Annotated in this window: 59 protein-coding genes and 2 tRNA genes; 23 read left to right on the forward strand and 38 right to left on the reverse strand. The window is 51.4% G+C overall.

Features of this window, described 5'->3' with window-relative positions:
* Positions 1 to 114: 114 nt before the first annotated feature.
* The 5 genes from GO013_RS14235 to GO013_RS14255 all read left to right on the forward strand — a co-directional run bounded on the left by GO013_RS14235 (position 115) and on the right by GO013_RS14255 (position 3,282).
* On the forward strand, positions 115 to 930 hold the full coding sequence (locus GO013_RS14235) for a DNA adenine methylase (RefSeq protein ID WP_163812248.1): 816 nt from the start codon (positions 115 to 117) through the stop codon (positions 928 to 930).
* 22 nt (positions 931 to 952) lie between these two features.
* Positions 953 to 1,180, forward strand: coding sequence for a hypothetical protein (locus tag GO013_RS14240; RefSeq protein ID WP_163812250.1), 228 nt, complete (start codon positions 953 to 955; stop codon positions 1,178 to 1,180).
* Positions 1,181 to 1,200: 20 nt separating this feature from the next.
* Complete coding sequence (locus GO013_RS14245; RefSeq protein ID WP_163812252.1) at positions 1,201 to 1,581, forward strand: hypothetical protein; 381 nt, start codon at positions 1,201 to 1,203, stop codon at positions 1,579 to 1,581.
* 15 nt (positions 1,582 to 1,596) lie between these two features.
* Positions 1,597 to 1,884 carry a hypothetical protein gene (locus GO013_RS14250; RefSeq protein WP_163812254.1) on the forward strand — a complete coding sequence of 96 codons (288 nt, stop codon included), beginning with the start codon at positions 1,597 to 1,599 and terminating at the stop codon, positions 1,882 to 1,884.
* Positions 1,885 to 2,346: 462 nt separating this feature from the next.
* Positions 2,347 to 3,282, forward strand: coding sequence for a site-specific integrase (locus tag GO013_RS14255; RefSeq protein ID WP_163812256.1), 936 nt, complete (start codon positions 2,347 to 2,349; stop codon positions 3,280 to 3,282).
* An 83-nt stretch (positions 3,283 to 3,365) separates the two neighbouring features.
* Here the strand turns inward: GO013_RS14255 and GO013_RS14260 are convergent.
* The 8 genes from GO013_RS14260 to GO013_RS14295 all read right to left on the reverse strand — a co-directional run bounded on the left by GO013_RS14260 (position 3,366) and on the right by GO013_RS14295 (position 10,418).
* Positions 3,366 to 3,442, reverse strand: a tRNA-Val gene (locus tag GO013_RS14260).
* Between the two features lie 76 nt (positions 3,443 to 3,518).
* A complete protein-coding gene (locus GO013_RS14265; protein ID WP_163812258.1) occupies positions 3,519 to 5,621 on the reverse strand; it encodes an FAD-dependent oxidoreductase in 2,103 nt (700 codons plus the stop codon).
* 12 nt (positions 5,622 to 5,633) lie between these two features.
* The gene (locus GO013_RS14270) at positions 5,634 to 6,209 is read right to left on the reverse strand and encodes an RnfABCDGE type electron transport complex subunit A (RefSeq protein ID WP_163812260.1); all 576 of its coding nucleotides are present in this window, start codon (positions 6,207 to 6,209) and stop codon (positions 5,634 to 5,636) included.
* A 9-nt stretch (positions 6,210 to 6,218) separates the two neighbouring features.
* Positions 6,219 to 6,896, reverse strand: a complete 678-nt coding sequence (locus GO013_RS14275) for an electron transport complex subunit E (RefSeq protein WP_163812357.1) — start codon at positions 6,894 to 6,896, stop codon at positions 6,219 to 6,221.
* A gap of 7 nt (positions 6,897 to 6,903) precedes the next feature.
* On the reverse strand, positions 6,904 to 7,482 hold the full coding sequence (gene rnfG, locus GO013_RS14280) for an RnfABCDGE type electron transport complex subunit G (protein WP_163812262.1): 579 nt from the start codon (positions 7,480 to 7,482) through the stop codon (positions 6,904 to 6,906).
* A complete protein-coding gene (locus tag GO013_RS14285) occupies positions 7,479 to 8,459 on the reverse strand; it encodes an RnfABCDGE type electron transport complex subunit D (RefSeq protein WP_163812264.1) in 981 nt (326 codons plus the stop codon). Before GO013_RS14285 ends, rnfG begins: the two co-directional genes overlap by 4 nt.
* The gene (locus tag GO013_RS14290) at positions 8,453 to 9,661 is read right to left on the reverse strand and encodes an electron transporter RnfC (protein WP_163812266.1); all 1,209 of its coding nucleotides are present in this window, start codon (positions 9,659 to 9,661) and stop codon (positions 8,453 to 8,455) included. Before GO013_RS14290 ends, GO013_RS14285 begins: the two co-directional genes overlap by 7 nt.
* A gap of 13 nt (positions 9,662 to 9,674) precedes the next feature.
* Positions 9,675 to 10,418 (reverse strand): cytochrome c3 family protein, encoded by a 744-nt coding sequence (locus GO013_RS14295; RefSeq protein ID WP_163812267.1) that lies wholly within the window; start codon positions 10,416 to 10,418, stop codon positions 9,675 to 9,677.
* Between the two features lie 63 nt (positions 10,419 to 10,481).
* On the opposite strand from GO013_RS14295, the gene GO013_RS14300 reads away from it, so the two are divergent.
* Together GO013_RS14300 and GO013_RS14305 are read left to right on the forward strand one after the other, a co-directional pair.
* Positions 10,482 to 10,742, forward strand: a complete 261-nt coding sequence (locus tag GO013_RS14300; protein ID WP_163812269.1) for a hypothetical protein — start codon at positions 10,482 to 10,484, stop codon at positions 10,740 to 10,742.
* Positions 10,743 to 10,905: 163 nt separating this feature from the next.
* Complete coding sequence (locus GO013_RS14305; RefSeq protein ID WP_163812271.1) at positions 10,906 to 11,193, forward strand: hypothetical protein; 288 nt, start codon at positions 10,906 to 10,908, stop codon at positions 11,191 to 11,193.
* 58 nt (positions 11,194 to 11,251) lie between these two features.
* On the opposite strand, the gene GO013_RS14310 is transcribed toward GO013_RS14305, so the two are convergent.
* The 3 genes from GO013_RS14310 to GO013_RS14320 all read right to left on the reverse strand — a co-directional run bounded on the left by GO013_RS14310 (position 11,252) and on the right by GO013_RS14320 (position 13,426).
* On the reverse strand, positions 11,252 to 12,160 hold the full coding sequence (locus GO013_RS14310) for an FAD-dependent oxidoreductase (protein ID WP_163812273.1): 909 nt from the start codon (positions 12,158 to 12,160) through the stop codon (positions 11,252 to 11,254).
* A gap of 151 nt (positions 12,161 to 12,311) precedes the next feature.
* Positions 12,312 to 13,094: an HD domain-containing protein gene (locus tag GO013_RS14315; protein ID WP_163812275.1), complete on the reverse strand. Its 783-nt coding sequence runs from the start codon at positions 13,092 to 13,094 to the stop codon at positions 12,312 to 12,314.
* Positions 13,095 to 13,096: 2 nt separating this feature from the next.
* Positions 13,097 to 13,426, reverse strand: coding sequence for an SHOCT domain-containing protein (locus tag GO013_RS14320; protein ID WP_163812276.1), 330 nt, complete (start codon positions 13,424 to 13,426; stop codon positions 13,097 to 13,099).
* Positions 13,427 to 13,622: 196 nt separating this feature from the next.
* Between GO013_RS14320 and GO013_RS14325 the strand changes: the two genes are divergently transcribed.
* The 10 genes from GO013_RS14325 (at position 13,623) to lpxC (ending at position 22,449) form a co-directional block, all read left to right on the forward strand.
* Positions 13,623 to 14,021, forward strand: coding sequence for a response regulator (locus GO013_RS14325; protein ID WP_163812278.1), 399 nt, complete (start codon positions 13,623 to 13,625; stop codon positions 14,019 to 14,021).
* Positions 14,018 to 14,815 (forward strand): Tim44-like domain-containing protein, encoded by a 798-nt coding sequence (locus GO013_RS14330; protein ID WP_163812280.1) that lies wholly within the window; start codon positions 14,018 to 14,020, stop codon positions 14,813 to 14,815. The genes GO013_RS14325 and GO013_RS14330 overlap by 4 nt, the downstream gene beginning before the upstream one ends.
* A 37-nt stretch (positions 14,816 to 14,852) precedes the next feature.
* Entirely contained in the window at positions 14,853 to 15,578 is a 726-nt protein-coding gene (locus GO013_RS14335) for a methyltransferase (RefSeq protein ID WP_163812282.1), read from the forward strand.
* Positions 15,575 to 17,302: a YcaO-like family protein gene (locus GO013_RS14340; protein ID WP_163812284.1), complete on the forward strand. Its 1,728-nt coding sequence runs from the start codon at positions 15,575 to 15,577 to the stop codon at positions 17,300 to 17,302. Before GO013_RS14335 ends, GO013_RS14340 begins: the two co-directional genes overlap by 4 nt.
* A 208-nt stretch (positions 17,303 to 17,510) precedes the next feature.
* Positions 17,511 to 17,828, forward strand: a complete 318-nt coding sequence (locus GO013_RS14345; RefSeq protein ID WP_163812286.1) for a TusE/DsrC/DsvC family sulfur relay protein — start codon at positions 17,511 to 17,513, stop codon at positions 17,826 to 17,828.
* Between the two features lie 225 nt (positions 17,829 to 18,053).
* A complete protein-coding gene (rpmE, locus tag GO013_RS14350) occupies positions 18,054 to 18,278 on the forward strand; it encodes a 50S ribosomal protein L31 (RefSeq protein WP_163812288.1) in 225 nt (74 codons plus the stop codon).
* A 203-nt stretch (positions 18,279 to 18,481) separates the two neighbouring features.
* Positions 18,482 to 19,402 (forward strand): DUF1385 domain-containing protein, encoded by a 921-nt coding sequence (locus tag GO013_RS14355; RefSeq protein ID WP_163812358.1) that lies wholly within the window; start codon positions 18,482 to 18,484, stop codon positions 19,400 to 19,402.
* Between the two features lies 1 nt (position 19,403).
* The gene (gene prfA / locus GO013_RS14360; RefSeq protein ID WP_163812290.1) at positions 19,404 to 20,471 is read left to right on the forward strand and encodes a peptide chain release factor 1; all 1,068 of its coding nucleotides are present in this window, start codon (positions 19,404 to 19,406) and stop codon (positions 20,469 to 20,471) included.
* Positions 20,472 to 20,492: 21 nt separating this feature from the next.
* On the forward strand, positions 20,493 to 21,347 hold the full coding sequence (gene prmC, locus GO013_RS14365) for a peptide chain release factor N(5)-glutamine methyltransferase (RefSeq protein ID WP_163812292.1): 855 nt from the start codon (positions 20,493 to 20,495) through the stop codon (positions 21,345 to 21,347).
* Between the two features lie 181 nt (positions 21,348 to 21,528).
* The gene (lpxC, locus tag GO013_RS14370) at positions 21,529 to 22,449 is read left to right on the forward strand and encodes a UDP-3-O-acyl-N-acetylglucosamine deacetylase (protein WP_163812294.1); all 921 of its coding nucleotides are present in this window, start codon (positions 21,529 to 21,531) and stop codon (positions 22,447 to 22,449) included.
* 97 nt (positions 22,450 to 22,546) lie between these two features.
* Here the strand turns inward: lpxC and GO013_RS14375 are convergent, their stop codons facing one another.
* From GO013_RS14375 to GO013_RS14435, 13 genes are all read right to left on the reverse strand, one after another.
* Entirely contained in the window at positions 22,547 to 23,371 is an 825-nt protein-coding gene (locus GO013_RS14375) for a hypothetical protein (protein WP_163812296.1), read from the reverse strand.
* A gap of 16 nt (positions 23,372 to 23,387) precedes the next feature.
* Positions 23,388 to 23,795 carry a hypothetical protein gene (locus GO013_RS14380; protein ID WP_163812298.1) on the reverse strand — a complete coding sequence of 136 codons (408 nt, stop codon included), beginning with the start codon at positions 23,793 to 23,795 and terminating at the stop codon, positions 23,388 to 23,390.
* Positions 23,796 to 23,842: 47 nt separating this feature from the next.
* On the reverse strand, positions 23,843 to 24,169 hold the full coding sequence (locus tag GO013_RS14385; protein WP_163812300.1) for a hypothetical protein: 327 nt from the start codon (positions 24,167 to 24,169) through the stop codon (positions 23,843 to 23,845).
* Positions 24,170 to 24,172: 3 nt separating this feature from the next.
* Complete coding sequence (locus GO013_RS14390; protein WP_239057889.1) at positions 24,173 to 24,856, reverse strand: flagellar basal body-associated FliL family protein; 684 nt, start codon at positions 24,854 to 24,856, stop codon at positions 24,173 to 24,175.
* A gap of 74 nt (positions 24,857 to 24,930) precedes the next feature.
* Entirely contained in the window at positions 24,931 to 25,311 is a 381-nt protein-coding gene (locus GO013_RS14395) for a chemotaxis response regulator CheY (RefSeq protein ID WP_163812304.1), read from the reverse strand.
* Positions 25,312 to 25,333: 22 nt separating this feature from the next.
* Positions 25,334 to 26,119: a FliA/WhiG family RNA polymerase sigma factor gene (locus tag GO013_RS14400; protein ID WP_163812306.1), complete on the reverse strand. Its 786-nt coding sequence runs from the start codon at positions 26,117 to 26,119 to the stop codon at positions 25,334 to 25,336.
* The gene (locus GO013_RS14405; RefSeq protein WP_163812308.1) at positions 26,061 to 26,888 is read right to left on the reverse strand and encodes a MinD/ParA family protein; all 828 of its coding nucleotides are present in this window, start codon (positions 26,886 to 26,888) and stop codon (positions 26,061 to 26,063) included. The genes GO013_RS14400 and GO013_RS14405 overlap by 59 nt, the downstream gene beginning before the upstream one ends.
* A gap of 18 nt (positions 26,889 to 26,906) precedes the next feature.
* Entirely contained in the window at positions 26,907 to 27,980 is a 1,074-nt protein-coding gene (locus GO013_RS14410; RefSeq protein ID WP_163812310.1) for a flagellar biosynthesis protein FlhF, read from the reverse strand.
* Positions 27,981 to 27,989: 9 nt separating this feature from the next.
* A complete protein-coding gene (gene flhA, locus GO013_RS14415; RefSeq protein ID WP_163812312.1) occupies positions 27,990 to 30,089 on the reverse strand; it encodes a flagellar biosynthesis protein FlhA in 2,100 nt (699 codons plus the stop codon).
* A 66-nt stretch (positions 30,090 to 30,155) separates the two neighbouring features.
* Positions 30,156 to 31,223 (reverse strand): flagellar biosynthesis protein FlhB, encoded by a 1,068-nt coding sequence (gene flhB / locus GO013_RS14420; protein WP_163812314.1) that lies wholly within the window; start codon positions 31,221 to 31,223, stop codon positions 30,156 to 30,158.
* A 12-nt stretch (positions 31,224 to 31,235) separates the two neighbouring features.
* The gene (gene fliR / locus GO013_RS14425) at positions 31,236 to 32,021 is read right to left on the reverse strand and encodes a flagellar biosynthetic protein FliR (protein ID WP_163812316.1); all 786 of its coding nucleotides are present in this window, start codon (positions 32,019 to 32,021) and stop codon (positions 31,236 to 31,238) included.
* 122 nt (positions 32,022 to 32,143) lie between these two features.
* Entirely contained in the window at positions 32,144 to 33,049 is a 906-nt protein-coding gene (locus tag GO013_RS14430; RefSeq protein WP_163812318.1) for a M23 family metallopeptidase, read from the reverse strand.
* Positions 33,050 to 33,112: 63 nt separating this feature from the next.
* A complete protein-coding gene (locus tag GO013_RS14435; protein ID WP_163812320.1) occupies positions 33,113 to 33,862 on the reverse strand; it encodes a tRNA 2-thiocytidine biosynthesis TtcA family protein in 750 nt (249 codons plus the stop codon).
* Between the two features lie 166 nt (positions 33,863 to 34,028).
* Here GO013_RS14435 and GO013_RS14440 point away from each other — a divergent pair, with 166 nt between their 5' ends.
* From GO013_RS14440 to moaC, 4 genes are read left to right on the forward strand one after another with little or no spacing between them, the layout of a single operon-like run.
* Positions 34,029 to 35,366, forward strand: a complete 1,338-nt coding sequence (locus tag GO013_RS14440; protein WP_163812321.1) for a DUF4340 domain-containing protein — start codon at positions 34,029 to 34,031, stop codon at positions 35,364 to 35,366.
* A 39-nt stretch (positions 35,367 to 35,405) separates the two neighbouring features.
* The gene (gene rpoZ / locus GO013_RS14445) at positions 35,406 to 35,633 is read left to right on the forward strand and encodes a DNA-directed RNA polymerase subunit omega (protein WP_163812323.1); all 228 of its coding nucleotides are present in this window, start codon (positions 35,406 to 35,408) and stop codon (positions 35,631 to 35,633) included.
* 10 nt (positions 35,634 to 35,643) lie between these two features.
* Entirely contained in the window at positions 35,644 to 36,762 is a 1,119-nt protein-coding gene (dnaJ, locus tag GO013_RS14450) for a molecular chaperone DnaJ (protein ID WP_163812325.1), read from the forward strand.
* Positions 36,763 to 36,766: 4 nt separating this feature from the next.
* Positions 36,767 to 37,246 (forward strand): cyclic pyranopterin monophosphate synthase MoaC, encoded by a 480-nt coding sequence (gene moaC / locus GO013_RS14455; protein ID WP_163812327.1) that lies wholly within the window; start codon positions 36,767 to 36,769, stop codon positions 37,244 to 37,246.
* Between the two features lie 75 nt (positions 37,247 to 37,321).
* Here moaC and hisF read toward each other — a convergent pair whose 3' ends face one another.
* From hisF to GO013_RS14480, 5 genes are all read right to left on the reverse strand, one after another.
* Complete coding sequence (gene hisF, locus GO013_RS14460) at positions 37,322 to 38,101, reverse strand: imidazole glycerol phosphate synthase subunit HisF (protein ID WP_163812328.1); 780 nt, start codon at positions 38,099 to 38,101, stop codon at positions 37,322 to 37,324.
* The gene (gene hisH, locus GO013_RS14465; protein ID WP_163812330.1) at positions 38,091 to 38,732 is read right to left on the reverse strand and encodes an imidazole glycerol phosphate synthase subunit HisH; all 642 of its coding nucleotides are present in this window, start codon (positions 38,730 to 38,732) and stop codon (positions 38,091 to 38,093) included. The genes hisF and hisH overlap by 11 nt, the downstream gene beginning before the upstream one ends.
* 170 nt (positions 38,733 to 38,902) lie before the next feature.
* On the reverse strand, positions 38,903 to 39,703 hold the full coding sequence (locus GO013_RS14470; RefSeq protein WP_163812332.1) for a J domain-containing protein: 801 nt from the start codon (positions 39,701 to 39,703) through the stop codon (positions 38,903 to 38,905).
* Between the two features lie 13 nt (positions 39,704 to 39,716).
* Entirely contained in the window at positions 39,717 to 40,154 is a 438-nt protein-coding gene (locus GO013_RS14475; protein ID WP_163812334.1) for a YkgJ family cysteine cluster protein, read from the reverse strand.
* Positions 40,151 to 40,570, reverse strand: coding sequence for a CoA-binding protein (locus tag GO013_RS14480; RefSeq protein WP_163812336.1), 420 nt, complete (start codon positions 40,568 to 40,570; stop codon positions 40,151 to 40,153). Before GO013_RS14480 ends, GO013_RS14475 begins: the two co-directional genes overlap by 4 nt.
* 80 nt (positions 40,571 to 40,650) lie before the next feature.
* On the opposite strand from GO013_RS14480, the gene GO013_RS14485 reads away from it, so the two are divergent.
* Positions 40,651 to 41,874: a Xaa-Pro peptidase family protein gene (locus tag GO013_RS14485; protein WP_163812338.1), complete on the forward strand. Its 1,224-nt coding sequence runs from the start codon at positions 40,651 to 40,653 to the stop codon at positions 41,872 to 41,874.
* A gap of 55 nt (positions 41,875 to 41,929) precedes the next feature.
* Here the strand turns inward: GO013_RS14485 and GO013_RS14490 are convergent, their stop codons facing one another.
* The 3 genes from GO013_RS14490 to GO013_RS14500 are packed head-to-tail and all read right to left on the reverse strand — an operon-like array spanning position 41,930 to position 45,525.
* Positions 41,930 to 42,424, reverse strand: a complete 495-nt coding sequence (locus GO013_RS14490) for a DUF2867 domain-containing protein (RefSeq protein ID WP_163812340.1) — start codon at positions 42,422 to 42,424, stop codon at positions 41,930 to 41,932.
* 51 nt (positions 42,425 to 42,475) lie between these two features.
* Positions 42,476 to 43,666 (reverse strand): iron-containing alcohol dehydrogenase, encoded by a 1,191-nt coding sequence (locus GO013_RS14495; RefSeq protein WP_163812342.1) that lies wholly within the window; start codon positions 43,664 to 43,666, stop codon positions 42,476 to 42,478.
* Positions 43,667 to 43,692: 26 nt separating this feature from the next.
* The gene (locus GO013_RS14500; RefSeq protein WP_163812344.1) at positions 43,693 to 45,525 is read right to left on the reverse strand and encodes a cytochrome c biogenesis protein CcdA; all 1,833 of its coding nucleotides are present in this window, start codon (positions 45,523 to 45,525) and stop codon (positions 43,693 to 43,695) included.
* A gap of 107 nt (positions 45,526 to 45,632) precedes the next feature.
* Between GO013_RS14500 and GO013_RS14505 the strand changes: the two genes are divergently transcribed.
* Positions 45,633 to 45,708 (forward strand) — tRNA-Lys (locus tag GO013_RS14505).
* A gap of 188 nt (positions 45,709 to 45,896) precedes the next feature.
* Here the strand turns inward: GO013_RS14505 and GO013_RS14510 are convergent.
* The 6 genes from GO013_RS14510 to GO013_RS14535 form a co-directional block, all read right to left on the reverse strand.
* Positions 45,897 to 46,259: a hypothetical protein gene (locus tag GO013_RS14510; RefSeq protein ID WP_163812346.1), complete on the reverse strand. Its 363-nt coding sequence runs from the start codon at positions 46,257 to 46,259 to the stop codon at positions 45,897 to 45,899.
* 185 nt (positions 46,260 to 46,444) lie between these two features.
* On the reverse strand, positions 46,445 to 49,951 hold the full coding sequence (gene nifJ / locus GO013_RS14515) for a pyruvate:ferredoxin (flavodoxin) oxidoreductase (RefSeq protein WP_163812347.1): 3,507 nt from the start codon (positions 49,949 to 49,951) through the stop codon (positions 46,445 to 46,447).
* Positions 49,952 to 50,323: 372 nt separating this feature from the next.
* Entirely contained in the window at positions 50,324 to 50,686 is a 363-nt protein-coding gene (locus tag GO013_RS14520; RefSeq protein WP_163812349.1) for an STAS/SEC14 domain-containing protein, read from the reverse strand.
* Positions 50,687 to 50,961: 275 nt separating this feature from the next.
* Positions 50,962 to 52,344, reverse strand: a complete 1,383-nt coding sequence (locus tag GO013_RS14525) for an MBL fold metallo-hydrolase (protein WP_163812351.1) — start codon at positions 52,342 to 52,344, stop codon at positions 50,962 to 50,964.
* Between the two features lie 78 nt (positions 52,345 to 52,422).
* Positions 52,423 to 53,478 (reverse strand): hypothetical protein, encoded by a 1,056-nt coding sequence (locus tag GO013_RS14530; RefSeq protein WP_163812353.1) that lies wholly within the window; start codon positions 53,476 to 53,478, stop codon positions 52,423 to 52,425.
* Positions 53,479 to 53,508: 30 nt separating this feature from the next.
* Positions 53,509 to 55,167 carry a Na/Pi symporter gene (locus GO013_RS14535; RefSeq protein ID WP_163812355.1) on the reverse strand — a complete coding sequence of 553 codons (1,659 nt, stop codon included), beginning with the start codon at positions 55,165 to 55,167 and terminating at the stop codon, positions 53,509 to 53,511.
* Between the last annotated feature and the right edge of the window lie 271 nt (positions 55,168 to 55,438).

The raw sequence follows: 55,438 nt of genomic DNA on the forward strand, positions 1-55,438 counted from the left end.
GACCATATGGGACGACTGCGCGGCTATGGCAATGCAATCGTTGCCGCCCAAGCGCAAGCGTTCATCGAAAGTTACATCGAAGAAATCCGATGATTCAAAATCAGTGGGCAAAAAATGAAAAGACCAATAATGCGATACCACGGCGGCAAGTTCCGCAACGCTGTAAAAATCATGCGCTATTTCCCGAAGCATAAAGCGTATGTCGAGCCTTTCGGCGGAGCGGCATCTATCCTCATGCAAAAGGCGCGTGTGCCCTTAGAAGTTTACAACGACCTTGACGACGAGATCGTGAACGTCTTCAAAGTTCTGCGTTCCCCGGTAGCGTCCATGCGGTTGCAAGAGGCTTTGATTCTGACGCCGTTCTCGTTCACGGAATACCTCAACACCTATTCACCTTGCACTGACCCTGTAGAGCGCGCCAGACGGACGCTCACACGGGCAGCAATGGGCGTAGGCAGCAACGCTGCAACACGCAAGGCCGTGAATGGATTCAGGAGCAAACGAGCTGCTTGCTCCTCCCCGGCGCGAGACTTTGCCAATTACCCGCCCCATATCGAGGCGTTTTGTGCGCGGTTGCAGGGCGTGACCATCGAATGTCGTCCAGCTCTCGACATCATCCAACGATACGACAGCCCCAATACTCTTTTCTATGTTGACCCGCCCTATGTGGTCAGCACTCGCACACTCAGTCACCAATCCTATCGGCATGAGATGACAGACGAGCAACACGAAGCACTGGCCACAACCCTGCACGAAGTCAAAGGCAAGGTCATTTTGTCCGGTTACGACTGCGATTTGTACCAGCGTCTTTATGTCGGATGGAAGTCGGTCAGCTTCAAGGCACTTGCAGACAAGGCTCAGGAGCGCACCGAAACACTCTGGATCTCGAATAATGCAATTACGCAAGCCCCGCTTTTGGCGGCGATGTAAACCTATCAGCAGAACCAAGACCATGAACGAACAAGCAGTAATCGAAGAAATACGGAAGACGTATTCCGAGACATACGCCAACGCCATCTTCACTATGACCAACAAAATGATGCTGATGGAAAAAGAAATTGAAATCCTCCGGGACGGGCTTGGTGAGGTTGCCGACCGCATCACCCCGAAGGGCGAAGACAAACTTGAATGGGCCATCAAGACCGCACTGGACACCCTTGAAGCGGCAAATGGCTACTGATCCGCAAATCAAAGACGACCATGAACAAAGACACACTTGCCAAGGCCTGCATTGAGGCTCTGTCGAACTCCAGCCTGCCGCCCAAGACCCTTATCACATCGAATCCCCGACGCGTGGTGGATGAAGATGTAGAGATAGCTTGGGACAGGTGCGCCCCCGGCCAGGAGGGAGGGCGAACCACAATAGCAGTGGTCCCGATCAGCACCGAAACATTGTGGCGTGAGCCTGTCGAAGTCATGGGCTTTGGCAATCTGGATACCTGCTACGGCAAGCAGAATGTTAGACTGAACCATTTTCTGTTTCAGCGTCGCATGGAACGCGAATATTTTAAACCCATGCGCGAGATGCAGCAACGCATCATAGAGGCGTACATGTTCGGTAAAAAAACCACGTATCTGTAATTTGGAGATAACACCATGGGAAAAAAGAAAATCACCATTGACATGACGCCAACATGGGAATTCTCATTAAAAATTTTGATTATGTCAGTCACCGGCGAACTCAATGACGACGGCAAAACTAGGGAGTCCTCGATTGACGAGATCGTCCGCGCAGGGAAGCTGCTCGACATACTCATTGGACAGCGCAAGGAGTTAGTCAAAGCCCTGAAACATGCTGTAGCGAAAATACCCGCTGGCGTGGATGCTGATTTGGAAGACTTGAGAGCGTATCTCGAACAGGTTTTAGAAGCGGTCAATGGCTGAGAACTCAGCATACTGCGAGGTAAATATGGGAATGTTTACGGAAACCTTGAAACGGTGTGTCAAAGTGATTGTCCACGACGTGCCTGTGTGCGGGGAGGAATAGATTCATGGGGCTGCAGCGTGTTCTTGAAGAGAAAATCGGGAAATCCTATCCGGCCAGTGAGCTTGCCGCTTGGTTGCGGAAGTCATCGGGTTGGGTTTACAAACATGCAGCCGACCTCGGCGGAGTCAAGATCGGGGGGCGGTGGCAGTTCTTTGAAAAAAACATAGTGGAAGCTTTAAGACCCACCAGTATGGGAGGTTCGAGTGCCGATAAAACGGAAGAACCGAAAGACGGGAAGAATAGAATGGTACGGGCGAATCATGCTCCCAGACGGCAAGAGGAAGGAGCGGTTGTGCCTTTCGAAGAAAAAGGCCGTGGAGTGGGAAGTTTTGATCAAGCAGAAGTTGAAAGAGTGCTCATTGACGAAGATCCGTGTGGTCTCCTTGCACACCCTCATGACAAAACATCTGTTCGCGCTCAAGGCAAAAGGCGTTGCCCAAGGAACGTATGATGACAAGACTCTTGTGTTTAAAGAGTTGCTTGATTGGCCTGGTGTTTCGGCTGCGATGGAAGTCAATATGTTGCAGCACGATGTCATGCGTCAGTTCCTGGACCACATTGCCGAAACTCGGAGTGGACGTCGAGCCAACACGTTTCGGAAGCATATTATGCGGCTGTGGAACTGGGGTAAGCGTTCACGGATTATTCAGGGCGAGTGTCCGTGGGATGTCGAGCCGTACAAGTGTGACCGGTCTGAGAAGTATGTGCCGCCGGAAGAGGACTTCTGGGCCGTATATGAGGTTGCTGATGTCATGCCGACGGCCTATGGCAAGAGCGTCACGCAGGCGCATAGGAAACGTATGATGCTTGCGTATCTGCATACAGCTGCAAGGCGAAGCGAGATATTCAACCTCAAGTGGGAGGATGTGGATTTCAAGAATGAGCGTATACGCCTGTTCACGAAGAAGCGGACTTCTGGTCGAGAGGGGAATTGGATACCGTTGACCGAGCAGCTTGCGGCAGTGCTCAAGGAGCAGCGGCTAGAGACCGGGTTTCGTGAACATGTGTTCATCAACCCGAGGACGGATAAACCCTATGCCTATGGCAACAACATGGTGCGCAAGATGTGTGAGATGGCGATGGTGAAGCCGTTCGGCTTTCATTCCATCCGACATCTGTCGGCGTCGATCCTGGCAAAGGCAGGGGTAGATCTGCCGACGATCCAGCTTATCTTGCGGCATACGTCAGTGACGACGACTGCACGATATGTTCACAGCCTCATCGATGCGACAGAGGCGATGAATGGAGCACTCGGCGGAAAGGTATTGGATATGAAAAAAGCCTCCAGCGAATAACTGGAGACTTGAAAAAGGTGAGTCATAAGGTGAGTAGGCTTGGTGGCTAGTTCTCCACATGACTCGTAACACTTTGAAATAGCTGGTGGGCGATACGGGATTTGAACCTGTGACTTCCACCGTGTGAAGGTGGCACTCTGACCAGCTGAGTTAATCGCCCATTTTTTTTGCCTTGAGCTATTTCGCCTCAAGGGAGAGAAGATATATCCGTATCAATTTTGGTTTGCAACTGTTTTTTATAATTTTTTCTCAATTGTCATAATTTCGGTCGTCTGATTCTCCGGCTGATCCCGATTGTAACAGGTCAGACCACAGCGTAAACAGCGACAGGCTTCGTATTGGACATCTGTTTCGCTGAGAGTGCCTTCGATTTCCTTGAACGTGCCGCTTCGTTCATCGCATTCAATGAGATGGGGCATTGGGATGCGGTCTCGGAGCCCGACATCGGGGACGTTCGTGAACATGGTGTAGTCGATCAGTTCGCGTTGGATGGTGGACGTGATATGCGGTGCGTCTTCGGTGAGGTATTGGTGAATGGACCGGGCGGCCTTTCTGCCTTCACCAAGCGCCGTGATGACCAGTGCCGGGCCGGTGTGCATGTCTCCGCCGGTAAAGACGTGTGGAAGTGCGGTCTGGAGCGTGTCGGGATCTGCTCCAAGTGTGCGCCACTGTGTTTCCTCAAGTGCGCAGTGACCATCTTCGTAGAGGCAGGACAATTCCGGTTTTTGACCAATGGCCGTATACACGGTGTCCGCTTCGATTTTGGCTTCCGTGCCTGGAATCGGTTCAGGGCGACGTCTGCCAGACGCATCCGGGTCGCCAAGTTGCATGGTGATGTATTCCACATGAGTGACATGTCCTGATTCGTTGGTGAGGATGCGTGTGGGGGCGGCCAGGAACAGGTATGTGACGCCCTCTTCTTCGGCTCCGATAATCTCTTCGATATTCGCGGGCATTTCATCTTTTGTCCGGCGGTACATGAGCGTGACATCCGCACCGAGGCGGACGCTGGTCCTTGCGGTATCGATAGCCGTGTTACCGCCTCCGATTACGACCACTTTCTTGCCAATGTGCGTTTCAAGACCGAGTCCGACTTTGGTCAGAAATTCCGTGCCAGTTTCAACGCCATCCGCTGCTTCATTTTCGATTTGTAAATTCATGTTCATCCAGGCACCGATACCGAGAAAGACCGCTTCATATCCGTCGTCACTCAAGGTGCTGAGGGAGAAGTCCGTGCCAAAGAAGGTGTTGTATTTGACGTCGATTCCCAGATCGAGGATGCCTTGAATTTCCCAGTCGAGGATGTCTTTTGGCAGTCGGTATTCCGGAATGCCGTATCGAAGTTGGCCCCCCAGAGCGGGCATGGATTCAAAAATGGTGGGACTGTGGCCGAGACGGCGGAGAAAATAGGCGCAGGAAATTCCGGCGGGACCGCCGCCGACAACCGCTATTTTCCGGCCGGTATCCGGTGCGCAGGCAATGGGAAGCCGTTGGCCTGAGTGCATTTCCCAGTCCGCGGCAAAGCGTTTTATCATATTGATACCAATAGGTTCTTCCACATGTCCTCGACGGCAGACCTCTTCGCACGGATGCGGACAGACCCGACCTATGGACAGTGGCATCGGAATGCGTTCGCGGATGGTTTCGAGCGCTCCGGCGTAGTCGCCCCGTGAGACCTGTTCAATGTAGCGGGGAATGTTGATCTGGCCGGGGCACCGTTGACGACAGGGGGCCAGGCAATCGGTTATCTCGTTGAGATGGGTAATGCGGGCGGTCATGCCCCAGATGGTGATAACCCCGCGAGGGCAGACCTGTTCGCAGCCGCCGCAGGCTGTACACAGGTTGGGATCGACCACTGGATACCCGTTGGGGCCCATTTCAATGGCACCGAATTGACAGGCCGTAACGCAGGTTCCATAGCCGAGGCATCCTTCAGGGCACATCTTCGAGCCACTGTAGAGCAGATGTTGGGCGCGGCAATCCTTGATGCCTTCGTACACATAGACATCCTCGGCCCGGGTGCCGCCAGTGCAGTCCACAAAAGCGATTTGTTTTTCCATGGAAGAAAATTCCAGCCCCATGATGGCCGCGACATTGGCCGCAACCGTATCTCCGCCGATGACACAGACCGTGGCACCGGCCTTGCCTTCCACCACCCCTTGTGCAGCACCGGCACATCCTGGGTAACCGCATCCGCCGCAATTGGCCCCGGCAAGCACGGCTTCGACTTGGGCGATACGCGGGTCTTCGTAGACATAGAGGAGCTTGGACGCCACCGCCAGAATGATTGCGGCTGTCAGTCCGATACCGAACAGAACGAGGACAGAGGAAAGTATCATGGTTTACAACTCCTATGAGGCCATGCCCTTGAAGGCGAAAAAGGCCAGTGACATCAGTCCGGCTACAATCAGTCCCAATGGGGTGCCCTTCAACGAGACCGGGACCGGGGAGAGGTCCAGCCGTTCGCGAATACCGGCCATGAGGACGAGTGCCAACATGAAGCCCAGGCCGGACGCGACCGAAAAAATGAGTGTTTCAATGAAGGTGTATTCTTCTCGTTGACAGATGATGGCGATGCCGAGAACCGCGCAATTGGTCGTGATAAGTGGGAGGAAGATACCGAGCGATTTGTACAGGGGAGGGATGGCCTTTTTCAGGAACATTTCCACAAATTGGACCAATGCTGCAATAACGAGGATGAAGGTGATGGTCTGGAGGTAGCCCAAATCATTGGGTGTGAGCATGAATTTTTGAACACACCAGGTGATGCAGGCGGCCATGGCGGCCACGAAGACCACGGCCAACCCCATGCCCACGGCCACGCTGGTTTCCTTGGAGGTGCCGATAAACGGGCAGTTGCCGAGATATTGCGCCAGCACGATGTTGTTGACGAAAATGGCGGCGATGACGAGAACGAAATAATCCATGATGAATTCCTAGGCTCCGGGTTTGGTGGCGCACATGCCGCAGGTCTTGCAATCGTGGATCGGGCCTTCAATGGCATCCAGCCCTCGGGTTTTTCGTTGCCAGTTGGTGAGTGCATTCATGCCAGCCAGCACCAGACCGAGACAGACGAATGCGCCGGGGGCTTCGACCATGAACGTAAAGGGTTCATACCATGCCCCCATGATGTCCATGCCGAACCATGAGCCATATCCGAAGAGTTCGCGGATGGAGCCGAGAAATGTCAGGGAAAGAGTGAAGCCGATACCCATGCCAAGGCCATCAGCCATGGACAGGAGCACGGTATTTTTGGATGCAAAGGCTTCGGCCCGCCCCAGAATGATGCAATTGACCACGATGAGCGGCACAAAGATGCCGAGCTGTTGATACAGGGGATAGGCATAGGCTTGCATGAGAAGTTCTACACAGACCACAAGGGATGCGGCGACCACGATGAAACAGGCGATGCGCACCTTGGCCGGAATCAGGGTGCGCAGCAGGGAAACCAGCATGTTGGACAGGGTCAGGACAAAGATGACCGCCAGTCCCATGCCCAGCCCGTTATACGCGGTTTTGGTGACAGCCAGAACCGGACAGAGTCCAAGGACCAGTTTGAAGGGCGGCAAGTCCTGCCATAATCCTTTGGAGAATTCTTTCCATAAGCTCATGATGTGGCTCCTATGAACCCCATGCCGAGGGGAGTTCGTCCTTGATCGTGTTGAATATTTGAATCGCGTCGTTGATAGCGGCAACAGTGCCGGTGGACGAGATGGTGGCTCCAGAAATGGCCGCTATATCTCCGCCGTCCTTTTTCAGGGCAATGGAGGCGGTGGAGTGTCCCTTGAATTGATCCCGATAGTCGGGTTCAACCACTCGTGCGCCGAGACCGGGCGTTTCCTTGAGGGTCGTGATGCCAATCCCCTTGAGTTGGGTGCCATCAAGATCGAATCCGACCATGACTCCGATGGCCCCGCCATAGCCTTTGCCGAATGATTCCAGAGCTACCCCGGTCAGGACGCCGTTGTGCATGGCCGGAAAGATGGTGATCGGACCGTCCGGCAGGTCGAAGACCTTGCGGTCCTTGACTGGATTGTTGTCATTGCCCGTGAATATTTGGTTTAGAGCCGGGCCTTGGACGTATGTCATGACCTGTTCCTCGATGCGTTGACGAGTCGCCTGTCGGACTGAGGCCAGCGTCAGCCCAGACAGACCGCAGATGAGTGACAGGACAAGGACCATCTTGAGCATTTCCTTCATGCCGAATCCTCCGTTGTTTCAAAGGAGTACGGTCCACCAAAAGGTTTGGGACGTATGCGGTCCAGCAGTGGGGTGAAGAGGTTGGCGAGCAAGATGGCAAAAGGCACGCCGTCCGGGTAGATGCCATAGACGCGGATAATGATGACCATGGCCCCGGCCATGAATCCGAAAAGCAGCGAGGGAATGGTCCCAATGGGTGAAGATGCCGGATCGGTTGCCAGAAAGAATGCGCCGAAGAGCGCGCCGCCTGCCATGAGATGGAAAAAGGGGGGCGCATAGGTCGTCGGATCAATGAGAAAGTATATCCATGCTGTCAGCAGTAGCCCGAGTATGAAGCCCGTCGGGATAGACCAGCGGATGTGACGACGAAAGAGCAGGAAAAGACCGCCGAGGACCATGACCAAGATATGAACCTCTCCGAGACCGCCCAGCTGTTTGCCCAGTGCCAACGAGCTGTATTCAATTGACCGGATGGATTCCAGGCCAAAGAATTTGAGCTGCTGGAGGGGGGCCGGAAGTTGCGAGTGGAGCATAGTTGCGTTGGTGTCCATGATGTCTCCCCACGAAATGCGGCAGAGTGTCCATCCGACAAGTGGTGCGCATAATGGGGTGCTGCCCAGCCCCCCAAAGATCATTTTCCCGAGAAAGATGCTGGCGGACGAACCGATCAGCACCAGCCACCATGGAGTGGATGCCGGGAGCAGGAATGCGAAAAGCAGGCCCGTAAGCAGACTGCTCCAATCATTGACGGCCTGTTCCCGTTTCATGAGATGGGAACAGAGGACATCGGTCACGACCGCCACGGCGCATGAGAGGGCCATGACCCTGAGGGCGTTCATGCCGAATATGACGACAGCCATAATGACCGCTGGACAGAGTGCCAGCAGGGTGTCCAGCATATATCGATGTATCGTTCGGCCACAGTGAATATGGGGCGGTGAAGCAACGGTCAGGATTGGTGCGAGGGGTTTCAACATGGCTGGTCTCCTGATTGGCTCTTGATGAGTGTCTCGGCGGCTGGACGGGGAGGAAGAGCCGCCCCGGCAAGGAGTGCGAGTTCATATTTGGCCAGTCGGATATATTGGAGCAGGGGGCGACCGGCAGTACACCAGTAGGCGCACAGTCCGCATTCCATACAGGAATGGATATGATAGGTCTCGGCCCGTTTGAACTGTTTGAATTCGGCACATCGGCTGATAAGTCCAGGCATGATTCTGGCCGGGCAATGGCGTTCGCATTCACCGCAGCCCAGACAGAATTTGTCCGTGGTTTTCATGGCCTCGTCCGGGTGAAGTATCTGGAGTCCCGAAGCTGTTTTGCCAACACCCTGCTCAAGGTTGACGGCTGTCAGCCCCCGGAGAGGGCCACCGATGACAACCCTGTCTCCCGGTTGAACGGTCACCGGGATTTGGGACGCCAGAAATCCCACGGGTGTCCCCACGGCGACACGGTGATTTTCTGTGTTGATCGTCATGACTGTTTCGGTGAGAGAGCGGCCTGTCTCCATGATTCGACCAATGAGATAGAGGTCCTTTATGGAAAGGATGGTGCCATTGTCCGGGAGCATCCCAGGAAGAACTTCTTGATGGGTAATGGCTCGGATGACCAGAGGGTCAAGGCCATTCGGGTAAACTGGCGGAATGTGGACGACCGTACAATTGGTGAAGGCGTTGGCTCTGTTGCCTTTGGCGATCGCGAGATACATGGCATTGGGTTCGACGATTCGCTGGACGATTTCAAGACCTCGTTCAACGGTCTTGCGGTGGTCCCGCAACAGGGTGTCGTAGATGGAAATGCCCGGCTCCGGCGGTACTGCATTGAGTATCAATGTCGCAGCCTTGACCAGGTGGCGAACACAGACCCCCTTGTCCTTGAGCCAGGACCGGAGTTGGTCCCCGGTGTCGGCACATGGTTCAAGGGGGGAAACCCGTTCTTTTCCCTGGACCTCAATAACCATGGCGTAGGAGTGAACGGCTCGTATTGTTCCTGCAAATGCGGCGTGCATGTCGCCTTCGTCATCGGCATTGGCCAGAGCGACCTTGGTTCCGCCGAGGACCTGATCTCCGACGCCGAGAATCGGTGTCATTCCATCGAGTGGGATGTGGAGAACGTCCGGTCTGGACGTTGTTGCCAGAGGACCCGTTTCGGTGGAGTGGAGGCTGAAACTGAATGTGGTCATAGTCCGTAATCCCTTAGTTCATGTGGCATTGGGAGCAGGTGTCATCGCCAAATGGCCCTTTTCCCTCATTTTCGTGACAGCGCATACATTGTTGGTGGTAGGCGTCCATGCTGGTCGGCGTGAGTTCGTTCAGGGGCGTGTCGTGGCAGCGAGAACACGGTTGGGGTGCGGTGGAACCTGCGTGCTGGGCACGACGGGTATGACAATTGGAACACCCCGTGATGCCGAGAGCGTACAGATCGTCATGGCAGTCCGCACATCGGGTGTGTGTAGCCGTTTGGAGGGAGGGAACGCTGTTGCTGCCGTCCATGTGGCAATTGCGACACGACTGGGGTGTCGGTTCGATGGATGCCTCGTGGTGACAGGACTGGCAGTCTCCATCCGTCACGGTCTCGGCGTGTTCGTCATGCGAAAAGAGTTCGATGGTTGCTGAAGGATGGTGACAGGTGACGCAGAGTTTTTTGTCGATGATTTTTTGATGGTTCGTCGCGAAATTGTCATCGAATTTTTGCGCATGGCAGGTATCACAGGGCGGCGGATTCTTTTCCATGTCGCTGGAGGTGTGATGGCAGGTCGAACATCCTTCTTGTAGAACAGCGGTATGTCCCGCGTGGTTGAGAATGACGGTGCCGCCTTTGTTCCGTAGCACCGTGCGAACTGGAGGGCCGTCTGAACTGGCTGGGACCAGATAGCCTCCCATGGCAATCAGGACAAGTATACCTGTAACCAGTGTGATGGGGAGATACCGTTTCTGCAATGGATAGACCTCTGGATTAGAGATTGAATACTTTCTCATAGCTGAAAACAGTCAAAAAAGTCCATGATGTTGTTCAACAGATGGACACAGAGCCTCTTTTTAAGGCGGGAAGGAGTCAGGAAGGGAGGATTATTTCCGACGCAGAAGATGCAAAAGGAAGTGCATGAGAAAGCAGAGGATGCCAAGCCACCAGAAAAAAAGCGACAGCTCGGTGGTGAAACAAAGATAGACGGCCTTGGCCATCATATCCATAGGGAGGCTGGCGATGAAACGGATAAGGTCGAAACCAAAAAAGGTGTGAAGAATGTCAAGGACGCTCACTGAGGGCCATACATTGGAGAAAAACCAGGAGATTCCCTGAAGACCAAGCGTGACCAGGCAGGCGAGCCATGCCAGGATTCCGACGTTTTTGAACATGGGCAGTGTATATATAATTGTCCATCGGATTTCCAACAGTTATTTTGCCAGAGTGAGAGGAGTGACTCGTATGGGATTTGTTTCCGGTGACAACGTGCTGGTGGAATTCTCCACTTTCGAAGATCGTTTTCTGGGCGAGGTGATTGCTGTGACCGACAGCGGGGATCTCGTTGTTTCCATCGCTGTGCCTGAAACCATCCTTCAACGAGTTGAAAGCCACTCTTTTGCCGTGGTTCGATACGTCGCACAGGGGCGATTATTGGATTTTGCATCCCGTGTTCTTGCCATGCACAGCGGGAGCGTCACCATGGTGACCTTGAAAGGCCCAAAATCGTTCTGTGACGCCGAGGTCCCGTGATGAAGGGTGTCGTTGAGGATGCATGAAAAAAGGGTGCAGACGCGCTGCACCCGGATGGTTAGTTCGTGTTCAGGTGTTTTTTGGCGTAATTGGCGGCTTCGATGCCGGCCACACACCCTTCGCCCACGGCCTTGGCCATTTGCAGCGGCGGGCCACAGATATCTCCCGCACCGTAGATGCCGGGGATGTTGGTCCGTTGTTTTTTGTCCGCCTTGATGTATTTCATGGTGTCGTCGAGCTGGACGCCCAGCATGGCGGTGAGTTCAAGAACGCCTTTTGCGCCCAATTCAATGAAGACGCCACTGACATTCTGCGTGGCGCCATCGTTCAACCTGATGGATTGCACGGCATTTTCGCCGTTGATGGCTTCGATCTGGACTCCCTCGTGGACAATGACGTCAGAGGTGTCGAGTTCCTGGCGGAGACCTTCGGCCACATCCAGTGCGTCGCAATATAGGTGAACTTCGCTGGCAAAGTTGGTCAGAGTCACGGCTCCGTGGACAGCCGCACTTCGGCCACCAGCCACTGCAACCACTTCATTTTTGAAAAATCCTGCATCGCAATCTACGCAATAACTGACACCCTTGCCGAGAAATTCCTTTTCACCCGGCACCTTGAGTTTTGTCCGGCTGGACCCGGTGGCAATGATGACTGTTTTAGACAGAATCGTGTCGCCCGATTCCAATTTGATGGAAAAAAGCGTGTCCTTGGCTTCGATGGACAGCACATCTTCATCACGGAACTGGGTGCCGAATTGCTGAGCCTGTTCCCGGCCCGTTTTCAGGATTTCTTCGCCGGATATCGTCAACTGGCAACAATAGTTTTCGACATGCGCCCAATATAGGCTGCTGTTGTCGATTCGTCCGAGCATCAGGACTGCGGCCTTTTTGCGGGATGCGTGGATGGCGGCTTGCAAACCGCCGGGACCGGAACCGAGAATGGTGACGTCGTAGACTGTATCCTTCATAATACCTCCATGGGGTATTTATCAATGTTCAGGATGAGTATAACCACCGTGGGCGGGATGTAAAGATAGCCCGTTGGTTTTTGCGTATTTCAAACAGTCGGTCGTGGGGTTGTGTTGTGCTTGCTTCAAGCTTTGGCCTGAGGGGAAAATATTACTCGGAAATGTGGTTCCCGTTGTGAACGAACGTGTCTGTTCTTTTTCGGAGAGCCACAATTTTCGCGTCGTCGGGAAGTAGGGAAAAAGCGCGTTCCACAAGCCCTCGTTGGGCAATGAGGCTGACAGATGTGGCGTAGTTGAGCGCGGCGAGCCAGCCGATCAAAAGCAGGATGAAGTCATTGCAATAGCGGAGTAGGGTAATGTCACCGATGGTCCCATTGAATGCGGCATCGTATAATGCGTCAGAATAGCGCAAGGGATCGTTGATGAGGTCGTGAATGACAACGGGTTTTGTTGCTGCCTGTGGGGAAAGGTGGTCAAGGACGATTTGAATGATGTCGATCTTGTCGGCGTCTCTGACTATTTTGGTCAGTGTCGCGACTGGTTCGGGGGTGGAAGGAGCGAGCTGTTTGACATTGTGCAGGCCGATGACGGCCTTGATTCGGCGGGCATCAGTGTCGGAGAGTGTGTCTAGAAACGGGTGGTCTCGCAGGGTTAGCACTCCCAGTCTGCCGTGATTGATGGAGTCGCTATCTTTGAATGTGCCATATTGGGCGTATTGCGGGAATCGGCCAATATCGTGAAACAGGGCAGCCAGTTGAGCCAGGTCGGCGGTGTGGCCCGATATGTTTTCCGCTTCAAGAATTATCTGGGCATTTTGAAGGACCCTGAGTGAGTGATCGAGTTTGAGGGTAATATGGTAGTCGTGGTCAGCTTCACCTTTGAGGTGGGTGTTGGCGAATTGGGTCAGTGAGACGATGTACGGGGAGAGGTCCATGGCTAATCTTTAAGCTTTTTCATGCGGATTTTGTAGTCCATTTCCGAAATCTCACCCTGAGCGAAAAGTGCTTCGACTTCCGCACGTTCTCTGGCTGTTTCTTCCTGTGCTTCCTGTTCAAGTTCCTTGTCTCTGAGCGGGCCTCCTGGACCAAAGAGGAGACGCAGGAAGAGCAGGATGCCTCCCATGATGACTGAAATGAATGCGAATCGTGCAATCGCAGGCCACAGATGTTCTCCATAGCCTGAATTGAATGGCCATGCTTTCCACTGTGGACTATTTAGAAAATCAAAAAAGCCGGCAAACAGGGACGGTATTTCATTGAAAAACATTTTTTCCTCCTGGCGGGTAAGACGAGCCAGGGGTTGTTTCTACGTGTCAAATGCGTGTGAGGCAAGTCTTTGCAAGAGGCTTTTGTCATGGAAGAATACGGGAAAATCCTCTTCTTGTGTTTGTTCACTGTAGAGACTATGGTCCTTGTGTTTCTTCCCCGGTGAGAATGCACTCATGCGGGACAAAGGAGATCGTATGCGTATTTTGATCGTTGAAGATGAGTTCACCAGCCGGAAACTTTTGACGGCGTTGCTTTCTGATTTTGGCCAATGCGATACCGCTTCAGATGGTGTCAAATGTGTCGAGTCATTCAGAAAGGCTCTTGGTGAAAACATGCCGTATGACCTCATTTGTATGGATATTATGATGCCCAATAAAGATGGACATCAGGCCTTGAAAGATATTCGTGTTATTGAGCAGGAAGCAGGTGTCCGTTCCTCGGACGAGGCGAAAGTCATCATGATTACGGCTCTGAATGATCCGAAAACCGTGGTCAAGGCGTATTACAAGGGTGGGGCGGCAGCCTATCTCCCTAAACCTATTGAGGTTGAAAGCCTGTATGCCATCCTGCGGGATTTGGCACTGATAGAATGATTGCTTCGAGTGAAATTCTCGATTACATACAGACTATGCACACACATATTTTTTCTTTCCTTCCGAAATGGGTGGAACGGCTCAGTGTCCGTCTCTTTGGGGCTCTTTTTGTCGTACTGGTTTTGGCTCCGTCCGCATTTGCGCAGGAGTCCCCGGCCAGTCGAGGCGGTGGCATCCTGAACATCCTTTTCCTTGGTGTTATTGCCTATTTCCTGGTGCGGGCGTTCCGTCGTCGGTCCGGCAACGATCAGTCTCGTCCCGGACAATGGGGACGACAGGATCAGGATGAAGAGCAGTCCGGCGATGCACGAAAACCTTCAGTTCGTCCCGTAGATAGGCATGAAGCGGCTCGGCAGACCTGGGACATGCTCCGTTCTGACGATGCTGAACAGTCTCCTTCCTCTGCCCAATCAATTCCTCATGCAGTTCGGGAAGACGGGTTTGATGAAGCCGAATTTCTGGAAGGTGCCAAAGTCTTTTTTTCCCGATTCCAACAGGCGAACGATGCGCAGGATTTTGAGACTCTTCGGAGTTTCATTTCTGATGAAGTGTATCAGGACGCTCTGAAAACAGTGGGGCAGGGCCGGACAGAGGTCATGCTGCTCACTGCGAAAATGATGGACATGAAATCGGAAAATGGTCGAACCATGGCCACCGTTTTTTATGATGCGCAGCTTCGTGTTGGCGAAGATGGACACCCGGTTCTTCAACGGGTTGTTTGGGAATTCTCGCGAGATGATTCCGTCTCTGGCGCATTGTGGGTTTTGGAAAAAATCAACAAAGTAGATCAGTAACTCTTATTTTTCAAGATATTGCATATTCGGAGGGAATGTGGCGGATTTAGTTCATAATTTGGACAGGCCTATCGGTGCGCTTATTGACATGGCCGTGCGTGAGTTCGGACCTGTTGAGTTCAAGACGATCAATGCGGGCGGTTTGTCCCTGGAAGTGCTGCAAATCAAGAACATGCAGCAGTATCTGGATAAATTGATCGACCAGACCCGGGGCGGCAAGAAGATTACGCTTCCTTTGTGGGCAAAGATTTGGCCGTCTTGTTTGATTCTCGGCTATACTTTGACCAAGTTCCCCTTTCACGAAGGGGCTTCTTTTTTGGAGGTCGGGGCTGGTGGTGCAGTCAACAGTCTCGTCTTGGCCAAGCTCGGTCATCAAGTCACGGTATCCGATGTCGAACCGTTTGCCTTGTTATTCAGCAAAATCAACGCATTGAAAAATGGTGTGTCTGAAAAAATGACATTTCATCGTGCAGATTTTACCGTTGATACATTGGATGCGCGGTATGAATATATCCTTGGATGCGAAGTGCTCTACGAAGAGGCCTCGTTTGAGCCGCTTCTTGACTTCATGGGCAACCATCTGGCTGAAACTCCGACTGCGGAGATCCTTTTGGCCATGGATGAAAAGCGTCAGGGGCGAAAGTTCTTTGATCGTGCCAATGAGACGTATGCCATGATGAAGTCCGCAGCGACGTATCAGGACAAGGAAACCGGCGACAAGAACGTCGTGAACTTATTCCGTATGAAGAGGAAGCAGGCGTGATTGAACTGAAACAGTGTCCCAAGGAATTTACGATCGATCAGGACAAGGCATGTCGTCCGCAGGAGACGGTTGCCCGCGTGAAGAAGGCCTTGGCTGATACCTGTCAAGGAGTGCTTGGCACCACGGACCGGGTTGATACTGGCAGATTGGGTATCCCGGTTTTTGTCAGTGTGTGTGGTCCCGAAGCCCGGGAAATCATGCCCACGCGCAAACAGATGGGCAAGGGAGCGTCTCCCGAGCAGGCCGAGGCGTCCGCGTTGATGGAGCTGGTTGAACGATTTTCCTATTTTAGCTTTTGGGCGGATGTATCGAATTTTACCGAATTGACATGGTCGGAAGCCGCAACCCGGTGGCCCGAATCCATGATGGATATTCAAAAAATCATTCAATCCGTTGAAGAGGATATTTCCGAGGCCGAGGCCGTTCGTCTCATGGATCTCGTTCAGTGGCGTTTTCATCCTGCATTGGATGTTTTTGCCGGGCGCGAAGAATATGTGCCACTTGATTGGTTCAAGAAACTCAATGAGTTTAATGGATCATCCGCTGGTAACACGTTTGAGGAATCCATTTGCCAGGGGACGTGTGAACTGGTCGAACGCCATGTCTGTGCCGTGATTGATCGATCTCGCCAGACCACGTCGACCATTGATCCCGAGTCCTTGGATGATCCCGTTTTGTCGCGGCTTGTGGATTGCTTCAAAGCGCAGGGGATCACGCTTATCCTTAAGGATTTTTCGTTGGGCTATCCTGTCCCGACAGTCGCGGCTGTTGCGTGGGATCCAAAGACCTTTCCGGCGTTGAGCGAGATTGTGTTTACTGCTGGAACCGCCGCTTCGCCGGCCAAAGCGGCTATTCGGGCTGTGACTGAAGTCGCGCAGTTGGCGGGTGATTTCGAGACAAGTCGTGTGTATGAGGCATCTGGTTTGTCCAAGTTTACCGAACTCGATCAGGTCCGTTGGCTTGAAGAGGGACCAGTTGTGCCGTTGCAGTCGCTTCCGACCGTTGAGGGAGCAGATATATATAATGAATTGATGGCCCTTGCCGAAGGGTTGCATGAGAAAGGGAACACGGTGTATGCAGTGGACACCCGACATCCTGATTTGCAAGTCACCACCAATTACAATTTCGTGCCTGGTTTTGACTTCCGCGAAAGAACACCCAATCGATCGATCGGACTGTTTGTCGGGCGCATCTTGGCTGAAGATGCAGAATTTGATGCTGCCTTGGAAGGACTCGACGTGCTCGAAGAGGTGTATCCAAATGCTTATTTCCTGCCTTTCTTCAGAGGACTGTTGGCCTTGCGGATGGGGGACCCTCTGTATGCCGCTGCGCAGTTTGAAGAAGCCGAACCACTGCAACCGGCAAATGAAGAAAAGGCCTTGGCTTCGTTTTATCAAGCCTATGCATTGTCTCAGATGGAAGCGTGGGAAGAGACTCTTGCGCCCCTTGATCGGGCTATTGCGTTGGACAAGGAGTGCAAGGAGTTTTTCAATTTGCGTGGCGTGGCTCATTTCAAGGCTGAACGGTATGCCGAAGCGGCCGAGAATTTTCAGGCGTCTCTCGATATTGACAGTGGATCACCGCATGATCTTGCCAATCTGGGATTGTGTCACAAGTTTATGGGGAATGGTTCAGAGGCCCTTGATTATCTGAATGCCGCTCTCGACATGGACCCGAGCTTGGACTTCGCTCGGAAGCATAGGGACGAATTACTGGAATCTTAAAGGGTTATTCGTGTCATTTTGTCATGCATTTTCTTGCGCAGAAATGCGCCTTATGCTTGACAAAGAGTATACGGGGTCGTACTGTCCCTGCACGGTTTCAAGCCGTGAATTTATATGCATCTAAGCAGCGGATCGCTGTTTAAACGGATATGGTTGCCCCAAAGTGTTTTGGGGTCACAGCATGAAAAACATCCACTAGGAGGATACAATGGCTGTTGTTGAATTTGAAGGTGCTTCTTTTGAGGTAGATGAAGACGGTTTCCTGCAGAAGTTCGAAGACTGGACACCGCAGTGGGTTGACTACGTGAAAGAGTCCGAAGGCATCAAAGAAATCACCGACGATCATCAGAAAGTCATCGATTTCTTGCAGGACTACTACAAGAAGAACGGCATCGCTCCGATGGTCCGTATCCTTTCCAAGGTCACCGGTTTCAAACTGAAACAGATCTACGAACTGTTCCCGTCCGGACCTGGTAAGGGAGCCTGTAAAATGGCTGGCCTGCCCAAGCCTACTGGCTGCGTCTAGTCCGCAACAGAGCTTGATAATCAAGGCGGACGCTTCGGTGTCCGCCTTTCAGTTTTTTCGAGGCTGTATGGATAAAACTCATGAAGCGATTCGCACATGAGTCATCCTCGAAAGAGTTGAATGCTGTTATTGTTTGAGAAAATGCGTGCATTTTTACTTGCCAACGGGTGGGCCAGTGCGTATAAGACCGAGTTCCACGCAAAAAATGATTGACAGGAGATAGTCATGAAGAACGATATTCATCCCAAGACGTACAAGGCAAAAGTTCGTTGCCATTGCGGATACGAGTCTGAACTGTTGACCACGAAAGGTGAAGAGCTGGAAGTGGAAATCTGTTCCAATTGCCATCCTTTTTACACCGGCAAGCAGCGTTTCGTTGATACCGCCGGTCGTATTGATCGTTTCCGTAAGAAATACGGCGATCTGAACTCTCTCGCTCAGAAAAAGTAGCTTTTCTCGGCCGAGTGTCGAGAGTATATGCCTTCGTCAGGGTGGTATACCCTGCGAAGGCATATTCCGTTGTATGACGGGCTTTACAATCCCCGGGGAATACATAACTGTATTTTCAACGGGTGCACTTTTGTGTGAGCATTCCGTCATCTTTTTATCCATTACCGGAGGATAACTACTTGAATCTGCGAGCACTTTTGACGATGGCCGCTCCTCAGGCCGTTGGTGGCCAGGCAGTCATTGAAGGCGTAATGATGCGCGCTCAGGACACGCTTGGCATCGCCATTCGAAAATCTGATGGAAAAATCGTCACTGATGTTCGGCCATGGTTTACTTTGGTCAGGCATCCTTTGCTCAAAAAGCCGTTTCTTCGTGGATTTCCCATCCTTATGGAAACCATGGTCAATGGTGTCAAAGCGTTGAATTTCTCTGCCATGCAGGCCGCAGACGAGGAAGATGGCGGTGAACTCTCGTCGTGGCATCTTGTCATGACCATGGTGATCGCCTTTGGAGCCGCTCTTGGCCTTTTTGTTGTTTTGCCTCACTTTTTGTCTGTGGGAATGGAGCAACTCGGCTGGGCCGGCGATGTGGATTCTCTGAGTTTCCACGCATGGGACGGCAGCATCAAGATGCTTGTTTTTGTCGGATACATTTTTTCCATCTCGTTAATTCCCGATATTCGTCGAGTCTTTGAATATCATGGAGCCGAACACAAGGTGATCTGGACCTGGGAAGATGGAAAGACTTTGAATCCGGATTCAACGCGTTTTTATAGTCGTTTGCACCCTCGGTGCGGAACGGCTTTTTTACTTTTTGTCTTGGTTATTTCCATTCTGTTGTATGCCGTTTTGGTTCCAGCTTTGTTGATGGTGTATTCCCCGGACATTTTTATCGTCAAACATCTCTACATTGTGGGCATGAAACTTTTTCTCATGATTCCAGTCAGTTGTGTGGCGTATGAAATGATTAAATTTGCGGGTAAATATAATAAGAACATCTTCTGCAAACTGTTGTGCTGGCCCGGGCTTATGATGCAGTTGTTGACGACCAAGGAACCCGACGACAGCCAGATTGAAGTGGCCATTGCCGCTTTGAAATGCGCTGTGAATCCCCAGGAGTGCTAATATGTTTGGCAAGCTTGAAGAAATTGAAGTGAAGTACGAGGAATTGGAGCAGGAGCTTGCCCAACCGGAGATCTTCAATGACCAGGAACGGTACAAGAAGGTCTCAAAGGCCCATGCCGATCTCAGTGATGTGGTCGTTGTCTTTCGGACGCACAAACAACTTTCTCACGACCTTGAAGACAACCACGAAATGCTCGCTGATTCCGATCCTGAGATTCAGGAAATGGCCAAAGCTGAGATTTCCGACATTGAAAGTCAGTTGTTGAAACTTGAGGAACAGCTCAAGGTGCTGCTGCTTCCCAAGGATCCCATGGATGAAAAGAATATTATTCTTGAAATTCGTGCGGGTACGGGTGGCGATGAAGCCGCACTTTTTGCCGCAGACCTCTATAGAATGTATTCTCGATATGCCGAGAACAACAAGTGGAAAGTCGAAGAAATGAGTTCGAACTCCACAGGCTCTGGCGGGTTGAAGGAAGTCATTGCATCCATCGCCGGAGAGAAGGTCTACAGTAAACTCAAATATGAATCCGGGACACACCGGGTGCAGCGCGTACCCGCGACCGAATCTCAGGGACGAATTCATACTTCCGCAGTGACTGTGGCCATTATGGCCGAAGCTGAAGAAGTCGATGTCAATATTCGGAATGAAGATTTGCGGGTCGATGTTTTTCGTGCCTCCGGTCCTGGAGGGCAGTCGGTTAACACGACAGACTCCGCGATTCGCATCACGCACGTTCCCACTGGATTGGTGGTTATTTGTCAGGATGAAAAATCCCAGCACAAGAACAAGGCCAAGGCCATGAAAGTTTTGCGCTCACGATTGTTGCAATTGGAGCAGGAAAAAGCCAAGGCCGAGGAAGATGCCACCCGTCGGAGTCAGGTCGGAACTGGAGACAGATCCGAGCGGATTCGGACATACAACTATCCTCAGGGACGAGTTTCGGATCATCGTATCAATTTGACATTGCACAAGTTGCCGCAAATTCTGGAAGGCGAGCTTCAGGAGTTGACTGAAGCGCTTATCAGCCATTTTCAGGCTGAAGCAATGAAACGGCAGGGCGATTAATCGCCCTGATAGGGAACCCGTTTGTCCCCCGTTATTCAAAAAATTCTTGCAGATTGCGAAACCCGGTTGCGTGGGGTTGATTCCCCACGCTTGAGTGCTGAAATTCTTGTCGCGCACGTCCTTGGATGTACGCGACTTTCTCTTGTTATCGATCGAGACCGTTGTGTTTCTACGGCGGAATTGCAGCAGATTCAGTCCCTGGTTGAGCGGAGAGCACTCGGCGAACCTATCGCCTATATCCTTGGAAAAAAAGAATTTTATGGTCTGGATTTTGCTGTGACTCCGGATGTCTTGATACCGCGGCCCGAGACCGAGCATATCGTGGAAACAATTGAAGCAATGTATGCCTTGGATGCTTCGTTTCGCTTTGCGGATTTAGGCACAGGGTCTGGAATTCTTGCCGTGACCATTGCCTCTTTATATCCCAAATCCAAATGTGTGGCGGTGGACCTCAGTCCAGCAGCGCTGGTCGTGGCACAGAAAAATGCTCGCGCACATGGCGTTGCTTCGCAGCTTGATTTCCGTCAGGCAGATTTCACCTCAGAGTCAATCGGTGCGAATGAATTCGAGTGCATTGTGTCGAACCCACCCTATGTCACTGAAGCAGAGTTCGAGGCTGCAAGCCATGAAGTGACCCGTTTTGAACCCACCATGGCCCTGGTTAGTGGAGTTGATGGACTCGATCATGTGCGAGCAATGCTCGCTGGCGTCTGTGATGCCTTGGTTCACGGCGGGCGTTTTTTAATGGAAATCGGATGTGGACAGGGAGCAAGCGTGCAAAAAATAATGCACGATGATTTTCCACAATTCGGACAGGTTGGCATCATTAAAGACCTGGCTGGCCTTGACCGCATCGTCAGTGCGTACAAATTATAATCGTATAAATGCAACACACGATAAAAAACGTTGTTGTAAAAATACAAATAGTTGCGTGAAAACAACACTCGTTCTACGTGAGTGCAGTTGTAAAAAACTATTAAATTCAAATAGTTAAAGCTTTTATTCTAAGTGGCATCATTATTGCTTATGGTTGTTTAGGTTAACTACCGGAGGAATTATGTCACAGACTACTATACATAAATCGGTTCGTTGTACTGGCATCGGACTCCACAGCGGAAAGCAAGTGGAGTTGGTGTTGCGTCCTGCTGCCGAGGATACTGGAATCCTTTTTGCGCTTCGCAATGGTTCCGGGTCCACTTTCTTGACCCCTGCGCCGTCATTGGTTGTTGAAACCAGTCTGGCGACAGTTTTGGGGAATGGTCGCGAGACCGTGGCCACCGTCGAGCATCTCATGGCCGCAATTAACGGTATGGGCATCGATAATATCCAGATTGAAGTATCCGGTCGCGAATTGCCGATCATGGATGGCAGTGCCGCATCGTTTGTCTATTTGCTCAAACAGGCTGGTGTCCGTACCTTGAACAAGGCTCGGAAGGTGATGGCCATCAAGAAACAGGTCGATTTCGAACAGGATGGAAAATATATCAAGGCGCGTCCGTATGATGGATTTGCCATTGATTACATTATCGACTTTGCTCACCCGCTGATTGGTCGTCAGCAGATGAAGTTGGAAGTTACCCCTGAAACCTTTTCCAAGGAAGTTGCCAAAGCTCGGACCTTTGGATTCTTGAAAGAGGTTGATTATCTTCACGCAAATGGTCTGGCTCTCGGCGGATCGCTTGATAATGCCGTTGTGCTTGATGAGTACGGTATTCTGAATGCCGAGGGATTGCGTTTCAAAGATGAATTCGTTCGTCACAAGGTCTTGGACTTTGTGGGCGATATGGCTATTTTTGGCGCACCGATACGCGGATATTTTGAAGTGTTCGCTTCAGGACACGCCCTCAACAATTCATTTCTTCGGTACCTGGATGAGAACAGGGCCTTGTATCTTGAAGAAAAGGTCTTGGCGCAACCTCGTGTGGCCGAAGAAGTCTTTGGTCAGGAATCTTTGCAGCCCGTACCTGCCCTCGCGTAACGCGATTTTCAACGAGAATCAAAAAGCCTCGGAGCGAATGCTCCGGGGCTTTTTGGTGTTCTGTGTCCCGAGCAAAATATGTCGAAGTGAAAGGGGGTCAGGAGTGAAAGAGTAATGCTGTAATTATGCCACCATGTGCATTCTGCGGGAGCTTGGCAACGGAAATATTGTGCAGTTTTAGGGTACTGCCACCATATGTTTTGCTGGACAGATACCGTTTGAGTGCTGCGCCATGCTGTGGTCGTTGCATTTTGAGAGTACAGGCCAGTGTGGGAGTTTTGAGCAGAAATTCAATGCAGACCATGCCCATTTTGGCATGATCGAATTCTACTAGGATTTTTCGTAATGAGGTCGATTGCTTTGGTTGGGTGATGACCGTGACCTGTCGATGGCACAATGGGGCCAGCCACGGTTGATAAAAAACCTGTCCTCGGCCTGTAGGCTCCAAAGTTGTCGATATGGTTGAGGCGCAGCGTACCGCATCCATGTAGCGGGTGTACAATTCTTTGTTTCCCGTCAGAATATGAAGGAATTCATTCCGCTGTAAAAAAAAATTCTTTTGGGATAGTGAACGTTGTTCTGGTTTGAATTGTTTTTCGAACAGGATTCGTGCTGTGTCGAACGTTGTAGCCAAGCCAAGGGGGGCCGAAGAACCGGAGTGTCCGTCTGTCAGTTCCTTGAGCATTATTTTGGGATGCAGAGCAGTGATTTGAAAAAAAAGTGTACTGCCTTCTCGGTGCGAGGTCGCCACTTGGGCCAGAAGTCGGTCGCCGTTCAAATCGACCCATGCCATTCCATTGGCAATGTTTTTGATGACCGTGCCACGGATTTTTTGTCCGATTCGATGTCTTTTTTTGAATGATTCAGACCGGTTGCCGTCTCCAAATCCTCCGGAGGACATGCCATATCCTTTGATGCGCATTGTGTGCCCTGTGCTGTTACGATTGATCGAGTATCAACTCGATTTCTTCCAGACTTAACCCGGTTTTTTTGGCAAGTTGTCCATTCGATTTGCCGGTGCGGTGGCCTTGAATGATGATTTCACGCATGAAATGTGGTGACTTGCAATATTCATTGGCAAGATCGACCAGTTTTTGCAAAGAGGCAGCCTTTTTTTCGAGTTCTGAATTCAGAGCGACCAACTCTTGCTGGCGTTGTTCGAATGTTGAGACAAGCTCATTTTCCAATTGCGTGTTGAATTGCAGGCGTTTGATGAATTCCTGTTGGTTGGCTTGGAGGCCGGAAAGCAGGGTTTCCGATTTTTTCAGCCGTAAGAAAAAAAGGATGACAATGATAAGTAGAACGATTTCGCTGAAAGAAAATAGGAGTATGAGCAGATCAGACATGCAGGGTTTCCTCGATGAGAAAATATGTGACTATGAAATGTGAATTGTTAAATTTTGACGTTGACGATATTCCCAGCCCACGGTGAAGCACTGGAGGCTCCGCCTTCTGATGGCTCTGCGTCCTGTTCCTTTTCTTTGTGCTCAAAGGGTGGGGGCTGATGTTCGTTATTGTGCCCATCCCTGTCAACCTGGGCTGTGTTGGCATTTTTTTCGACCTGCTGAACGAGGCCTTCCTGTTTTTGGATTTGTTCACGGATAAGTGGTCCGAATAATTGCCTTTGAATTTCCGGTTTGGCATTTTCCGCATGGGCTATCTTTTGGACATACGGCAACTGCGATATCAAAATCGGCAGATCCAGCGGAGTCGGGCTCATGGGTTACCTCACTAGATATTGTTCGAACATCAATGTTTCGAACTGACCAAATCCCATATATTGGTTGATGATTGCCAACAATTCCTTTTTGAGTTTATCACTATTTTCTGTATCGGACAAAAATTCTAAATCTTTATTTTTCAGATAATAAAACAAGGCGTTTCTGACCGCATAGGTTTCCTGCTTGAACTGCATGGACAGGCCTTCATCGTCTGTCGAAACCAAAACACGTATTTCAAGAAATCTGGTTGTCCCTTCCGCGTCTTTTTGTTCAATCAAAAAGGGGTCAAGTCGAATCAGTATTTGCGGTGTGACCGTCGTAACTGGTGTGGTTTCGGGTGCGCGAAGGTTTTCTGTCTGCGTTGGAAGAGGAGGCGGTGGGGGCGGAGGGGCTTCCGGTTTGCGGAGGAGCAGGAGAATGATAACCGCAACAAGCAAAAGAATAATACCGGCACTGACGAGAACAATTTTGTTCTTGAAAAGACCAGCAAATTTATTCGGCGATTTTTCTTCACTTTCAGGGAGAAGAGGTGTTTCCTCTTCTCCATCCAAAATTTCCTCGTCGTCTTCGTCTTCGAGAAAAGGGGCGTCATCCAGGTCCAGATCAACCTTTTGTGTGGCTCTGCTTACTTCAGTGTCGTCAAGCTGCGCCTTGGGTTGTTCGACATTTTCTTCCGGTGATGCCATGTCAGTGACCTCCTCGGTGTCGTTTGGGAAAAGCAGGACCATTCATTTTTGACGCCGAACACGTTGAGAGAGACTTAGGCGAAGATTTTTTCGATCTTCTGGCCCAACGTTTCCGGGGTGAAAGGTTTGACGATATAATTGGAGACCTTGGCCTGAACAGCCTCAATGATGTTTTCTTGCTGTGCTTCAGCGGTGACCATCAAGAAGGGAATGTCAGCATATTCTTCGCTGGCACGGACTTTACGCAACAGTTCAATACCTGACATGGTCGGCATGTTCCAATCAGAGACGATGAAATCGATATTGTCTTTGTTGAGGACTTCCCATGCCGTTGATCCGTCATCCGCTTCGACAATATTGGTGAATCCGAGTTGGCGCAGGATATTCTTGATGATTTTTCGCATGGTGGAGAAGTCATCGACGACAAGAACGCGCATGTTGGTATCGTAACTCATTCAATATCTCCTTTCGTGAGTTCTACTCGTCTTCATAACGAGCTCGGAACGTTTTTCGTAATTTTTTGAGTGCCTGTGAGTGAAGTTGAGAAACCCGACCTTCAGTTATATCCATAACTTCAGCTGTTTCTTTCATGTTCAATTCCTCACCATAATATAAAGATATGACCAATTTTTCTCGTGGCGTCAATTCTTCAATGAGATTGGCTACTTTGTCAACAATCTCCTGAAATGCGGCAGACTGAAACGGTTCGTCATCAGTCATGCTTTTTTGACCTAACATGTTTTCCTGAAAGGAATCCAGACTCAGACAAACTTGATTATGGAGCGCTTCGAGTCCTTGCCGAACCTCTTTTTCAGATAAACCGGTATGATCCTGGATCTGTTCGGCGGTGGCTGGTGCACCTGTTTGGTGCTCTATCTGTCGAGTCGCGTCTTCAAGAACTTTGACTTTTTGACGAAGTCCTCTGGAAAACCAGTCCATTCTTCTGAGTTCATCAAGCATGGCCCCCTTGATTCGATTTTCTGAATACGTATCGAATTTGATACCAAGCGTGGGATTGAATTTTCCCAGGGCATCGAGGAGGCCGAGGCTCCCCGCGCTGATAAGCTCGTTGAGCTCAACGCTTTGTGGGAGTTTGACTTTGAGCCGCAGAGCAAGAATCCGGATTTTGGGCGCATAAAAGCGAACGATGTTTTCCCTGTCTCGCGGGGAAAAATCGTCCCAGGCTTTGACGCCCTTTTCCAGGTCAAGCCACGGACCGTTCCTGGAAGAGGAGTTTTTTCCAGAAGAATTTAATATTGCCATCTGAATTTGGTGTAACTTCCCAATCGGTTATAATTTGTGCCGTTTGTTTGACGGCGACACTTGCCGGGGTTTTTGGAAATTTGTGACAAAACGGTGTTTGCGCAATGACCGAATTGCGGACATTGAGGTCATAGGGAATGAATCCGACCAAGTCCAATGAGATACCGTCGAGAAAATGGTCGCAGGCTCCAAGCAGTTTCAAATACACATCTCGTGCGGCCTTTTTATTTTTGACCATATTGACCACAACACGGAATCGTTCCACACCGTGATGCAGTTTGAGAACTTTGATAAGCGCATATGCGTCGGTCAGGGACGTGGGTTCCGGGGTGATGACCAGCAGTCTTTCCTGAACCGCGAGATTGAAATACAACACATTTTCATTGATACCGGCTCCGGTATCGACGATGAGATAGTCGATGTTGTCTTCAAGCGTGTCCATGGCGTCGAGCAGATCGAGCTTTTGGCCCATGTCGAGACTGACCATGTCACTGATGCCCGAAGAGGCTGGCAGGATGCGGAAGCCATAGGGCGTATCAAACAGAATCATGTCAAGATTCATGTCTTCATGGAAAAGATGAAACAGATTGTATTCCGGTGCGAGGCCGAGGATGACGTCAACGTTGGCGAGGCCGAGATCCGCATCAAGGAGGACAACCTTTTTACCGGCAGCACTCAGTGAATGGGCAAGATTGACGGATATGTTGGTTTTTCCGACTCCGCCTTTACCGGAGGTGACCGAAAAAACAAGGGGTAAATTCGAACTCATGGCGTCTATGTATCTCCTTTATGGTTGGATGTCGCCATTGGGCAGGGTGCGCATGAATAAAAGTCGCCATACCATTTCTTCCGAGGCTGCTTTAATGCTGTTTTTCAGACTGGCTCCGTAAGAAAGTGCCGAGACCGGCAGTCCGCTGGCGCACGCCATGTTCAATACTGCGCCAAATGTACAGGCTTCATCGAGTTTCGTCCAGATAACACTCGCAAGTTGTTCACTTTTATATTTTTCAAAAAAGCGTTCGAACTGGGCTTCACTATAATAGGGGTTCAAGACCAGGTGCATGGACATATCTCGACACCCATGCATCCCGTAAAGTTGCAGCCATTCTTCAAGTGTTGTGTTTCCCGGCAGACCGGGAAGATCTACGAAAATTACATCAAATTGATCCGATTCCTTGTGCAGGAGAGCGAAGTCCTCCCGGGTGATTATTTCTCGAAAAGCGAGGCCGCTCAATTCAGCATAATGTTTAAGCACCAAACGACCTTTGCCTCGTCCTCCGTCCGCTGTCGCCAGACAGATGCGGGTCCGTGGATGATTTTTTTTGAATTGGAGGGCAAGGCGAACAAGACTGGTTGTTTTTCCTGCGCCGCCGGGACCGGTGAATGCCTGAAATTTGGCGGTCCAGTGTTTTTGCTCGAAAGGAGTCGCTTTGAGTAACGGGTCCAGTGCCGCCATGATCGACCGCTTTGGTTCGTCTCGAAGCGCACAGTAGAGGCGAGCCAAGACCTTTTCGTTGACGTCTTCGCGCTCCAGATACTCCAAGGCAATTTTTTGTTTTGGAGACAAACGGTTGAGTTCTATTTGCGGTTTCATCAAGGCCATGATCTGGCTTTTGATCTGGCTCCATTCCCTTTGCCAGCCTGCGGAATCCTGCAAGGCTTCGTCAACAACGTCGTCACGAGTCTGTTTTGATGAGGAGGACGAGGGCGTGTGGTCAATTGCCGCAACAACTTCACAACATTTGCATCCGTTGTCCGTGATTGTTTCGTTTGACAAGATTACTGCGTCTTCACCAAGGTCTGCCTTGACTTTGGCAAAAGCGGCGGTGGTTGTTGCGGCTCGGAATGTTTTCATTCTCATACGACGATCCTAGATTTCAACGGTTGCGGCTGACTGAATTTTGACATCTGCGGGGATTTCTGCCTGAGAAACGACAGGGAGTGTCGGAATGAATCTGGTGAGTAACTGGGCCAGTTGCGACCGAAGCTGTGGCGTGACCAATAGAATGGGTTGGCCATCTGCGACCATGGCGTCCTCTGTGGACTTGTTGATAGCCTGGATGAGCTGTTGTGCGACACCCGGTTCCAGCGCAAGGTATCCTCCTTGTTCGGCGGGGCGCATCGCATTATGCAGTATTTCGTCCACTTGCGGGCTCATGGTAATGATGGGCAGTGCTCCGTCTTCCCCCATGTAGGGCTTGACGATGGTTCGGCCCATCTTGGCCCGGACGTACTCCGTCAATTGAACTGGGTCCTGCGTGGCGGTGCCGTAATCGGCAAGGGTTTCAACTATCGTGAGCAGATCGCGAATGGAGACATTCTCCTGGACAAGGGCTTGAAGGACTTTTTGGACGCCACCAATGGTGAGGACCGCCGGGACGAGGCTTTCCACGGCCTTGGGTGCCCGTTTCGACAGGTTATCCAGCAGTTCCTGTGTCTCTTGACGTCCGAGGAATTCATGCAGATTGCGCCTGAAGACTTCGGTCAAATGCGTGGCGATGACGGTTGAAGGATCAACCACAGTATAGCCAGCCAGCATGGCCTCTTCTTTTTGGGCTTCTGGAATCCAGACTGCGGGAAGGTTGAAGGCCGGTTCAACGGTCTCGACACCTTCGATTCGTTGTTTGGCATCACCTGGGTCCATGGCCAGATAGTGGTCAATGAGCAGTTCGGCACTGGCAACGGGGTTGCCTTTGATGAGAACGCGGTATTCTCCGGGTTTGAGCTGGAGGTTATCTCTCAAATGCAATGAGGGAACGACCACGCCCATGTCCAGAGCGAATTGCCGGCGAATGGAGCGGATTCGTGAAAGCAGATTGCCGTTTTGCTCTTCATCGACCAGGGGAATAAGTCCGTATCCAACCTCAAGTTCCAATTGGTCGAGCGGAAGCAAGGCTTGGACTTCTTCGGGAGTATCGAGTGTCGGAGTGTTCTTGGGAGTGATTTCTTCAATACCACCGCCCATTTCTTGTTGTTGTTTCGAAGAGAGATGTCCGACGGTGTAGGTAATGACGGCCAGGGTCAGGAATGGCAGAGTGGGCATTCCCGGAACAATGCCAAATATGACCAGAATACATGAGACCAGTTTGAGCGCGCGGTGATGGAATGACAACTGGCCGATGAATTCTTCACCCATTTTGGCTTCGGCTGCCGCGCGGGAAACAATGATACCGGCCGAGGTGGAAATGATGAGGGATGGAATCGTGGATACGAGCCCATCACCGATGGTCAACAAGGTGTATGTCTGGGCTGCCTGCATCCATTGCATGTCTTTTTGAATGATGCCGATGAGGATGCCGCCGATAATGTTGATGCAGGTAATCATGAGACCGGCGGTAACGTCTCCTGAAACGAATTTCCCGGCACCGTCCATGGCTCCGTAGAAATCGGCTTCGCGGCGCATCTTGTCGCGACGTTGTGTGGCCTCTTCTTCATCGATCAGTCCGGCATTGAGATCCGCCTCAATCGCCATTTGTTTTCCTGGCATGGCGTCCAGGGTAAAACGGGCGGCGACTTCGGCAATACGAGTGGTACCAGTGACAATGACTGTTTTGTTGAGAATAAACAAAATCATGAAAATAACGATACCAACCAAATAGTTACCGCCAACGACAAATTCTCCGAAACTTTGAATGACCGACCCCGCTGCGGACGTTCCCTCGTCGCCGTGTAACAGGATGGCTCGGGTTGTGGCCACGTTTAGTGCCAGCCGAAGTAAGGTGGTCACCAAAAGGAGTGAAGGGAAAATGGAAAATTCAAGCGGGGAGGTCATGAACATGGAGGTCACCAAAATAACCAGCCCAAGAGAAATGGAAATGGAAAGCATGAAGTCAATGAACGGTGTCGGCAGGGGAATCAGCATCACAAAAAGGATGGTGACAACGCCGCCGGCCAGCAAGATATCTCCCTGTTTGGAGAATTTGGCGTAATTGATTTGTGGAATTACTGTTTTATCGGAAGGCTGAGCCATGTTTTTGACACCTTTTGTAGAATATTCGCAGAGGGGCCGAAGAAGGTGTTCACTGTCTGTAAGTGCCTACCGATTCTTGAATCTTTCCAGTTTTGCCAGAATCGCGGCCACAGCTTGAAACAGTTCCTCCGGGATTGTTTCCCCGATCTCTACCTGTTTATACAAAGCCTGTGCCAAGGGGACGTTTTGTTGGAGAGGAATGTTGTTTTCTCGAGCGACTTCCTTGATGCGTTCAGCGACCTTGTTCATGCCCTTGGCCAGAACCAACGGCGCGGGAGCGACCAATGGATCATATTGCAAGGCAACGGCATAATGTGTGGGGTTGGTAATGACCACGTCCGCCTTGGGGATATCCTGAAACATCCGCGACGTCATCATTTCCATCATTTTATTACGTTGTTGCATTTTGACTTTCGGGTCACCTTCCATTTGTTTCCGTTCGTCTTGCACTTCATCCTTCGACATCTTGATTTGTTCTTCGTAGTTCCACCGTTGGTAGACGAGGTCTGCTATTGCAATGATGAGCATGGGGATGAGCGCATAGCAGGTCATTTTGTATCCGGCGGACAGGATGAAGACAATAACCCCATAGGTGCTCGCATGGAATAGCGGAAGCAGGTTGGGCAATTCCTGTTTTATGACAATGTACGGGGCGATGCCGACAGCCACGGCCTGGAGAATGCTTTTCCCGAGATTGATGACTGTTTCCGGACTGAGAAACATTTTTTTGAGACCATTTACCAGGTTGAACATCTTGGCAAATTTGGGCGTCATTGGTTTCATTGTCCACAGAGAACCGACTTGCAGCCGTCCGGTGAGCCATGCCATGAAAGCCACAAACAGGAGAATGGGCATGGCCAGAATCGCCATTCGATGAATACCCCAGGTGAACAGGGTATATGCGGAGTTCTTGTCCACATCCCAATAAATGGCTTCAGTAAATGTCCATCTATAAATTTCAATAAATTCAGAATGATAAAAGTTTATCATGACCCGCATGGCAATAACGCCAGCGAGCAAAACCATGACTTTGCTGATTTCCTGCCCTTTGGCGACGTTGCCGTCTTCGCGTTGCTTTTCTCGCCGTTTTTCAGAGGCTTTTTCGGTTTTACTTGGATCGTCTTGGCCTATCATGAGTGCATTCCCTTAGTTCCCGACCAATCCATATTTCATGACGGTTTCATACATGGTGGTCAGTGTTTGCAGGAAATCGCCGACATAGGCGGACATGAGGGTGAAGATAAACCCGAGAAAGAAAAATCCCACAGTGATTTTAATGGGAAAACCGAGGATAAGTACATGCATTTGCGGGGCGACTCGTGAGATGAGTGCCAACGAAAGATCAACCAGAAAGAGCGAAGCCATGACCGGAGCAGCGATTTTGATCGCCAGGGTGAACATCAGGTTGGAAAATTCGAAAATGCTGTTGGCCAGATGTGCGTTGAGTAGGAGTCCGCCCGGGGGAATGTGTTCGAAACTCATGCCTACGGCTTGCAGCAGGTACAGGTGCCCATTGAGGACCAGAAATGTCAGCATGGTGCACATGTAGAGAAAATGGGCAGAAACGGCGTTACTTGTGCCAGTGATTGGGTCCACAACATTGACCATGGCAAATCCCATTTGGAAACCGATGATTTGTCCGCCGAGTTGGACGGCAGCGAACAAAAAATTGACGATCAAACCGAGGACCAGTCCCAGGATCAGTTCGCCGATGAACATGATAACGATATTCCACCCCGTCGGCATCAGCGATCCGGGAAAGGAAAGTTGCGGCCAGACTGCCAGTGTCAGGACAATAACCAGCGCAGCCTTGATTGTTTTCGGAATGGAATTCCCGCCAAAAAAAGGCAAAAGAAAAAGGACGACGCTCAGACGGAAAAACGTCAAAAGGAGACTGAGCATGTCGCTCGGGTTGAATCCGAAAATAGCCATATGTCACTCGATGCAAAACCTGAACCAGATGCCGATTGGCTCAGGAAAGCAGTTCAAAAAAACAAGCCCTTTTGGAAGATTGAATTCCAGAAGGGCTTGATGGATTCACGAAGTCGGGTCCGTTAGTTGAGAATATACCGTTTCGGATTGACCGGAACGCCGTTCAAACGGACCTCGTAATGGAGGTGGGGACCGGTGCTGCGTCCCGTTGATCCGACATAGCCGATTAATTCACCTCGGGTGACTTCCTGGCCTTTCTTGATGGCAATGCGGTACATATGTGCATACCGCGTCATCAGGCTGGAATTGTGTCGCAACTGGACACTCAGTCCGTAGGAACCGTCTCTTCCAGAGAAAATGATGGACCCGCGAGCCGGAGCATAAATCGGGGTACCACGAGGAGCCGAGATATCAATCCCTTTGTGAAACTCCCGTTTGCCCGTAAAGGGTGAAGTCCGCCACGCAAAGGGTGAAGTGACCCAACCAGAAGTTGGCCAAATGGACGGTGTCGCTTCCAGAATGTTTTTGTTGCTGCGCAAGGTGTGCATGATTTCTTGCTGGTGCACCTCTTCGAGCCGAGCTTCAACATTCAATTGACGAAGGAATTCGTGCATCTTGCGAGCGAGTAGCTCCTGACGATATAAGGGAAGATAGCCCTTGGAAAAATCTTCGTTGGTCGATCCTCCCTTAGGGGCGGCGGCTTGTCCTTCTCCCTGGTCCAAGTTGATCATGACCCGCAGCTTTGAATCAAAGTCGCGGATACGGCTCAGGTTTTTTTGAAGTGTTGCTATTTTCTGCGAAAGACTCAAGAGCTGTGTCTTTTGTTCCTGAACGGTTTTTTCCGCTATGTTCAGGCCTTTTTCAACTCGGGTGTGCTCGGCGTACTTATTCCATAAAATAACATTCCCGGTGGCCATTCCGACCATCAGGAAGAAGAGTGTAACGACAAGCCAGCCACGAAGCTGAAATTTTTTGCAGGAACCTTGTTTGTCTTTGAAGACAACTATATGGTATTTTCTGAAAAGCATCGCCTTTCCAGTGAGTTATAAATTGTGGAAAGATATAAAAATGTAGCTTGAAGTAGTTTTAGTCTAGACTTTTTTACTTGTCAAGTCAACCTGTTGGCGAGTTATGGCATTGAAGATATTGTTTTTTATTCTTTTATCATTGCGCCAGAGCGTGCGAAGCCAATCGTGTATTTCATCTCTTTGGGTCTCGCCATTTGATGGGCAGATATTTTCCCATATTGGAAGTTTCCATTGTTTTGCCGCCTTGATAACGGTTTTTTTGTCGAGCAGCATGGTCGGTCTGATGACTCTCAATGTCCCGTCAAAAAAAGGTTCGTTGGCCGAAAGTCCGGCAACGCGTCCATTTTGGGCGATATTCATGAAAAAGGTCACCACATTATCATCGGCGTTATGGCCAAAGGCGAGGTGCGACAGGTTGTAATCTCTGCACAGTTCGAAAAGCCGTTTTCTTCGATGCATACTACAATAGAAACATGGCGAGTTCTTTCTATTTTCATCGGAATGAGCGCGTGGGCCAAAGTCGGTCAGTTCGATATGGGCGGGAACGCCATTGGTGGCGCACCAGTCCACGAGCGGCGTATGCGAGGTCGGATCGAAGCCAGGGTTGATATGGAGAACCATCAATTCTACCGGAAAGGGCATGATCGCCTGCCGGATGAGCATGACCTTGAGCATGAGAAAACTGTCAACGCCGCCGGAAATGGCAAGACCGATTCGGGCGCCCGCTGTTGTCATTTCGGTTTTCTGCATGAGTTTGCCGGTGGCGGAAACACATTTTTTTTGCGCAAAGGTGAGTTTACCCCATGAAGCCATCTATTTTTCTCCTGCCGGTTTTGTTATGTAGAGCGAACCAGCTCTGCCAGATAGAGTATTCTCCCTTGACTTGCAAGGGCTCCTGGGGCAATTTAACGAGCTTTGCGATCGAACGTGGCGATGGAGCGGTCTTTTTTCATGGCTATAACGGGTTCCTTGCGGAGGGATGCCTGATTTGAAACGACGGGTGTTTTTCGCAGTCATAGTGCTTGTGATCGGCGTGGCGGGCGGCGCATACTGGTATACATCCATGAGAAGTACCACGGCGTCTGTTTCTCAATGGTTGTCCCGGTCCCTTGACCAGGTTGACTCGATTCATGTGCAGACACCAGGCGAAACGTATATTCTGAAAGCCGTTGATGACGGCTGGGAGATACATGTTCCTGGGGGGTCCTGGAATATCAAGGCTCGGGCGTTGACCGGGCGTGTGTTGGCATACGAATCCCTGCTTGTCGATCTGGATCCCCGTCGATCCATTGGTGATCTTGACTCGGTCGGAGACCAATACGGGCTTGATGCCCCTGATTTGAAGGTTCTTCTTTCGTTCGGGGAAAAGGGCGGAGAGCCGTTGACAATTCGATTGACGTCAGGCGCGTCCGGCGTGGTGTACGGATGGAATTCGGAAAATCCGGCGTTGGTCTACGAATTTGATACCCAATTTTTTCAGGAATTGTTGCAGCCGGCGGTCAATTTTTTCGATACCCGGGTTTTTGCCTTTGAAGAACAGGCTATTCATCGTATTCAGTTAGTGCAGCCTTTCGGGTCCAGTTGGTTGGTCGAACTGTCCAAGCAGGGGTATACGTTTTCGCTGCCCGGATACCTCAAGGGCAAGAGCGCGTCCGATTCAAAAATCAAATTGTATATACACGCCTTGGCCCTGCTTCGGGCCGGCACGTTGATTCTTGATCCTGTGGTGGCGGAAAAGCAGATGGCGGCATTGACCATTCGCTTGTGGAATTCTCAAAGTGAAACACCACATTCTGTGGAATTTTATACTATTAAGGACGATCCAAAACACTATTTGGGACGGTCGTCCTGGCTGACAGTGCCGTTTTTGCTCGACGTCAACAGTGTCAGCCAATTGGTTCGTAGTGCATTTGATGTTCAGGGCAGAAGCGTTTTTTCTTTGGAAATAGGTGATGTCGCCACGATGGTTATTGACCATGGGAAAAAACGGTATGTGGTTGAGCGTAATGACACCGGGTGGCATGTGCGAGGTCGGGAAAAAAACATCCCCGGCATTGACATGTCGCTCTGGCGATTTACTGAATTACAGTTCGAGGCATTGCCGTTGAACAACCTGTCGGCATCGGCTGTGAAGTTGATGCAGTGTCAGCTTTTTGATGAAGGCGGGCAGGTGCTGAACGCAATGACGTTTTATGCTGATCCGAAACTCCCGCAGGGACAGTGCTGGATACAGAATGGTGATGGGATGTATTATCCTGTTTCCGGGCGATTGCTCAAAGATCTGCAAGGCATGTTCCCGGCCGGTCATGTGAAATAATTTGGAAGTATCGCTTCACAACGAAGTAAGGAGAATAGAATGGCACGTATTACTGTTGAAGATTGTTTGGAAAAAGTGGGCAATCGTTTTCTCATTACCCAGATGGGGATCAAAAGAGTCAAGCAGTACCGCGAAGGGTACAAGCCTCTGGTGGAATCTCGTAATAAGGAAGTGGTCAGTTCTTTACGTGAAATCGCAGCGGGCAAGGTCGTTCCTGACGGATATATTCCCGAAGCGAATATTGATGATTCATCTGAGGATTTTTAAGTAAATTACCATGTCTAAACGTGATTATTATGACGTTCTGGGAGTGGAGAAGTCCGCTTCTCAGGATGAGATCAAATCGGCATATAGAAAACGGGCTTTCAAATATCATCCGGACAGGAATCAGGACGACCCTGAGGCCGAGTCCAAGTTCAAGGAAGCTGCCGAGGCCTATGAAGTCCTCGGAAATGACGAGAAGCGACAGACCTATGACCGTTTTGGTCATGAAGGTGTGAGCGGAAACGGTTTCTCCGGCTTCTCCAGCAATGAAGATATCTTTGGTGCGTTCAGTGACATTTTTGGTGAGGTCTTCGGATTTTCGTCCGCTGGTCGTGGTGGTGGCAATCGTCCCCGTGCCGGTTCAGACCTTCGGTACAATCTTGAGATTTCTTTTCGAGAGGCGGCCAAGGGTGCTGAAGTTGATATTCAGATTCCCATGGAAGTCACCTGTGAGGAGTGTCAAGGTTCAGGAGCCGCTCCGGGATCAACGCCTGAAACCTGTCCCCATTGTGGTGGGTCTGGTTCCATGCAACAATCCCAGGGTTTTTTCCGTATCTCTGTGACCTGTCCTCATTGTCAGGGCGCTGGCCAAATTATTTCTGATCCGTGTGATGAATGTCTTGGCCGTGGTTCAGTTATCAAGGACAAGGACCTCAAGGTCAGAATTCCGGCCGGTGTTGACAACAATTCCAGACTTCGTCTTCGTGGTGAAGGAGAAGCTGGTTCATTTGGTGGTCCTGCCGGAGACTTGTATGTCGTCATTCGGGTGACTCCGGATGAGATTTTCGAGCGTCAGGGACAGAATTTGATTATCAGTCGGGAAATTTCCATGGTCGAGGCCTCTCTTGGTCATCGAATGGAAGTTCCTACATTGGATGAGCCGGTCAATCTGGATATTCCAAGCGGGACGCAAAGCGGTGAAATTTTCCGTCTTCGCGGGCTTGGAATGCCGCATTTGGGCAGCACGCACAATGGGGACTTGCTGATTGAAATCAAGGTCAAGACACCGGTTCGTTTAAATGCCCGTCAGGAAGAGCTGCTTCAGGAGTTCGCGGAAATTGAAGCGAGCAAGTTGTCCACCAAGGCCAAGGGCTTTTTCAAAAAGGCCAAAGAAAAAGTAATGGGAGAGTAGTCTCATGGTTGACGGTTTTTCTCATATGGATGACGACGGCAATGCCCGTATGGTTGATGTGTCCGAAAAGCAGGTGACGGCTCGGACCGCCATTGTTCGCGGTATGGTTCGTCTGGCTCCGGAGACCTTGCGGTTGCTCAAGGAGAATGCCTTGCCCAAGGGAGACGTTTTGACCACGGCGAAGATCGCCGGCATCCAGGCTGCAAAGCGGACGTCTGACCTGATTCCCATGTGTCATCCTTTGCCCATCAGTTATGTGGATATCCGATTCACGGTTTTGGATGAGGAGTCTTCCATCGAGCTGGAATGCGAAGTGCGGACAGCCTACAAAACAGGAATCGAGATGGAAGCTCTGATTGGTGTTCAGGTTGCTGCTGCGACTATTTACGATATGTGTAAGGCCGTGCAAAAGGATGTGGTCATTGATGCCTGCCGACTGGTATTCAAGTCCGGTGGGAAAAGTGGCACTTTCCGAGCTGAATAAATTGTATCAAGCATAAATGAAAGGCCGCGTTCCAAATGGGACGCGGCCTTTTTTTGATTCGAGAACAGCCGGAAACTACCAGATTGAACGAGTCTGGACTCCAGCATCAGCCATGTATTTTTTCAGTTCCGCAATGGTATAGTCTCCATAGTGAACAATGGAGGCAATCAGAGCGGCAGTGGCTTTGCCTGTGGTCACCGCATCCACCATGTGTTGAGGATTGCCTGCACCACCCGAGGCAATGACGGGAATAGTCACTGATTCGGCCACAAGGCGGGTGAGTTCGAGATCATACCCGTTTTTCACCCCATCGGCGTCAATGGAATTGAGACAGATTTCTCCGGCCCCGAGGGCTTCGCCGGTCTTGGCCCATTCGAGGGCGTCCAGTCCCATGTATTTTCGACCGCCATGAATGACGATTTCAAAACCTGAAGGGATGGCTATGGATTTTTCCACACGTTTGACGTCCATGCCAAGGACAATACATTGGGAACCGAAACGGGTCGCTCCTTCACTGATGATGTCGGGATTTTTGACGGCTCCTGAATTGACAGAAACCTTCTCCGCTCCGGCCACAAGAACGTCGCGCATGTCTTCCACGGTGTTGATGCCACCACCGACCGAGAATGGAATAAAGATTTGGGAAGCCACGCTTTCGACGACATCGAGGAAGATCCCACGGGCCTCGTGTGAAGCGGTAATGTCATAGAAGACGATTTCATCCGCACCTTGTTCGTAATATCTTTTGGCGGTTTCGACCGGGTCACCAATATCAACATTTCCCTCGAATTTGACACCTTTGGTCAGTCTGCCATTGCGGACATCGAGACATGGGATGACGCGTTTACTGAGCATTGGCGGCCTCCTGACAGTAGGTATAGAAATTATGCAGCATTTTTAGCCCCGGGCGTCCTGATTTTTCTGGATGGAACTGGACTGCCCACAATCCTTGACGGCCATGGACCGAACAAAAATCAATGCCGTAGCGGGTGGTTGCGATGACGTATTCATCTTTGGGATGCGGGAAGTAGCTGTGGACGAAATAGAAGTCCGCATCGGGATCAATCCCCGCGAATAACTCACAGTCCTTGACCAGTTCGATTTGATTCCACCCCATATGCGGTACGCGGATGGTGGCGTCTTCATAATCAACCCAGGAAGGATTGAACAGTCGACATTCGCCGGGAATGACTTCCAGTGCCTTGGTGTCGTTTTCTTCTGAGTAGTCCAGCAGAATTTGACAGCCGACACAAATGCCGAGAACCGGTTTTTTTTGCCAGATAAGCCCCTTGATAACCTCATCAAGCCCGTCGGCATGGAGTTCTTCCATGGCCTGTCCTGCGGCTCCGACGCCCGGGAAAATGATGCCGGAAGCTTTGTTGAGCTTTTCCGGATCGTTAGTGATCTCATTGGGGATTCCCAAATGGTCAAGTGCCCGACGGACACTGGTTTGGTTTCCCGCTTTGTAATCGAATATGGCGAGCATCTGTCCCTCCGAATTGTCTATTCGTTATCTTAAAGCGACTAGTAAAAAAATGGAGGGAAAACAAGGAGTTTTTTTGAGAATTCACAAAGATGTCAATGCAAACCGGGATTTTCAGGAGAATTTCCCGAAATAGTCATGTCTTTTTGGAAAAAGTCCGTTGTCAGATCGGGTTATTTCCCCAGAATCCGGAGAAGGAGGTCACCGGTCAATGGACCGAGTTTGCGGCCCAATCCCTTCAACCGGATGGGGCGACCAATGACAAAATCCTGTGGAAGGGTGACTTCAATGGTTTTTGGCCCTTGAGTGAATTTTTGTTCAACCGTGATGCGAATTTTTCGTCCAGGGAGCAAGTGCTGTGCGGGAAAATGCACGGTTTGTTCGTGGTCCATCTGTCCCTTGAACCACCCCTTGATTCCTCGGGACAGATTGAGGTTGAGTGTGCGTTCACCCCAATGGAGTTGAAGATGCTTTTTGTTTAGTTCCAACGGGCCTTGGTAGCCTGGTTGCTCCTTGCGGATTTGTCGGTAGATGTCCTCAAAAACTTTTTTGGCAAAAGGATCGTTGAGGATATCCTTGAGGACTTCTTCTTCCTTGTAATAATATCGCTGTGCCCTGGAACGTGCGGACCCTTTTCGCTTCTTGGGGCGACCTTTGGTCCATTCTTGTTGGGTGTGCGCGGAGGCTTTGGTTGTGTGTGACCGGCTGGCCCGTGGTTTTTCTCGTGTTGTTTGCCAGGACCTTTCTCGTGATTTTCCAGACGAGGCCGAGCCAGTTGTCTCAGCTCCGTTGTCCAACAAGGTTTTGGCAGTGACGTATGCCTCATTGATCTTTTGGAATTGTTCGCTCGCATTCGGGCTGGAGTTCAAGTCGGGGTGGTACTTGAAAGCCAGTTTTCGAAATGAGGTTTTGATATCATCCAGGGATGCGTTTGCGTCGAGCTGGAGTATGGTGAGACATCCCTGAAGATTCATTGGTCACCCTTTGTTATTCTTCCGAAATGAGTGCATTCGGAGCTGTTTCGGGATCATAGCGCAAAAGGTCTTCTTTGTGCAAATAGGCTCGGCCTTGTTTGACAAACTCGGCGTGTCCCGCTTTGGGATTGATGCCCGGACAGTACTCCTGAACCATTTGCCAACTCAGTTCATCAACGAGATTGCCGCGGAAGTAGGGCCACGCACGACAGACGTCAGGGCGTCCCGGGTGGATGCCGCATCCTTCCTTGTAAAAAATGCAGTACTTGTCTTTTCCCACATTGAGGTGGAGTTTGCCTCCACGTTTGTGTGCGTATTTTTCAACAAGTTCTTCGACGGATATTCCCAGATGTTCGGCCAGACGAGTCCGGTCTTTGGCGGTCATGACGATGCCGCCTTCTCCCTGGCAGCAATGGCCGCACATCTGACATTCAAAAGCTGATTCGTTCATCGTGTGATTCCCAATGCTTGAAGTTCCACTTTGAGGCAACGGTCCTCGACCACGACGATGCCACTTCCTTCGAGGATTGCACGTGCTTCGGGGCTGACAATGCCGGACTGCATCCAAAATATTTTGGGAAGCGGGGCCATTTTCAGGACTTCCCGGGCGTGATCCGGACAGAACGGTGCCGCTCTGAACAGGTCAACCACGTCAACAGGAACCGGAATGTCCGTGACGGATTTGAATGCCGGGATGTCCCACACCGTGGATCGCTTGGGATGCACCGGAATGATCTCGAATCCCATATCGATCATGGTCCGCCCGACGCCGTCCACAGGGCGGGACGGTTTGTCCACAGCTCCTACCACGGCAATGGTCTTGACCTCATGCAGGAGCGGAGCTACCTCTTTCATATTGAATAGCATAATTTCACCTCATCTGACTGTGACGTCTTGTACAGCAAAGAATGGGGATTGCCTAGTTGTAATACCGAGAAGGAGTCATCATGTTTGAACCACTTGCCCGAATCCCGGACGCTGAATTGCATCGCCGTCAGGATTCGGTTCGCCATTATTTACAGACCGTTGCCCCGGAGGCGGGGGGAATCCTCGTTTTTTCCCGATTGAATATATATTATCTGACCGGCACGTTTGGCCAGGGGGTTTTGTGGTTGCCTATGGATGGAAAGCCTGTCCTGCTTATTCGAACCGGTCTCAATCGTGCCCGGTTGGAAGCGGGTGTGGAGCATATTTTGCCGTTCAAGTCCTATTCTCAGCTTGCCGGACTGTGTGCGGATGCGGGAAGTCCCTTTCCGCAAACCATTGCTGTCGTTATGGCCGGTCTGACGTGGCAACTCGGGTCGATGTTGGCTGCCAAGTTGAAGGAATACACGCTTGTTCCGGGCGATCACGCCGTGGCTCTGGCCAAGATGGTCAAGTCTGAATTCGAGTTGGACATCCTCCGGCGATGCGGAGCGTTGCATCACACCAGTCTTCATGATTTGTTGCCAGCGAAATTGAAACCCGGCATGACGGAACGGGAAATCGCCCATCAAGCGTGGGAGGTCTTTTTTTCGCAGGGGCACATGGGCATGTTGCGGATGCAGGCGCACGGCGAAGAAATTTTTCTCGGTCATGTCGCTGCTGGAGATTCCGGGAATTACCCCAGCGGCTTCAATGGACCGCTTGGGTTGCGGGGGGAGCATCCCGCGTCCGTTTTCATGGGCAATGCGAACAAGGTCTGGGAATACGGCGAACCGCTGATGTTGGACATTGGTTTTCAGATCGAGGGGTACCACACTGACAAGACCCAGGCCTATTTCGCGGGACCGGAATCCGCCAAAAGCGACGCCATTCGTGCGGCGCATGATTTTTGTGTGGCCATGCAGGAGTGGTGTTGCGAAACCGCCAAACCGGGCGTCACGCCTGCCGAGTTGTACGCCTATTGTATCGATCAAGCGGAAAAACAGGGGTTTGCTGACGGGTTCATGGGATTGGACGAGAGCAAGGTGCCATTCATTGGCCATGGTATCGGTTTGACCATTGACGAATATCCACCCATTGCCAGAGGTTTTGATGTGCCGCTTGAAAAGGGCATGGTCCTTGCGTTTGAGCCGAAGCAGAGTATTCGAGGCGTGGCCATGGTCGGCGTTGAGAATACTTTTGAAATCACGGACACCGGCTGTCGATCAATTTCCGGCGACACGTATGAAATGATTCCGATCGAATAACAGATGGCGGACATGTTTGGTCCAGCACGTGGCGGGACAATGAAGGGCTGTCGGTTTATTGACCGGCGGCCATCATTTTGTTGACCACAAGGTGATGAAAAGGCCGAACGCAGGTGAAATAGACCGGTCCGGTCCAGCGGTTGTAGTGAACGATTGATCCGACATGCATTGTGTTCATGCCATTGTCGAGCGGTTCTGTCGCAACGATTAAATGGGCAGTGAGGTGATCTGCCACATGCTCGACCGCCAAATAGACGTTTTCTTTGCCATGGGTCACGGTAAAGGCATGGCATGGAGCACCGGGTGTGAAGGAAATGTCGTCGGGTTGAATCGGTGTCCCATCAATGGTTTCCTGTTTCATGCCGAGAAATCGGACAAAGACAGCCCGGATTTTGTACAGAGCCGTGAGCCATGCTGGTGAATAATACAGAAAATCGGCGAGGAATTCGCGAAGCGTCTTGCGTGTTTCGATGGATTTGACATCCACGTAGTCAGCGTTGGCAAAAAGGTGCGTCAATTCTGGAATGGACTTGAAGTACGTTTTTGCCATGGAATGCTCCTTGAGAGGCGCACGGTGTGAACCGTGCGCCTTTTTTTGGGGTTATTCGTATGCAGCTTCAAAAATGGAGATGACGTCCTCAATGGTCATTTGGACCGGAGTGATGTCAAAAAGCGCGCCCATGGTGGTCAGGGCGTTCTCAGCCAGGGCCGGAATCTCTTCCCGGGTCACGCCGTAGTCGGACAGTTTTTCGTCGGCCAGTCCAACGTCTGAAATGAGGGTGTCGAGCGCATCGAGGAAGGCCACGCCGCTGACTTCTTCATCAATATTTTCTGCCAAGGTGTCTCCCATGGCGAGTGCGAGATCCTGCAAACGGTCTTCGCCACAGGCTGCCAGGAATCCGAAGTAGGCACGGGAAATCAAGACCAGTCCGGCTCCGTGCGGCAGGTCCGGGTGGAAGGCGGACAGGGCGTGCTCAAGGGAGTGGTGCGAAATACAGGAAGAATAGGATTCGCACAATCCGGCTGCGGTGCAGGCCCATGCCATGATGGTACGGGCTTCGAGGTCTTCGCCGTTTGTAACTGCCTGGGGCAGGGTGTGGGCGATAAGGTGGACGGCTTCCAGAGCGAGCATATCGCTGGCTGGTTGCCGACAGGTTGCCAGATAGGCCTCGACAGCGTGGAAGAAGGCATCCATGCCGGTGTAGGCGGTCTGTCTGGGCGGCACGGAAATCATCAGTGTCGGGTCCACGATGGACAGGGACGGGAAAGTGGAATCATTGCCCCATCCGATTTTTTCATTGGTGCCGGATTTGCTGATGACGGTCCATGGGTCTGCTTCGGTACCGGTTCCGGCAGTGGTGGGGATGGCCACAATGGGGAGCGCGTCTTTTTCAGGCTCCTGCCCGCCGCCGCTTCCGGATTGCATGTAATCCCAGTAATAGCCCGGATTGGTTGCCATGAGTGCAATGGATTTGGCCGCGTCAATCGTGGACCCGCCACCGAGTCCCACGATGAAATTGATGTCATTTTCACGGCAGATGGCTGCGGCTTGATCAACCGTGTCAGATTCTGGATTTGGACGAATTTTATCAAAGACAATGGTCTGCACGTCTTGTTTGGCCAACTGGCTCTGGACGGTCGCCAGATAGCCCTGTTTGACCATGACGCCGGACTCGCCAATGACCACCATGGCTTTGCTGCCACGGGGAAGATGCGGTGTATCGCCCAGTTGTTTCAGGGTGTCTGGCCCGAAAACAATCCGCGTGGGCATGAAATATTGAAAGTTCAGCATTGAAGTCTCCTTGTTTGCAGGGGGTGTTATAGCGATTTCATGATGTTTTCAAGTTGATCGACAGTGAAAAGATCGCGCAGGACAATCGGTGTTGACGGGGATTCCTTGGTGAAGATCGCGGCAGTGGGGATACTTCGACTGCCAAGGGCCTTGAGAAGGGCTTCGGCCTCGGGGTTGCGGTCTGTCATGTCCACCTTGATGAAGGTGATGGAATACGCCTGCTTCCAGCGGGAGATATTTTTATCGGTCAGGACCGTGGCTTCCAAGACTTTGCATGTCGGGCACCAGTCCGCAGTGAAGTCCAGAAACAGTATTTCCTTGCCCATTTTTTGTTGCGTCGCGACAGGGTGAAAGTCCGCCCATGGGTTGTTTTCAACCGCTGGCGGCAGTGTCCAGACAATTGAAGCCACCAGCAAGGCAATTGTGGCGAGCCGAATGCTCCATTTTGTGTTTGATCGTGCGGCCTTCGTTCGTATCCAGAGCCAGCCACCAAACAGCAGCGTCCAGAGCGGGGCAAGGATGCGCAGGCTTTCGCTGCCAAGGGCAATGGCGATCAGATAAAAGGCGGTCCCGAGGAGGAAGAAGGCAATGCCTTTTTCCACGTATTCGATCCATGGACCGGATTTTGGCAGGAATCGGGCAAGTTTTGGGTTGATTATCATGAGGATATATGGACTGGACATGCCGATGCCGATGGAAATGAACACAGTGGCTATGACTAGCGGTCCCTGAATGAGTGCCCAACCAAGAACGCCGCCGAGAAATGGGCCACTGCATGGTGTGGCCAGAAGCGTGGTCAACATGCCGGTGAAAAAAGCTTGTTTTCGAGGATTGGCGTGTCCCGCTCCGAATTTCAAGTCAATGACAGGCAGGTGGAACAGTCCGAACAGGCTGAGACCGAGTGCGCCCATGATCGCGGCAATGGCAAGGACGAGCCACTGATATTGGAAGAGTGCTCCCCAGGCCTGGCCCGTGGCTCCGAGCACAATGGCTAAAAAGAGGAAAAAGCTGAGAACTCCCAGAATGAAAAAGACATTATGTTCGCGAAACGCTGCTACCGGGTTTTTGCCGTCCTCGGTGGTGTTGGCACCGAGCAAGGCCGAGAGTTTGAGGCTGACCACCGGCAGGACGCACGGCATAATGTTCAGAATCAAACCTGCCAGCAGTCCCATGAGGATGGCGGATAGCAGGCTTGAGACCTCCAGGCCGGGCTGAAGGTACGTTGGAGAAAATTGCCAGTCGATGACGGGGCTTTCTGCCACAGAGCCTTCTGCTGCGCTGGGCAGAGGGGTGTCATTTTGCTGTCGAGCCAGTTCGGAAAAAGTGGTCCACCATGGCTGTGCGTCAGCCGGAGGCAGTCCTGAAGGCGTTGTTTCAGGATTCTCAAAGGCCAAATCGAGGCGTGTGGGGACGCATTTAGTGGGATGGCAGAGGAGCATGTCCAGATTCAGGAGAATCGGGAATGGGGTGGGTTGTGTGTCGGGAACCACCACAAACAGTTGGGTGCCGTCGAGATATGCTGCAATCGTCACCGACGGGTCATAGCTGTCTTTTTTCGGGGTGCCTTTTGGATAGATGACCCGAAGCGGGGTGCCGTCGGCAGTTATGGCTGACAAATGCGTGGGCTTTCCTGAGTCGCCTGGAATATTGGAGTAGGCGTACCATTCAGGATTGATATCCAGCGTGATTGTCAGGAGCGTTGCACCTGCCTCTGATGTATTGAGAACGCCCGGCGCAATGCTGTAGGCGTGGATAAGTGCCTTCATCGGCGATGGTTGTGCCTGTGCCGGACAGACCGCTGAAATCAGTGTGAGGGCAAGCGCAAAGAGCAGAATTGGAAGTGGCTTGTTGTCGTACATTTGCATCCTAATTGAAAAAAATGAAAAAAAGTTAAAATTAGTTGTTGACATTTTTTGGGGCGACTTATAGAAACCTCTTCGTCGCTGCGGGAACGCAGGGCGGAAGTGGGTCACTAGCTCAATTGGCAGAGCAGCGGACTCTTAATCCGGAGGTTCAAGGTTCGATTCCTTGGTGACCCACCACTTCGAAATCATGACCCTGTCAGAAATGGCAGGGTTTTTTCGTATGGTTTCAGTTTTATACAGCGCACACATTTGGGAGAACGTCCTTTTTCGGCGACTCTACGCACCTCGGAGAAGAGAGGCAAGCGTGTGCATCAATCCAATAGAAAAGGCCGGGAACCTTTCCCGGCCTGACCATTTGTCCTTTTTTAGCCGCCGAACCAACCCGGTGCGATGACTTCGAGTGCTTTGGTATAATGGACTCGCAAATCTTCGAACTTGCCGCCTATGATTTTTTCCTGTGCTCCAAGACTGGAGGGACAGGTTTGTTGCATTTCTTCAGAGATGGCTTCGAGTTCCTTGACGGTGGATTTGATGAGTATGACGGTGTCTCTGACATCGTCGCCCTTGTCTGAAACCAGAACATCATACAACCGGGCTTTCCAGGTGTTCAGTTCCATTTCCAACCCCTTGCAGTAATGGGCAACAGCTTCCTGCTTTCCGGCATCTGTGGGGCACCCATCAATACCCATACAACTGGGACACGGTCCGGGGTAATCCATGTTCGGCATAACGCCCTCCTTTGTTCGGTTGATAAAATTTCAGCCACTATCAAAAAGGTATACCATTTCACACATTGTTGACGAGTGGTGTTCTCTTTTTGTCATGATTTTCTAACGAAGGACGATTTTTTCGCCCACGAAAAAGGCACCTCCGGTTGAACCGAAGGTGCCTTGAGTCTGGCGTATACTGACGTCTATTCGTCGTCGCAGCCACCAGCCATGTGTTTCAAAGTGTCATATCGCTTGTTGAAGTCGATTTCGATTTTTTTCCGATATTTCGTGGAGAATTCCGGGTAGAACCGTTCCAGCATGGCATACCGGTTTTCGCCGGACAGGAATTCCTGCAACGTGCCGTCAGGGGCTTTTGACTCCAGAATGAACGGATTGTCGCCCGTGTCAGCCAAGATCGGATTGTAGCGATACAGCGGCCAATACCCGGATTCAACGGCCCGTTTCTGTTCGAATTGAGTCTTGCCCATTCCCTGTTTGATTCCCTGGTTGATGCAGGGCGCGTAGGCGATGATGAGGGACGGGCCGGGATAGGCTTCGGCTTCCTTGATTGCCTTCAGGAATTGGTTCTTGTTGGCACCCATGGCCACGGATGCGACGTAGACGTATCCGTATGTCATGGCCATGCGGCCGAGATCCTTTTTGGCCGTGGGTTTGCCCGCTGCCGCGAATTTGGCGATGGACCCCATGGGCGTCGCTTTGGACGACTGGCCGCCCGTGTTGGAATAGACCTCGGTATCCAGCACCAGGACGTTGATGTCCTTGCCGGACGCCAGCACATGATCCAATCCGCCGTATCCGATGTCGTAGGCCCAGCCGTCGCCGCCAAAGATCCAGACAGACTGTTTGGTGAACAGGTCGGCCATGGACATGATTTCCTGCAAGGATTCGTCAGGTGTCCCGGAGAGTGCTGCTTTGAGCGCGTCACCCGTGATGCGGGAGGCGTCTGCGTCGTCTTTTGCTTCAAGCCAGTTGGTGAGGGCGGACTTGATGTCGCCGGTCGTGGTTTCCATGGCCTGGGTTGCGAGATCGACGAGATGGGCGCGGCGTTGGTCTGTGGCCATTTCAATACCGAAGCCGAACTCTGCGGCGTCTTCGAACAGAGAGTTGCCCCAGGCCGGACCGTACCCATCGCTATTGGTACAATATGGAGAGGTCGGTGCCGATGCGCCCCAGATGGAGGAACAGCCCGTGGCATTGGCGATCACCATGCGTTCACCAAAGAGCTGGGTGAGGACTTTGACGTATGGTGTTTCGCCGCATCCCGCACAGGCTCCCGAGAATTCCATGAGGGATTTGCGGAACTGACTGCCCTTGACGGATTCGCGACCAAAGGCGTCCTTGTAGGAAATCGAATCTGAAAAGGTGAAGTTGGGTTCCTGATCCGTTTTTTGGGTGGCGATGGGCTTCATGACCAGAGCCTTGTCCTTGGCCGGACAGATGTCGGCACAGTTGCCGCATCCCAGACAATCAAGGGTGTTGACTTGCATCCGATACTGCATCCCTTTGACATCTTTGCCCATGGCCTTGATTGTTGTGAACGACTCTGGGGCCGTTTGTAGCTCCGTGTCGTCAGCAAGGATCGGGCGAAGTGCGGAATGAGGGCAGACAAAGGCGCATTGGTTGCATTGAATGCAGTTGTCGGCGATCCATTCCGGGACCATGATGGCAACGCCACGTTTTTCGTATTTGCTGGTGGAAACCGGCATGGTTCCATCCTGTGAAAAGGCGGAAACAGGCAATGTGTCGCCTTTTTGTGCAAGGACGGGACGCATTACGTCAGTGACATAGGCCGGTTCATCGCGAGACGGTTCCGGGCTATCTTGTGCTGTTTTCCACGCTGCGGGAACCGGAATTGCAACAATGGCATCTTCGGCATTGTCAACCGCCGCATTGTTCATGGAGACGATCTTCGGGCCTTTTTTGCCATAGGCCGTTTCGATGCCCGCCTTGAGCAGAGTGACGGCTTTTTCGAACGGCATGACGTCCGCCAATTTGAAGAACGCGGTCTGCATGACCATGTTGATACGACCGCCAAGGCCGACTTCTCCCGCGATTTTTACCGCATCTACCGTGTAGAATTTAAGATTTTTTTCCGCAATGGTTCGCCGCATGGCCGCCGGGAGTTTTGTGTCCATCTGTTCGGCAGTCCAGGGGCAGTTCAGGACAAAGGTGCCTCCGTCCTTGATGCCGTCCAACACGTCATATTGTGTCACGTAGTTCGGGTTGTGGCAGGCCACATAATCGGCATTCGTGATCAGGTACGTGGATTGAATGGGGCTTGTGCCAAACCGCAGGTGCGAGATGGTGATTCCCCCGGATTTTTTCGAATCATAGGCAAAATAGCCCTGCGCAAACATGTCGGTATTGTCACCGATGATTTTGATTGCCTGTTTGTTGGCACCAACCGTGCCGTCCGAGCCAAGACCCCAGAATTTACATTGGACGGTTCCGGCAGGCGTCGTGTCCTCACATGCGCAGTCCGGCAGCGAGGTCTTGGAGACATCGTCAGTAATGCCGACGGTAAAGCCGTGACGCGGAGCATCCAGCGAATCGAAGACCGCTTTGACCTGTGCCGGAGTGAATTCCTTTGAGCCAAGACCGTAGCGACCACCGACAATGGTGGGAGCGTCAGCTTTTCCGGCATAGACTGCGCAGATATCCAGATACAGGGGATCACCCAGTGAGCCGGGTTCCTTGGTCCGGTCCAGAACCGCGATTTTTTGGACGGTCTCGGGAATGGCGGACAACAGGTGCTTGATCGAGAAGGGGCGGAACAGGCGGACCTTGACGAGGCCGACCTTGCTACCGGTCGCATTGAGATGATTGACGGTTTCTTCGATACATTCGCACGCCGATCCCATGCCAATGATGATCCGTTCGGCTTCGGGGTGTCCAACGTACTCGAACAGTTTGTACTGTCGGCCCGTGATTTCGCCCACCTTGTCCATGGCGTCGGTCACCATGTCTGGAATGGCATCGTAATAGGCGTTGGTCGTTTCTCGTCCCTGGAAATAGATGTCGGGATTTTGTGCGGTGCCGCGAATGTTCGGGTGTTCCGGGTTCATGGCCCGTGCGCGGAATTTGGCGAGTTTCTCACGATTGACGAGCGGTTTCATGTCCTCGTAGTCGATGACATTAATTTTCTGGATTTCATGTGATGTGCGAAATCCGTCAAAGATCGACATGAAGGGAATCGACGATTCGATGCTGGACAGGTGCGCGACCAGCGACAGGTCCATGACTTCCTGAACCGAATTGGAAAAGAGCATGGCAAAGCCGGTCTGACGGGTGGCCATCACATCCTGATGGTCGCCGAAGATCGAAAGTGCGTGTCCGGCCACGGCTCGGGCCGAAACATGGAAAACGCCGGGAAGCAGTTCCCCGGAGATTTTGTACATGTTCGGAATCATGAGCAAGAGACCTTGAGAAGCCGTGAACGTTGTGGTGAGCGCGCCTCCGGCCAAGGAACCGTGGACTGCTCCGGCTGCACCCGCTTCAGACTGCATCTGACGGATCTGGACCTTTTGACCGAAAATGTTTTTCCGCCCCTGCGCCGCCCATTCGTCGGCAATTTCACCCATTGGGGTGGATGGGGTGATCGGGTAGATGGCGGCAGTTTCGCTCAAGGCATAGGCCACATGAGCGGCAGCGGTGTTGCCGTCCATTGTCTTCATCATTTTTTTAGACATGTGTCTCTCCACAGGTTTGAATTGGACTCTGGCAATCAAGACGCTCTGAAATAGATTGTCAGAGGGGCCGTGCAAGTTCCGGTGTGGTCATCGTGCGATTGGCCGGTGAACACAGAGGCCTTGCCGGGAAAATTGTGTTCGGTGCATACCGTGCGCCGTCTGTCATTTGTCACGATTTTTGGATTTTCGGTCAAGACCTCTGGTTGCCGTTCCCCGATCAATGACAGCCATTGACCGAATAGTTTGACCCGAAAGGTGCTCTGATAGGCTTGTGATATGATTCACATTCTTGGTGTGTGTTGAAATCAGGAAATTAAAAAAGGCAAAGGAACGGGGAAGGTGTGAGGGAATGGAAGAGGCTGGTGGAGAACGTTATTCCTGGACCCATTTGAGTGCGGTGGTTTTTTCTTCTTTGGGAAAGGCCTTGAGTTCCAGACTTGGAAAGAGTTTGTCATTGAATTTGATAAGAGGGGCGACCCACGACTTGTCAGTGACAATGGCTTCCTTGGCAAATCTGCGCATGGAGGGGAGTGAAAATTTCATGTCTTCGTAGAGCGCGGCGAGGGTAAACCCTTCCCATTTTTCCAGTTCGACATAGATATTCAGTCGTTGATTGGTCGCCCCCATCAAGGTCTGGATTTTATGGATGACGCTGTCCATGCCTTCTTTGTTGATTTTTCCCGAAATTTTGAGACCAAGGGTCTTTTCTGATGGAATATCAATGAGTGTTATCATTTTTTCTCCTTATTCACGGAAGCAAAGACTGTGAAAGATCTCTTCCTCTATACGTTATGGAGAAATTTGGGCAAGAAAATATTCGTCTTTTTGTTCACCCTCTTCAAGATTTTGAAAGGAAGGAGGGGGAAAAAGACATGAGCTAGAGGCTGATCCGTGTGGGTGATGCAGGAATTCAGAATAAAAAATGTCCCGAGGAGAAAATCCTCGGGACGTGTGAAGCTATGGCATTGTGGTGAAAGTGGTGTCCTCATGAGAGGACGCGTGTGTACCGACTATTTTTCCGTGGCATAGCCAGCCTTGTTCCAGGCGATATAACCACCAGCCAGGCTGCGGACATTCCAATAGCCGTGTTTGAGCAAATAGGAAGCCGCAATATTGGCTCGATAGCCTCCGGCACAGTACAGGATATGATGATCCTCTTCGGACAGGTCGAATTGTCCGTTCAGAATATTCGTGAGGGGAATGTGCCGTGCGCCAGGAATTTTCCCGCCAGCAACTTCGGCCGGGGTGCGAACGTCAATAAGACTGAGTGGTTTGTTTTCTGTCTGACAGGTTTGCAGGTCCTGCGCCGAGTCAATGGCCAGCGTATCGACCGGGCGGCCACTGAACACCCATGATTGGATGCCGCCGGACAAATAGCCATAAATGCGGTCATAGCCGATGCGGTGCAGTTCGGTCCGCATCCGTTCGTAGCCTTCTTTGGAATCCACCACGAGCAGGATGTCCGCCTGAGGATCGACAACCATGCCGACCCAGTTGGCCAGACTCGGTTCAAAGCCGATATTGATGGAGCCGGGAATGTGATATCCGGCGTAGGCGGCGGCATCTCGGACATCGATGACCACTGCGCCGTCCTGCATCTTCTCTTCAAATTTGAAGGGGTTCATGGCCAGATCGAGGGGGCATCGCTCAAGGAGCGGGGCACCGTTCGCATTGGTGGAAATGATGTGGGTGAAACTTTTGGGCCGTGCCGGGAATTCCTGACTCATGGTGACATGAAAGTCTTCGTAGTTTTCAAAACCGAGCATGGGGTTGTGACGGCGTTCGAAACCAAGTGTCGAACTGGGTTTGGAACTCATGCCGCGTCCACATAGGGAACCGGCTCCATGCGCCGGGAAGACTTCAAGACTGTCGGGGAATTTGCTGAATTTGACATACAGCGTGTTCCAGAGATTCTGAATTTGTTCATCCAGTTTGGCATCGCCGACCAGGTCGGGGCGGCCGATGTCATTGACAAAAAGGACATCGCCAGTGAGCAGCACCCACGGCTCGTTGCCACGTGAAAAGTCCGTCACGAGGAGCGACAGCGAGTCCGGGGTGTGCCCGGGGGTGTGCAAGACTTCAAGTCCGGCATTGCCGATGGTCAGTTTATCGCCTTCCTTGAGCGGGGTGAACGGATAGGTCACGGGGGAAGTCTCATAGACCATGACGTCGCATCCCGTGTGGGATTTCAATTCCTGTGCGCCTGAAACGTGGTCGGCATGAACATGTGTATCGATGGCGTGAACGATCTTCATTCCTTCGTCACGCGAAATGTCCAGGTAGTCTTGTACGTCTCTTTTGGGGTCGATGACCACCATTTCTCCGGCAGCGGGGCACCCGATCACGTAGGAAAAACATCCGAGACCAGGTGTGGTGATTTGTTTGAAATACATGACAAGCTCCTTTTTCTCGCTTTATATGAATGTCTTTTCATAAATGGAAATTAGGTTGCTGGCAATAATTAGGAATGATTATTCTAATTCTTTTGCCTTGGTCACGAATTTTTTCGCCAGATCATCCAGGATGTCCGCAGCAACTGTGAAGGTTTTGAGTTTGGAGTCAGGGGTGTTGAGCACGCGACGGTAGGCCCATTGGGACAGGTAAAAGAGTTCTGCTTCCGGGCAGGAAGAGCAGACTTTTTTGAGTTGAAGCAGCAGTTCTTCCTTGACCTGTTGCCGCTGGAGGATCGCACTTTTCAATCGGGCACCGGCCTGTTTCGTGTTTTTTTCGTCCGCCAGTGCGACCTGCATTTGTCCATTGGCCCTTTCTACGGCTTTGGCGGCACGGAGGTATTTGCCAGCCATTTCCGTGAGTGATTTATTCTGGCCCATGGCTCTGAACACGGTGGCCATGCGTTCTATGCGACGGCTGTTCAGCCTGAGCATGACGGCGATTTCCGCATTGGTCAGGGTGCGCATGGTTTGGGTTTTCCCTTCGATATATTGACGCTCGTCCGTGGCGGCGGTGTCGGTCAGGAGAACAACAAAGCCTTCACTGTACAGGCTATACAACGTCTTGAGCATAGTCGGTGTGAATGCGTAGTCCAAGACGGCCTTGCGTGAAGCGCGGATGTCATTTTCGGAGACGGTGAACCCGTCCAGCTCCCGGCCAAAATGTTTGTTGAGAGAAACAGCGGACACCAAGGTCGCGGGTTTGCCGTTGAGATTGGATGGAACGAATCGGTGCAACACATAGTCGGCCAGGGATTCGACAAAGGAGAAGGTGACGACAGCATCTTCCGAAATTTCAATTGTCTGCGGTTGTTTTTTTGCGGGCTTGACGGCTGGTGGCGGCGTTGTGTCGACCGGGGCAGCCGTGGCAGGGGTGTAGTCGGGGGCGACTTTTTGCCCCTCATTGACCCAGTCCGGAGCTTGGACAGGTTGTTTTTTCGGCTCGGCAACCGATTGTTTGATTGCTGCTGTGTTCACAGGTGTTTCTTCTGACGAATCAGACAGGAGCAGATATGAGCCTACGGCGAGCAGAATGGCGCATCCAATGAGGATCAAGGCGGTTTGACGTTCTTTCATGATGGTATCTCCTGAAGTTCTTTTATCAGTTTATGCTTCCTGTTTCCAGGTGTACTCGTTTTCCTTGTCAGCATTGGCACAGGTCAGGTCCATGTCGCGGAGGAGCGCCCAATACGTGGTTCCCTTGACGGCTTGTTCGCCCATTTGTCGCATACTTGAATAGTATTCGAGTAATGAAACCATGGTGTTCAGATCAATATCGCCCTGCGCGCCTATACGCAAGAGATCATCCTTGAGATCGTGATACACATCGTCAAGTTGATGCAGTTGCTGTTTGATGTCCATGAATTCTGGCGCACAGGGAGTATGGGCCACATTGAGAAGATTACGGACGTCTCTTCGGAATGCTCGGGCGGTTTCTGCTGTTGGTTCAGGAAGGGAATGGTCCAGAAAAGTGTGTTGCTGTGAGATTTCCGTGATGATGTTCAGGGCCTTTTTATAATATTGGACGACGCGCAAGACCGCTGGAAGGCGAAGCGCCACGGCATCAGGCAGGTCCAGTCGTTGAATTTTGACACAATAGCTGCGAATTGCTGTGGCCAGTGTGTCGTGAGCCATTTTGTTTTTGATGAAATCGACATGACGAAATTTTGATGTCAGGGCCTTTTGGCAAATTTCACGAGTCATTTCTCCTAGTCGTCCTGATTCCATGAAAAGGGCGTCCATGGCCAGTGACGGCGTGCCAAGGATGGTTTTGTCCAGATATTTTGGCTGGCCAAGCTCCGCGACGTCCCGGCCAATGTGACGGTTGAGAAAATTCACCAGCCGTTTGGTGAAGGGCAGGAAAAGCGCGACGCCGAGCACATTGAAAAGGGTGTGAAAAATAGCGAGCGTGGTTGCCATGTCAAAAGTTTCGTCAAGCGGCGATATGGTTTTGACAATAGCGAGCAGGAGCGGAATGGTTGCCAAGGCGACCAGTGCGGTGACTGTATTGAAGATGATGTGGGCCGCAGCAACCTTCTTGGCGTTGTAGGTTGCGCCAATGACGGAAAAAAGAGCGGTCGATGTCGTGCCGATATTGGTTCCGATGGCGGCCGCCGCAGCACTCTCCAAGGTGATGATGTTGGACATTCCCGCAGTCAGGATAAGGGCCATGGCCGCGCTGGAGCTTTGCATGAGCAGCGTGAGTATGGCTCCGATGACCACAAAGAGCAGGATACCGGGAATGCCACCAATGTTGAAAGAGGCAAGGTCAACGGCCCCGCCGAGATCGTGGAAAGATGATTGCAGAATTTCGATGCCAAGGAAAAAAATGCCGAACCCGGTCAAGGCGTCCCCGAGGTGCTCGCGACGAGAATGGCGTCCCGTGAGCCTGAGCAATGCGCCCAGACCGATCAAAGGGAGGGCCAATGCCTTGACTTTGACACTGACACCAACGGCGGCGACGATCCAGCTTGTCACGGTTGTCCCGATGTTCGAGCCGAAAATGACACCGACGGATTGTGGGAGCGTCATCAGCCCGGCATTGACGAATCCGATAACTGCCACAGTGATGGCACTGGACGATTGCACCAGGGCCGTGACCATGAATCCCGAGGCCAAGCCTCTGAGTGGGGTTTTTGTCCATTTCCCTAAAATTGAGCGGAGGGCGTTTCCGGCCGCGTTGCGCAGCCCTTTGGTCATCAGTCTCATCCCTAAAAGGAAAAGTCCGAGTCCACCTATCAGTCCGGCACCAAGAGAAAATAGCATGATCGTGGGTCGCTCCTTACAACAATCTGATAGTACGTTCTTAGTTTGACAGAAGGGCAAAGTAAATAGGTTTGTGCATACCGATATGATCGAAAACGGTCAGCATGTCATCCGTGAAAGAAGGGGGAGGGGGCTTCGGGAAAATTCGATGGATTCCATTTGATTGAAATCCACAAAAATACCATGTCGGCACTCCAAGGCTTAATCTGGTAACAATACCAGTAAAAGTGAAGCTCAAAGGAGGCCGACATGGCTAGGATTAAAATATCAT

The organism is Pseudodesulfovibrio sp. JC047, from assembly GCF_010468615.1.
GTDB lineage: Bacteria > Desulfobacterota > Desulfovibrionia > Desulfovibrionales > Desulfovibrionaceae > Pseudodesulfovibrio.

Excerpts from the sequence above, each read along its gene's own strand:
- GO013_RS14270 (WP_163812260.1), bottom strand. The coding sequence starts at position 6,209 with ATGGATTATTTCGTTCTCGTCATCGCCGCCATTTTCGTCAACAACATC.
- GO013_RS14430 (WP_163812318.1), bottom strand. The coding sequence starts at position 33,049 with ATGCTTTTCAGAAAATACCATATAGTTGTCTTCAAAGACAAACAAGGT.
- GO013_RS14305 (WP_163812271.1), top strand. The coding sequence starts at position 10,906 with ATGGGATTTGTTTCCGGTGACAACGTGCTGGTGGAATTCTCCACTTTC.
- GO013_RS14520 (WP_163812349.1), bottom strand. The coding sequence starts at position 50,686 with ATGATAACACTCATTGATATTCCATCAGAAAAGACCCTTGGTCTCAAA.
- GO013_RS14500 (WP_163812344.1), bottom strand. The coding sequence starts at position 45,525 with ATGTACGACAACAAGCCACTTCCAATTCTGCTCTTTGCGCTTGCCCTC.
- flhB (WP_163812314.1), bottom strand. The coding sequence starts at position 31,223 with ATGATAGGCCAAGACGATCCAAGTAAAACCGAAAAAGCCTCTGAAAAA.
- GO013_RS14355 (WP_163812358.1), top strand. The coding sequence starts at position 18,482 with ATGGCCGCTCCTCAGGCCGTTGGTGGCCAGGCAGTCATTGAAGGCGTA.
- GO013_RS14435 (WP_163812320.1), bottom strand. The coding sequence starts at position 33,862 with ATGGCTTCATGGGGTAAACTCACCTTTGCGCAAAAAAAATGTGTTTCC.
- lpxC (WP_163812294.1), top strand. The coding sequence starts at position 21,529 with ATGTCACAGACTACTATACATAAATCGGTTCGTTGTACTGGCATCGGA.
- GO013_RS14535 (WP_163812355.1), bottom strand. The coding sequence starts at position 55,167 with ATGCTATTTTCTCTTGGTGCCGGACTGATAGGTGGACTCGGACTTTTC.
- GO013_RS14480 (WP_163812336.1), bottom strand. The coding sequence starts at position 40,570 with ATGCTATTCAATATGAAAGAGGTAGCTCCGCTCCTGCATGAGGTCAAG.
- GO013_RS14240 (WP_163812250.1), top strand. The coding sequence starts at position 953 with ATGAACGAACAAGCAGTAATCGAAGAAATACGGAAGACGTATTCCGAG.
- rnfG (WP_163812262.1), bottom strand. The coding sequence starts at position 7,482 with ATGAAGGAAATGCTCAAGATGGTCCTTGTCCTGTCACTCATCTGCGGT.
- GO013_RS14380 (WP_163812298.1), bottom strand. The coding sequence starts at position 23,795 with ATGTCTGATCTGCTCATACTCCTATTTTCTTTCAGCGAAATCGTTCTA.
- GO013_RS14345 (WP_163812286.1), top strand. The coding sequence starts at position 17,511 with ATGGCTGTTGTTGAATTTGAAGGTGCTTCTTTTGAGGTAGATGAAGAC.
- GO013_RS14315 (WP_163812275.1), bottom strand. The coding sequence starts at position 13,094 with ATGGACCTCTCCCCGTACATCGTCTCACTGACCCAATTCGCCAACACC.
- GO013_RS14320 (WP_163812276.1), bottom strand. The coding sequence starts at position 13,426 with ATGTTTTTCAATGAAATACCGTCCCTGTTTGCCGGCTTTTTTGATTTT.
- GO013_RS14490 (WP_163812340.1), bottom strand. The coding sequence starts at position 42,424 with ATGGCAAAAACGTACTTCAAGTCCATTCCAGAATTGACGCACCTTTTT.
- nifJ (WP_163812347.1), bottom strand. The coding sequence starts at position 49,951 with ATGTCTAAAAAAATGATGAAGACAATGGACGGCAACACCGCTGCCGCT.
- flhA (WP_163812312.1), bottom strand. The coding sequence starts at position 30,089 with ATGGCTCAGCCTTCCGATAAAACAGTAATTCCACAAATCAATTACGCC.
- fliR (WP_163812316.1), bottom strand. The coding sequence starts at position 32,021 with ATGGCTATTTTCGGATTCAACCCGAGCGACATGCTCAGTCTCCTTTTG.
- GO013_RS14245 (WP_163812252.1), top strand. The coding sequence starts at position 1,201 with ATGAACAAAGACACACTTGCCAAGGCCTGCATTGAGGCTCTGTCGAAC.
- GO013_RS14330 (WP_163812280.1), top strand. The coding sequence starts at position 14,018 with ATGATTGCTTCGAGTGAAATTCTCGATTACATACAGACTATGCACACA.
- dnaJ (WP_163812325.1), top strand. The coding sequence starts at position 35,644 with ATGTCTAAACGTGATTATTATGACGTTCTGGGAGTGGAGAAGTCCGCT.
- GO013_RS14530 (WP_163812353.1), bottom strand. The coding sequence starts at position 53,478 with ATGAAAGAACGTCAAACCGCCTTGATCCTCATTGGATGCGCCATTCTG.
- GO013_RS14400 (WP_163812306.1), bottom strand. The coding sequence starts at position 26,119 with ATGGCAATATTAAATTCTTCTGGAAAAAACTCCTCTTCCAGGAACGGT.
- GO013_RS14290 (WP_163812266.1), bottom strand. The coding sequence starts at position 9,661 with ATGACCACATTCAGTTTCAGCCTCCACTCCACCGAAACGGGTCCTCTG.
- rpoZ (WP_163812323.1), top strand. The coding sequence starts at position 35,406 with ATGGCACGTATTACTGTTGAAGATTGTTTGGAAAAAGTGGGCAATCGT.
- GO013_RS14310 (WP_163812273.1), bottom strand. The coding sequence starts at position 12,160 with ATGAAGGATACAGTCTACGACGTCACCATTCTCGGTTCCGGTCCCGGC.
- GO013_RS14495 (WP_163812342.1), bottom strand. The coding sequence starts at position 43,666 with ATGCTGAACTTTCAATATTTCATGCCCACGCGGATTGTTTTCGGGCCA.
- GO013_RS14390 (WP_239057889.1), bottom strand. The coding sequence starts at position 24,856 with ATGGCATCACCGGAAGAAAATGTCGAACAACCCAAGGCGCAGCTTGAC.
- GO013_RS14410 (WP_163812310.1), bottom strand. The coding sequence starts at position 27,980 with ATGAGAATGAAAACATTCCGAGCCGCAACAACCACCGCCGCTTTTGCC.
- GO013_RS14375 (WP_163812296.1), bottom strand. The coding sequence starts at position 23,371 with ATGCGCATCAAAGGATATGGCATGTCCTCCGGAGGATTTGGAGACGGC.
- GO013_RS14485 (WP_163812338.1), top strand. The coding sequence starts at position 40,651 with ATGTTTGAACCACTTGCCCGAATCCCGGACGCTGAATTGCATCGCCGT.
- hisH (WP_163812330.1), bottom strand. The coding sequence starts at position 38,732 with ATGCTCGCCATATTCGATTACAAAGCGGGAAACCAAACCAGTGTCCGT.
- GO013_RS14395 (WP_163812304.1), bottom strand. The coding sequence starts at position 25,311 with ATGAGTTACGATACCAACATGCGCGTTCTTGTCGTCGATGACTTCTCC.
- GO013_RS14525 (WP_163812351.1), bottom strand. The coding sequence starts at position 52,344 with ATGTATTTCAAACAAATCACCACACCTGGTCTCGGATGTTTTTCCTAC.
- GO013_RS14285 (WP_163812264.1), bottom strand. The coding sequence starts at position 8,459 with ATGTTGAAACCCCTCGCACCAATCCTGACCGTTGCTTCACCGCCCCAT.
- GO013_RS14325 (WP_163812278.1), top strand. The coding sequence starts at position 13,623 with ATGCGTATTTTGATCGTTGAAGATGAGTTCACCAGCCGGAAACTTTTG.
- GO013_RS14235 (WP_163812248.1), top strand. The coding sequence starts at position 115 with ATGAAAAGACCAATAATGCGATACCACGGCGGCAAGTTCCGCAACGCT.
- rpmE (WP_163812288.1), top strand. The coding sequence starts at position 18,054 with ATGAAGAACGATATTCATCCCAAGACGTACAAGGCAAAAGTTCGTTGC.
- moaC (WP_163812327.1), top strand. The coding sequence starts at position 36,767 with ATGGTTGACGGTTTTTCTCATATGGATGACGACGGCAATGCCCGTATG.
- GO013_RS14300 (WP_163812269.1), top strand. The coding sequence starts at position 10,482 with ATGATGTTGTTCAACAGATGGACACAGAGCCTCTTTTTAAGGCGGGAA.
- GO013_RS14440 (WP_163812321.1), top strand. The coding sequence starts at position 34,029 with ATGCCTGATTTGAAACGACGGGTGTTTTTCGCAGTCATAGTGCTTGTG.
- GO013_RS14265 (WP_163812258.1), bottom strand. The coding sequence starts at position 5,621 with ATGATACTTTCCTCTGTCCTCGTTCTGTTCGGTATCGGACTGACAGCC.
- prfA (WP_163812290.1), top strand. The coding sequence starts at position 19,404 with ATGTTTGGCAAGCTTGAAGAAATTGAAGTGAAGTACGAGGAATTGGAG.
- GO013_RS14475 (WP_163812334.1), bottom strand. The coding sequence starts at position 40,154 with ATGAACGAATCAGCTTTTGAATGTCAGATGTGCGGCCATTGCTGCCAG.
- hisF (WP_163812328.1), bottom strand. The coding sequence starts at position 38,101 with ATGCTCAGTAAACGCGTCATCCCATGTCTCGATGTCCGCAATGGCAGA.
- GO013_RS14250 (WP_163812254.1), top strand. The coding sequence starts at position 1,597 with ATGGGAAAAAAGAAAATCACCATTGACATGACGCCAACATGGGAATTC.
- GO013_RS14510 (WP_163812346.1), bottom strand. The coding sequence starts at position 46,259 with ATGCCGAACATGGATTACCCCGGACCGTGTCCCAGTTGTATGGGTATT.
- GO013_RS14405 (WP_163812308.1), bottom strand. The coding sequence starts at position 26,888 with ATGAGTTCGAATTTACCCCTTGTTTTTTCGGTCACCTCCGGTAAAGGC.
- GO013_RS14470 (WP_163812332.1), bottom strand. The coding sequence starts at position 39,703 with ATGAATCTTCAGGGATGTCTCACCATACTCCAGCTCGACGCAAACGCA.
- GO013_RS14385 (WP_163812300.1), bottom strand. The coding sequence starts at position 24,169 with ATGAGCCCGACTCCGCTGGATCTGCCGATTTTGATATCGCAGTTGCCG.